This window comes from Streptomyces sp. NPDC048291 (assembly GCF_043201715.1).
Lineage (GTDB): Bacteria > Actinomycetota > Actinomycetes > Streptomycetales > Streptomycetaceae > Streptomyces.
On sequence record NZ_JBICZC010000003.1, the window covers coordinates 339,823 to 395,543 of the forward strand.

The window sequence follows — 55,721 nt, forward strand, 5'->3', positions numbered from 1 at the left end:
GGGCAGCGACGAGTACGACTGGGACATCGACCTCGGGGCGGTGTCCTCGATCTGGCGGGGCGGCTGCATCATCCGGGCGGCGTTCCTGGACCGGATCCGGGCGGCGTACGACGCGCGGGCGGATCTGCCGAGCCTGCTGTCGGACGAGACGTTCGCGCGGGAGATCGCGCAGGCGCAGGACGACTGGCGTGAGGTGATCATCGCCGCGACGCGGGAGGGGGTTGCCGTGCCCGGCTTCTCGGCGGCGCTGGCGTACTACGACGCGTTGCGGGCGGAGCGGTTGCCTGCGGCGCTTACGCAGGGGCAGCGGGACTTCTTCGGGGCGCACACGTACCGGAGGGTGGACCGGGAGGGGTCGTTCCACACGCTGTGGGGCGGGGACCGCTCGGAGGTCACGGCGTAGCGCGCCGGCCGTTTGCGGGGTGCGGGCGGGCTGCGGTTTCGCGCAGTTCCCCGCGCCCCTGAAGGGGTGGGGGGCGGTCCCGGTTGGCCGTCGGGTGCGGGCCGTCGTGGTTTTCGCGCAGTTCCCCGCGCCCCTGAAGGGGTGGGGGGCGGTCCCGGTTGGCCGTCGGGTGCGGGCCGTCGTGGTTTTCGCGCAGTTCCCCGCACCCCTGAGGGGGTAGGGGGCGGTCCCGGTTGAGCGTCGGGTGCGGGCCGTCGTGGGGATTTGCGCAGTTCCCCGCGCCCCTAGGGGGCGGTCCCGCTCGGTGGTTGGGTGCGGGGCGTCGTGGGTTTTCGCGCAGTTCCCCGCGCCCCTGAGGGGGTGTGGGTCAGGTCAGGGGTGGGCCCGGTTCTGGGGTGGGGTTCGGGTCTGGGGGGATCGGGGGTGGGGCGGGGGGTGTGGGGGGCTGCGGTAGCGGGGGTGGGGCGGGTGCTGGGGGTGGTTGGGGGGTGGGGACCGGGCTGGGGTAGGGGTCCGGAGGGTGGGGTGCTGGGGGTGGGTTCGTCATGGTGTCCTCCGGCCAGTGGCTCGATGTCACCTCTGGGGGTCTACTGCCCCACCTACCCGAGCGGCGCTCGCGCACTCCTCGCCGCCGCCGCGAGGCCCGGGCGCGGGCTGGACAGGACGGGGACCACCGTGGTCGTGAACGTCGCGGCCGAGGTCATGGAGGCCTGGGCCAGGACGATCACGTCGGCGTCGGTCACGGCGTCCGCGGCGGCCGCCACCAGGCGGGCGCAGCCCTCGATGTCGCCGGCCTCGAAGCGGTTCCAGGCGTCCGGTACGACCTGGGCCCGGGCGTGGACCGGGCGGTCCGCGCGGCGCGCCTCGTCGTCGAGCAGGGCCAGGGTGGGCGGCAGGGTGCTCTCGACCGTCGCCAGGACGGCGATCCGGGGGCCCGTCGCCACCGCCTCGGCCGCCATGGGACGGTCGCCGCGAATCACCGGTACGCCGAGTTCGGCGGCGGCCCGCTCCGCGACCTCGCCGATCGTCGAGCAGGTGCAGAGCACGGCCCGTACGTCGGCGTCCACCGCCCGGCGGAGGGCCGCGGTGACGTCCGCGGCGACCGCTTCGGGGCCCTCCCGGCGGGCCCGGGCCAGGAGGTCCGGGTCCACCCGGTGGCGTAGCTCCAGGCCCGGGTGGTGCTCGTCGCGCAGGGCGTCGAAGACGGGGACGTGGAGGGGTGAGGTGTGCAGGAGGGCGAGCACGTGCGGGCCCTCAGAAGCGGCCGGGGTGGGCGACCAGCCATTCCTTCGCGGCGCGCAGCAGCTCGGGGTCCGGCGTCGGCGCCACGTCGGGGTGGCGCTCGGCCCACCTGACGACGTAGGGGCAGAGCGGCGCCACCGGGGTCTCCTCGCGCTCGGAGATCGCGTACAGCTCGCGGGCGAGGGAGCCGGCGATGCCCTTCCCCTCGTGCTCCGGCTCCACGATGGTGTGGACGGGCACGAGGGCCCGGGAGGGCGACTCCAGGACGAAGTACTCGATGTGGCCGACGACTTCGTCGCCGGCGACCGCCTCGAGGCGGCCGGCCGCCCGGTCGTCGCGGATCTCGATGTCGCTCATGTCGCCCTCCTGGTCCTCCGGTCAGGCCGAGACGGCCTGCGGGCTGCGCTCCTGGTCCGAGCCCGGTACCGGCTCGGACGGGTCGGCGCCGAGGGCCACGACCCGGTTGTCGTGGTCGACGTGCACGACCCGCGGCCGAAGCGTACGCGCCTCGGCGTCGGTGACCTGAGCGTAGCTGATGATGATCACCAGGTCTCCGGGGTGCACGAGGTGGGCCGCCGCCCCGTTGATCCCGACGACCCCGGAGCCCCGCTCGCCCTCGATGACGTACGTCTCCAGCCGGGCGCCGTTGGTGATGTCGACGATGTGGACCAGCTCGCCGGGCAGCAGGTCGGCGGCGTCGAGGAGGTCGGCGTCGATCGTCACGGATCCCACGTAGTGCAGGTCGGCCTGGGTGACGGTGGCGCGATGGATCTTGGACTTGAACATGGTGCGCAGCATGTCGGACTCCTGGAAGACGGCTCCCTGCCCGCTTTTTGCAGGTCAAGGGCGTCCGTCACTCTACCCTCGCGGGCGCCGGACCCGAAGGGCGAATGACTGTCGGCGGCCACACCGGGTACCCGGACGGGGGAGGTGCCCGATGTTCGAAGCAACCGACATCCGCGAGTGGCGCGGGCATGACGTGGTCGACGCCGCCGGGCACAGGATCGGTGTGCTGGAGTCGGTCTACGTGGACACCACGACCGACAGGCCCCGCTTCGTCACCGTGACGGTCGGGCTGCCCACGCGCCGCCGCCTGGTGTTCGTCCCGCTGACCGAGGCGACCGTCGGTCCGGCCTACCTGAAGGTCGCGTACCCCAAGGACGTGGTCAAGAAGGCTCCGTCGATCGACACCGACGGGGAGCTGCCGGCCACCCGGGAGCCCGCGGTCTTCGCGCACTACGAACTCGACTACGTCCCGGGCGCGGGCGGTGAGCGCCGCCTGGCCCGCCGCTGACCCACCGACCGTCCGGGAGAACCGATGAGCCTGTTCCTGTTCCTGATCCTCGTGGCCCTCGTCCTCGGCCTCGTCGGATTCGCCGTCCACGGGCTGTTCTACCTGCTGGTCATCGGCGCCGTCGTGCTCCTCGCCGACCTCGTCTACGCCGCCGTCCGCCTGCGACGCGGCGCCCGGCGGCACCGCCTCGCCCGCTGACCGGCCCGCCGACCTTCATGTTTACTAATGAATGGTTGAGCAGTCCAGACTGATAAACCTAGTATTAGTACATGTGAAGGCAGACATGGCCGCCGGTGACGGCGGTACAGGCGAACTGAGCGACGCCACCCGGCTCGCGTCCGATCTCCGGCTCGCGGTGGGACGCGTGACGCGGCGGCTGCGGCAGGCGCACGCCGTGGGAGACGTGTCCCTGTCGGGGGTGTCCGTGCTCGCGCGGCTCGCGGCCCAGGGCCCGGACTCCCCCACCGCCCTCGCCGAGACGGAGCGGGTGCGGCCGCAGGCCATGGCGAGCACCCTCGCCCAGCTCGAACAGCGCGGTCTGGTCCGCCGCACCCCCGACGCCGCGGACGGGCGGCGGAGCATCGTGGCCGCCACCGAGGAGGGGCGGGCGGTGCTCGCCGAGCGGCGCTCCGAGTCGGTGCAGCGGCTCGCGGCCGTTCTCGACACGTTCTCCGAGCAGGAGCGCGCGACGCTCGGCGCGGCCCTGCCGCTCCTCGGCCGGCTGGCGGAGCGGCTGTGAGCGGGCAGCGGTGGTCCGCCGCCCTGCGCTCGGCCCGGCACAAGGACGCTCCGGCCGGGCCCGGCTACAAGTGGGTCGCGCTGTCGAACACCACGCTCGGCGTGCTGATCGCCACGATGGACGCGTCGATCGTGATCATCTCGCTGCCGGCGATCTTCCGCGGCATCGGGCTCGACCCGCTCGCGCCGGGCAACATCGGCTATCTGCTCTGGATGATCCTCGGCTACCTGCTGGTGTCCGCCGTGCTGGTGGTCGTGCTCGGGCGGCTAGGCGACATGTTCGGCCGGGTGAAGATCTACAACCTGGGCTTCCTCATCTTCGCGTGTGCCTCGGTGGCGCTGTCGCTCGATCCGTTCCGCGCGGGGGCGGGAGCGCTGTGGCTGATCCTGTGGCGGATCGTGCAGGCCTTCGGCGGGTCCATGCTCACCGCCAACTCGGCCGCCATCCTCACCGACGCCTTCCCGGCCCGGCAGCGCGGCATGGCCCTCGGCATCAACCAGATCACCGCGCTGGCGGGCCAGTTCCTCGGTCTGCTCGCGGGCGGGCTGCTCGCCGTCGTCGACTGGCGGGCCGTGTTCTGGGTGAGCGTCCCGGTCAGCATCACCGGCACCGTCTGGTCGTACCTGAGCCTGCGCGAGACCTCGGCCGGCCGGCCCGGCCGGATCGACTGGCTCGGCAACCTCACCTTCGCCTCCGGGGCCGGCATCCTGCTCGCCGGGATCACCTACGGGATCCAGCCCTACGGCGGCAGCGCCACCGGCTGGGGGAACCCGTGGGTGCTGACCGGCCTGATCGGTGGCGTCGCCCTGCTGCTGGCCTTCTGTGTCATCGAGACCCGGGTCGCCGAGCCCATGTTCAACCTGGCGCTCTTCCGGAACCGGGCGTTCGCGGCGGGCAACGTGGCCGCCCTGCTCACCTCGATCGCGCGCGGCGGCCTGCAGTTCATGCTCATCATCTGGCTCCAGGGCATCTGGCTGCCGCTGCACGGCTACGACTTCGAGGACACCCCGCTGTGGGCCGGCATCTTCATGCTCCCGCTGACGCTGGGCTTCCTGATCGCGGGGCCGGTGTCCGGATACCTGTCGGACCGGTTCGGGGCCCGGTTCTTCTCCACCGCGGGGCTGGTCGTCGTCACCGCGTCCTTCCTGGGGCTGCTCGCCCTGCCCGTCGACTTCGACTACGGGCTGTTCGCGGCGCTGCTGCTGCTCAACGGCCTCGGCCAGGGCATGTTCTCGGCGCCCAACACCTCCTCGATCATGGGCAGTGTGCCGGCCGAGTACCGGGGTGTCGCCTCGGGCATGCGGTCCACCTTCCAGAACTCCGGTACGGCGCTGTCCATCGGCGTCTTCTTCTCGCTGATGGTCTCGGGCCTGGCCACCTCGCTGCCGGACACGCTGAAGAGCGGGCTCATGGCACACGGCGTGCCGGCCGCGTCCGCCACGCACGCCGCGTCGCTGCCGCCGGTGAGCACGCTGTTCGCGACGTTCCTCGGCAACAACCCGATCCAGCACCTGCTCGCCTCGGAGGGCGTCCTGGACCATGTCACCGGCGCCCAGCGGGCCGTCCTGACCGGGCACACCTTCTTCCCGCGGCTGGTGTCCGGCCCCTTCCACCAGGGCCTCGGCATCGTCTTCGGGGTGGCCGCGGGGATGGCGCTGGTCTCCGCCGTGGCCTCGGCGCTGCGCGGCAGCCACCGCCCCGTCCAGGAGCGGCCGGAGTCCGAGGACCAGCCGGCGGCCCGGACGTCCTCCGCGAAGTCCTAGCAGGGGTCGCGGGAAACGCCCGTGGGCCGGTACGGCGGACGTCCGCCGTACCGGCCCACGGCGTTCAGATCACGGGTACGACTTCAGGTTCGCCACGTTGTTCGACGAGTTCGACGGTCCGCCCGTGTTGTTGACGACATGGCTGATGGTGCCGGTGCCGCCGAGGGAGACCGTCACCAGGCTGGTGAAGCGGACGCCCGCGTTGTTCGGCGCCTCGACAGCGTGCGCCGCGACCACGCCCGGGTTGACGTTGAAGTAGCAGTAGCTGCCCAGGCCGTACACCTGGTGGCTGGTGACCGAGTCGGCGACCTTGTAGGCCGCGTAGCCCTGTGTCGAGCCGTTCATCCAGGCCGCCTGGTTGGGCGGGTCGTAGGGCATCTCGTTCTGGTAGAAGTACGTCCGGCCGCCGTTGCCGTTCCAGAGGGTCTGGTACTTCTGGAAGTGCTCGACGAACAGGCCGTACATGGTGACGTCGTCGCCGTTGACGACCAGGCCGGTGTCCGCGGTGTTGCTGGTCCAGCCGACCCCGCTGCCGTGGTCGGCGCGCCAGATCCACATGTGGTCGCCGATGACGTTGTCGCTGTTGACGACGAGGCTGGTGGTGGCCTTGCCGACGCCCGCGCCGCCGACCCGGAAGTACACGTCGTGCAGGGAGGTCGGGTCGGCCGCGTGCGAGGCCGAGGAGCCGCTCGGACCGACCTCCACCAGGGTGGAGGAGTTGGTGGTGCCGGCGTCGAAGAGCAGGCCCGCGATCTGGACGCCGTCGACGTCGGCGACCTTCATCGCGGTGACGCCGTTGTCCGGGACGAAGGTGGCGAGGCCGAGGCCGAGGACGACGGTGTCGGCCCGGTTGACCTGGAGCGTCTGGTCGAGGTGGTAGACGCCCGGGGTGACCAGGAGGTTCTTGCCCGCCGCCAGGGCCGCGTTGATCTGGGACGCGGTGGCGCCCGGCTTCACGACGTAGAAGCTGTCCAGGGACAGCGACGAACCGGCGGCCGAGCCGGAACTCCAGCTGGTGCCGGAGGTGTTGGAGCGGGTGGACGGGACGAACACCTGGTAGTCGCCGGAGCCGTCGACGTACAGGAACGGCTTCTCGCGGGTGACCGGGCTCTGGGCGACCGTGGTGTCCGGCGGGCTCGGGAAGGTGGTGCCCGGCACTCCGGTGCTGCCGACGAAGACCATGTTCCAGTTGGAGCCGGTCCAGCTGCCGAGCTGCGAGTTGCGGGTCAGCCACTGCTGCTGGCTGCCGGAGTTGACCTGGCCGTCGATCTTGCTGTCGGCGATCAGGCCGCCGCTGGACCAGCCGCCGTCGTCCAGGGCGAGGTTGCCGCGCAGGTGCATCCGGCGGTAGGCGGCGGCCTGCGAGACCGCCCAGCGGTCGGAGCCGCCGGTCGGGGTGACGGACAGGTTCTCCGCGCCCCGCCAGAAGTTCTGGGTGGCGTTGCCCTGGAACCAGTCGGCCTCGGCGTGCACCGCGCCGTTGATGTTGACCGCGTCCGGGGTCAGGCCGAGGCCGAGGACCTGGGTGTAGAAGCCGACGTTGACGTCGGCGCTGTAGGTGCCCGGCTTGAACATCACGGCGTAGCGCTGGGAGCCGAACTGGTTCGTCTCCTGCTGCTGGAAGATCGAGTCGATGCGGCTCTGGATGGTGGACGCCGGCATCGACGGGTCGAAGACGACCACGTTCGGGCCGAGGTCGGGGTTGCCGGACGACGGCGGTGCCACGGCGGTCACCTGGAAGCGCTGGGCCGCGGTGCCGTTGCAGGTGTACTGGACCAGCTGCACGCTGTCCGCGGTCGAGGCGGCCGGGTCGTCGAGGCACTTGCCGCTGTTGCGGTTGACGAAGTGGTAGGCGCCGCCGCCCTCGTCGACCGGCAGCCACTGCTGGTTGGTCCCGCCGCCGTAGGCCCACAGCTGGGTCGGGGCGTTGTCCGCGGTGGAGACGTCGGTGACGTCCACCACCTGGCTGGTGTTGTTGCCGTTGTTGATCCGGAAGTAACCGTCGCTGGTGGCGGTGAGGCTCCACTGCTGGGCGGTGGTGCCGTTGCAGGTGTACTGCTGGACGGCGGTGCCGTTCGCGGTGGCGGCGGCCCTGGCGTCCAGGCACTTGCCGCTGGCGGCGTTGGTGAGGGTGGCGAAGCCGGTGGGCAGGGCGGTGGCCGCCGCGTGCGCGGACGGGGCGGCGGTCAGCAGCGAGGCCCCGAGAACGGCCAGCGCTGCGGCGGCCGTTGGTCTGCGGCGCCAGGAAAGGCGGGGCACTGGGTCTCCTAGTCCTTGGTGTGGGGGGTCAGCCGGTGTATCCGGCGAAGACGCGCGTGTAGTCCCAGTTGGACTGGCTCACGCCCGAGCAGCTGTCGGCGGAGCCGCCGGTGCAGGGCCGGTCGCGGTTGGCGGACCAGAAGGTGAGCCGGGCCAGGTGGTGCTGCTGGGCGTAGGCGAGGATGGTCCGGAAGTCGTTGACGGTCACCGTCTCGCTGTTGTCGGTGATGCCGTTCATGGACGAGATGCCCATGTCCCGGTAGGCGGTGTCGTCGCTGTAGCCGTACGCGGTCTTCAGCGCGTTCTTCAGCCCCTCGGCCGCCTGGGTGGTGAGGTTGCCCATGTTCTGGCCGGCCCCGCCGAAGTCGAACGGCATGATGGCCCAGGCGTCGACGGTCAGCCCGGAGTTCGCCGCCCGATTGATCAGGCTGGTGTCGGGCCCGCTCTGGCCGGTGCCGATGGTGATGTACACCTTCGTGCCCGGGTTGTTGGCCTTCACCGTCTTCAGCGCGTCCACGACCCGCTGCTGCACGGTCCCGTTGCTGTAGGCGTCTGCTTCGAGGTCGATGTCGATGGCCTTGAGCCCGCCGTAGGCGTTGATGACCTTCTGGTAGGCCGCCGCCAGCTCGCCCGCGCTGGAGCAGGAGCTCTCCAGCTTGTTGCCGCTGTAGCCGCCGAACGACGGGATGACGTCACCGCCGTTGGCGCGCACCGTGTTGACGGTGCTCTGGTCGACGCCGCCGGTCAGCGCCCGGCCGCCGTCCCACTGCGGGTTGCAGTAGCCGTTGCTGAGGACGAAGGCGAGCGTGTAGTACTTCACGCCGGTCGCGTTGGTGATGGTGGTCGGGCTCGGCGGGTCGCCCCAGCCGTTGTAGAGGTAGGGCGCCACGGCCATCGGCGAGGACGGGGTGGTGCCGCCGCCGGCCGCCGGGGCCGTCCACTTCTGGTTGGCGGTGCCCGCGCAGGTCCAGATCTGTATCCGGGTGCCGTTGGCGGAGGTGTTGCCGGTGACGTCCATGCACTTGTTCGCCTGCGGGTTGACGATGTCGTTCGCCGACGACACGGTCCACTGCTGGTTCGCGCCGCCGGAACACGTCCACAGCTGCAGCTTGGCGCCGTCGGCGGTCGAGTTGCCGGTCACGTCGAGACACTTGCCGAGCGCGCGGAGGGTGCCGTCGCTGCCGCGGGTCCACTGCTGGGCGGAGGTGCCGTTGCAGTCGTAGAGCTGAACGGCGGTGCCGTCGGCGGAGTTGGCGCCGGCGACGTCGAGACACTTGCCGGCGAGGCCGGTGACGGTGCCGGTGGCGGCGTGCGCGGGCGCGACGGTGAGCAGTCCTGCGGACAGGGTCAGAGCGGCTATGGAGACAGCCGTGGGGAGAGGTCTGGCCATTGCGGGGGGGGTGGCCTTTCACGCGGGGGGATGCAGCACGGTATGTACTCAACGCCCCTGTTGCTGCCGGGCGTTGAGCACATCCGTGAGGCTTTGTTTAAGGCGTGAAGCTAAAGGTCCGGACCACCGGCGTCAAGGGGGTGCGCCCCGAAGGGGCGCGGGGCCGGGTCAAATGTGCGGCTACCGCCGGGTGGGCGCGACCAGCCACATCAGACGTGCGCCCGGAAGCGGCCCGCAGTCCCACGGCGCGGTCCGCGCGGCTCAGACCGACGGCACCTCGGCGAACTGCGTCCGGTACAGCTCCGCATACCGCCCCTCGGCCGCCAGCAGCGAGTCGTGGGTGCCGCGCTCCACGATCTCACCCGACTCGACCACCAGGATCTGGTCGGCGGCCCTGATCGTCGACAGCCGGTGGGCGATGACCACGGCCGTCCGCCCCTCCAGCGCCTCGGCGAGGGCCTCCTGGACGGCCGCCTCCGAGGTGTTGTCGAGGTGGGCGGTGGCCTCGTCGAGGATGACCACGCGCTGGCGGGCCAGCAGCAGCCGGGCGATGGTCATCCGCTGCCGCTCGCCGCCGGAGAGCCGGTAGCCGCGCTCGCCGACCACCGTGTCCAGGCCGTCGGGCAGCGACCGGACGACCTCCCCGAGCCGGGCGCGGCCGAGGGCCTCCCACAACTCCTCGTCGATGGCCGAGGGCCGGGCCAGCAGCAGGTTGGCGCGGACGGTGTCGTGGAAGAGGTGGCCGTCCTGGGTGACCATGCCGAGGGTGGCGCGCAGCGAGCCGGCGGTCAGGTCGCGGACGTCGGTGCCGCCGATGCGGACGGTGCCCGCGTCGACGTCGTACAGGCGCGGCAGCAGCTGGGCGATGGTGGACTTGCCGGCGCCCGAGGTGCCGACGAGGGCGACGGTCCGGCCGGGTTCGGCGCGGAAGGAGACGCCGTGCAGGACCTCGCTGCCGCCGCGCGAGTCGAGCACGGCGACCTCTTCGAGGGAGGCGAGGGAGACCTGGTCGGCGGCCGGGTAGGCGAAGCGGACGTCCTCGAACTCGACGGCGACCGGGCCCTCGGGGACCTCGCGGGCGTCCGGTTTCTCCTCGATCAGGGGCTTCAGGTCGAGCACCTCGAAGACCCGCTCGAAGCTGACCAGCGCGCTCATCACCTCGACGCGGGCCCCGGCGAGGGAGGTCAGCGGGGCGTAGAGGCGGGTCAGCAGCAGGGCGAGGGCGACCACCGCGCCGGGCTCCAGGGTGCCGCGCAGCGCGAACCAGCCGCCGAGGCCGTAGACCAGGGCGAGGGCGAGGGAGGAGACCAGGGTCAGGGCGGTCATGAACACCGACTGGGCGGTGGCGGTGCGCACGCCGATGTCCCGGACCCGGGCGGCGCGCGCGGCGAACTCCGCCGACTCCTCCTCGGGGCGGCCGAAGAGCTTGATCAGGGTGGCGCCGGGCGCGGAGAACCGCTCGGTCATCCGGGTGCCCATCTCGGCGTTGAGGGCGGCGGCCTCGCGCTGCATGCGGGCCATCCGGCCGCCCATCCGCCGGGCGGGCACCACGAACAGCGGCAGCAGCACCAGCGCGAGCAGGGTGATCTGCCAGGACAGGGTGAGCATCACCGCGAGCGTGAGCAGCAGCGTGACCAGGTTGCTGACCACGCCGGAGAGGGTGTTGGCGAAGGCCCGCTGGGCGCCGATCACGTCGTTGTTGAGTCGGCTGACCAGCGCTCCCGTACGAGTACGTGTGAAGAACGCGACGGGCATCCGCTGCACATGATCGAACACAGCCGTGCGCAGGTCGAGGATGAGGCCCTCCCCGAGCGTCGCCGAGAGCCGCCGCCCGAGCACCCCGAGCGCCGCCTCCGCGACCGCGACCAGCGCGATCAGCAGCGACAGGCGCACGACCGTGCCGGTGTCGTGCCCCGACACGATCGCGTCGACGACATGGCCGGCCAGCACCGGGGTGGCGACGGCGAGCAGGGCGGTGACCACCCCGAGGAGGACGAAACGGACTATGCCGCTCCGGTGCGGGCGGGCGAAGGCGGCGATACGGCGCAGCGTGACCCGGTCGAACGGGCGCCGCTCCTGCTGGGCGGTCATCACGCTGTGCAGCTGCGTCCAGGCGGTGGTCTCCATACTCATGAGGGAGAACGTAGGACCTCAAGCCTCGTTGAGGTCAATGTCCGTGCGCCGTCCCCCCGTACGAAGGACCCGATGAGCCCTCCGCACGCCCCGTCCGGCTCCGCGAAGCCCCAGGTGGGCCTCCCGTCGGACCTTCCGGTGGACCTCCTCCCTCACCCGCTTCCCGGCCGTCATCCGACGTCTCCTCTTCCGCCACCCGCAGTTGGGGCGGCGCGGAAAACCTCTCCCGGTGTGACAGCGGTAAGAATCCCCGGCTTCCGTGAGAGCCGTCTCCCCCGGCTCGCCCGCCGTGTCCCCTGGCGGCACATCCTCACGCTCATTCCGCTCGTGCTGGTCGCGGTCATCGCGGTGCAGCACTGGCAGGTCCTCGTCGAGGGCTTCGCCCACCTGCGCGACGCCTCCTGGCCCTGGCTGCTCGCGGCCGGCGGTGCCACCTGCCTGACCTGGGTGGCCGCCGCCTTCACCCGGCAGGGCGCGGTCGTCCAGCCGCTGCCCCGCTGGCGGCTGCTGGCCACCCAGCTCGCGGCGGGCTCGGCCAACCACCTGCTGCCCACCGGACTCGGCTCGGGCGCGGTCAACCTGCGGTTCATGACCGTGTGCGGGGTGCCGCTCGCCACCTCGTCCGCCGCGCTGGCCCTCTACCTGCTCGCCGAGTCGATCGCCCGCGTGGGCCTGATGGCCGTGTTCTTCGTCGCCTTCCCGGACGCCCTGCGGCTCGACGGGCTGCTCCCCGACGGCGACGTCGGACCGGTCCTGGCCGTCGCCGGCGCCCTGGTGGCCGTGGCACTGGCCGCGCTCTTCCTCGTACGACGGGTGCGCGAGCCGGTGTTCCGCTTCGTGCGCAGCGCCCTGGGCGAGGCCCGCTCGGTGCACACGCGGCCGTCCCGGGCGCTGGCGCTGTGGGGCGGCTCGCTCGCCTTCCCCGCGCTCCAGGCCGGCGGTCTGGTGGCGGTGGGGCAGGCGCTCGGCCTCGACGTGCCGCCCGCGCACATGGCGCTGGCGTACCTGGCGGCCACCGTCGCCGTCGCCCTGATCCCCACGCCGGGCGGTCTGGGTTCGGTGGAGGCGGCGCTGATCGTGGCGCTGGTGGCGGCCGGCGGTCCGGTGGCGGTGGCCACGGCCGTCGTCCTCGCGTACCGGATCATCACCGTGTGGGTGCCGTTGCTGCCGGGAGCCCTGACACTGGGAGCGCTGGTGCGACTGAAGGTCATCTGAGAGCTCGCCGCGGAGGAAACACATGCCGGTCCGCCTGGAACGCCAGGGTCCTGTCACGACGGTCGTCCTGTCCCGGCCCGGGGTCCGCAACGCGGTCGACGGGCCGACGGCGGCCGAACTGGCCGCAGCCTTTCGCGAGTTCGAGGCGGACGACGAGGCCAGGGTGGCGGTGCTGTGGGGCGAGGGCGGCACGTTCTGCGCGGGCGCCGACCTCAAGGCGATGGGCGCCGGGCAGGGCAACCGGGTCGCCGAGGACGGTGACGGCCCGATGGGCCCGACCCGGCTGCGCCTGTCCAAGCCGGTGATCGCGGCGATCGCCGGGCACGCCGTGGCCGGAGGCCTGGAGCTGGCCCTGTGGTGCGATCTGCGGGTCGCCGAGGAGGACGCGGTGTTCGGCGTCTTCTGCCGCCGCTGGGGCGTGCCGCTGATCGACGGCGGCACGGTACGGCTGCCCCGGCTGATCGGCACCAGCCGTGCGATGGACCTCGTCCTCACCGGCCGCCCGGTCCCGGCCCCCGAGGCCTACGAGATGGGCCTGGCCAACCGGCTGGTACCGCCCGGCCGCTCCCGCGAGGCGGCCGAGGAACTGGCCGCGTCCCTCGCGGCCTTCCCGCAGGCCTGCCTGCGCAGCGACCGGGCGTCGGTGCTGGACCAGGAGGGGCTGGACGAGCCGGCGGCGCTGGGCGCCGAGATACGGCGCGGCATGGGCGTGCTGGCGGAGGGCCTGGAGGGCGCGGCGCGGTTCGCGGCGGGCGCGGGCCGGCACGGCTCCTTCACGGGCGGCTGACCAGCCACTCCAGCACCGCCCCGGCCGCCCCGGCGCCCTCCCGGGTGGCCGCCCGGACGTCCAGTCCCGGCCGCCGCAGACCGCCGACGGCGAAGACCCCCGGGCGGTCGGTGTACGGGCCGGGCCCGGCGGCCAGGGCGATCCGGCCCCGGCGGGCGAGTCCGTCCTCGGCGGCGAAGTCCCCGGTGAAGACGGCGGTGTCGCAGGCGAGGACACCACTGCGCCCGTCGCGGTGCCGGATCCGGACGCCGGACAGCCGTCCGTGCCCGAGGATCTCGGTGACCGCCGTGCCGGTGAGCAGCGGGACGCGGGCGCGGAGCCGGGCGTCCAGGGCGCGGACGGATCCGGCCGCGCGCGGCCGTTCGGTGACCATCGCGACGACCTCGGCGCCCGCCGCCCGCACCGTCCCGGCCGCCACGTACGACACGTCCTCGGCCCCGACGACCACCACCCGCTCGCCGATCGGCTGCCGGTAGCGGTGCACGGCCTGCAGGAGCTCTCCTCCGGTGTGGATCCCGGCGGGCCGGGTGCCCGGGACCAGGCGGGCCGCGCGCGGGCGTTCGTAGGCGCCGGTGGCGAGGACCACCGCCCGTGCGGTGACCGTCTCCGGGCCGCGCACGCCGATGGTGGTGAGGCCGAGGTGCTCCGCTGCAAGTGTGTCGGCTGCGGCGCCGTCGTGGCTGGTCGCGCAGTTCCCCGCGCCCCTTTGGGGCGCTGACACGGCCCAGTCCAGGACGGTGACCCCGGTGCGGACCACCGCTCCCGCCCGTGCCGCCGCCTCGACCAGCAGACCTGCGTACGCCGGTCCGGTCAACGGCCGGGTCCAGGTGCCGAATCCGCCGTGGGCGCAGTACCGGGGCACTCCCCCGGGCTCCTGTTCGCGCTCCAGTACCTCCACCCGGCCGACCCCGGCTAGGGCGAGCCGGGCGGCGGCCGCGAGACCGGCGGGACCGGCACCGACGACGAGGACGTCGACGTGGCGTTCCGCGGTCACGGCCTGCCCGCCCTCTCGAACAGGTCCCGGACCGTCGCCCCGCAGTGGAAGCCCTGGCAGCGGCCCGTCCCGGCCCGGGTGCGGCGGCGCAGGCCGGGAAGGCCGCGCGGCGGGATCGTGGTGGCGAGGGCGTCCCGGATCTCACCGAGGGTGACGTGCTCGCAGTGGCAGACGACGGCCTGCGGCCCCTGCTGGTACGGGCGGGGGAAGGCCGCCCCGAGGTTCGGCATCCGCACCGGCTCCAGGTCGACGGGGTTCCTCAGGTCGAGGCCCGAGTCCCGCAGCAGTGCGGTGACATGGGAGGCGATGGCGAGCGAGGCGGTGAGGCCGGTGGAGCGGATGCCGCCGACGGTGACGTACGTCTGGTCGGGGTGGGCGGAGATGCGGTAGTCGTCGTGCTCGGTGGCGGCGCGCAGGCCGGCGTAGACGGCGGTGACCTCCTCGTCGAGGAGCGCGGGCAGGATCCGGCGGCCCTTGTCGCGCAGGTCCGCGAGCCCCCGCGCGGTCGACTGGGTGGCGGTCCTGTCGTCCAGGTCCTCGGCGGTGGGGCCGAGCAGGACGTTGCCGTAGACCGTGGGGGCGACCAGGACGCCCTTGCCGAGGGCGGTGGGGACCGGCAGCAGGATGTGCCGGACGAGGTCGCGGGCGGGCTTGTCGTAGACGATGAGCTGGCCCCGGCGCGGGGTGACGGTGAAGGTGCGCCGGCCGAGGAGGCCGTCGAGGGTGTCGGCGTGCAGGCCGGCCGCGTTGACCAGGTGGCGGGTGCGCAGGGGGCCGCGCGAGGTGGTGAGGGTGTGCACGCCGTCGCGTCGGTCCGCTCCCGTCACGCGGGTGCCGAGGTGCAGGTCGACGCCGCCTCGGACCGCCTGGGTGGCGTAGGCGAGGGTGGTGCTGAACGGGCAGACGATGCTCTCGCCCGGCACGTGCAGGGCGCCGAGGGCACCGGGCCCGAGGTGGGGTTCGCGGGCGTACAGCTCGGCGGCGTCCAGCAGGGTGGTGTCGTGGCAGTCGTTGCGTACGGCCGTGCGTGCGAGATCCGGCAGGGCGGCCAGTTGCGCCCGGTCCCAGGCGACCAGCAGGGCGCCGACCGGCTCGACCGGGATGCCGGACCCGGCCGCGTACCCGGCGAGGAGGCGGGCGCCCTCGCGGACCAGGCGGGCCTCCAGGGTGCCGGGGTGGGCGTCGAAACCGGTGTGCAGGATGGCCGTGTTGGCCTTCGAGGTGCCCTGGCCGACGTCGTCCTGGGCCTCGACGAGAGCGACGTCGAGGTGCGGGTGGCGGGCGAGTTCGCGGGCGATCGCGCTGCCGACGACCCCGGCGCCGACGACCGTCACGTCGTACGGGACGGTCGGCAGCGGTCCCGCGGCGGTGACCGTCACCGGGTCGCTCCCGAGCCGGCTCCGGTCACCGGCCCGTCCACCGGCCCGTCCAGCAGGGCGGCGACGGCCGCGCGGAAGACGCCGAGGCGGTCGGCGGCCTCGGCGGCGGAGATGCGCGGCTCGTAGACGGCCGAGGGGCCGCCCTCGGGCAGGAAGTCGAGCGGGTCGCTGCCGAGGTGGGCCAGCGCGCCCACCCCGAGGGCGGTGGCGTCGGGCAGCGTGGACACCTCGACGGGGCGCTGCAGCAGGTCGGCCTGGGTCTGCATGAGCAGGGCCGAGCGGGTCAGGCCGCCGTCGACGCGCAGGGCGGTCAGCGGGGTGCCGAGGTCGGCCTCGGCGGCTTCGGCGAGCTCCGTCACCTGGGCGGCGAGGCCCTCGCACAGGGCCCGCACCAGCTGCCCGGGGCCGGTGTCGAGGCCGAGCCCGGTGAGGGAGCCGCGCACCTCGCCGCGCCACCAGGGGGCGGCGAGCCCGGCCAGCGCGGGGACGAAGGTGACCCCGCCGGCGTCGGGGACGGCGCCGCCCACCCGGTCCAGGTCGGCGGGGCCCGAGATCACGCCGAGGTCGGTGAGCCAGCGCACGGCGGATGCGGCGGTGTACACCTGGCCGTCCAGGCAGTAGCCGGGCTCTCCGGCGAGGCGCCAGGCGACGCAGCCGACCAGTCCCGAGCCGCTGTGCCGGGGCGTGTCCCCGGTGTGCGCGAGCAGGAACGCCCCGGTGCCGTAGGTGCACTTGGCGGCGCCGGGCCCGGTGATCCGCTGGGCGAGGAGGGCCGCCTGCTGGTCGACGGCGAGCCCGGTGAGCGGAATCTTGCCCCCGAACTCCTTCGTCGTGCCGACGAGCTGGGCGTTGTCGACGATCTCGGGGAGGCGTTCGGCGGACAGCCCGTAGAGGTCGAGGGCGCGGGCGGACCACTCCACCCGGTCCAGGTCGAGGAGGTGGGTGCGGCTCGCGGTGGCGGCGTCGGTGACGTAGGCGCCGGTGAGCCGGTGCACCAGCCAGGCGTCGGTGGTGGTGACGACCCCCTCGGTGGTGAGGTGCCGGCGGATCCAGGCCATCTTGGGCGCGGCGAAGTAGGGGTCGAGCGGGAGGCCGGTGAGGGCGCGTAACTCCTCGGCGTGGTCGGCGAGTCCGGCGCAGACCGGTTCGGCCCGGCGGTCCTGCCAGACGATGGCGTCGGTGAGCGGGCGTCCGGTGCCGGGGTCCCAGGCGAGGACGGTCTCGCCCTGGTTGGCCAGGCCGAGGGCGGTCACCGGTTCACCGGCCTCGGCGAGCGCCCGGCGGCCGGCCACGAGCACCGACTCGTACAGCTCCTCGGGGTCGGCCTCCACCAGGCCGCCGGGCAGGTGCCGGGGCCGTACGGCGACGAATCCGGTGCCGATGACGCCCCGTTCGGGGCAGATCACCAGGGCCTTGGTACCGGACGTGCCCTGGTCGACGGCGAGCACCGGACCTGTCATCGAGCCTCCCTGACGATCACTGCGCGACAGCCTGCCGCAGGGGCCCGGGGCAGCACAAGCGCACCCGGATGCGGCTGGCACGAACCTCCGTGCGGATACGGCAGGATGAGCGGTTGCACGATCGAATGGGAGGTAACCGGTGGACCGAGCGCTCACCGTAGATGACCTGGTCCTGGCCGGGATCGCCCTCGCGGCGGGCCTGTTGCTGGCCTTTCTGTCCCGCGGGATGCTGCGCTGGCTGGCCAAGCACGCCAAGCGGACCCGCTGGAGCGGTGACGACGTCATCGTGGACGCGCTGCGCACGGCGGTCCCGTGGGCGGCGATCACGGCCGGGGCCGCCGCCGCGGCGGCGGTGCTGCCGCTGACGAAGTCGGTCCAGCACCACACCAACCAGTGCCTTCAGGTGGTGCTGATCTTCGCGGTGACGGTGTCGGCGGCGCGGGTGATCGCCGGGCTGGTGCAGTCGGTCACCCAGTCCCGCTCCGGGGTCGCCGGCTCCGCCACGATCTTCGTGAACATCACCCGGGTGCTGGTCCTGGCGATCGGCTTCCTGGTGGTGCTCCAGACCCTGGGCATCTCCATAGCGCCGCTGCTCACCGCCCTGGGCGTGGGCGGTCTGGCGGTCGCGCTCGCCCTCCAGGACACCCTGGCGAACCTCTTCGCGGGCATCCACATCCTCGCCTCCAAGACCGTCCAGCCGGGCGACTACATCCAGCTGAGCAGCGGCGAGGAGGGCTACGTGGTGGACATCAACTGGCGCCAGACCACCGTCCGCCAGCTCTCCAACAACCTGGTGGTCATCCCCAACGGCCAGCTGGCGAAGACCAACATGACCAACTACACCCGGCCCGAGCAGCAGTTGACGATCCTGGTGCAGGTGGGTGTGGGCTACGACAGCGACCTGGACCACGTGGAGCGGGTCACGCACGAGGTGATCGCCGAGACCATGACCGAGATCACCGGCGCGCTCCCGGACCACGAACCCGCCATCCGTTTCCACACGTTCGGCGACTCGCGGATCGGTTTCACGGTGATCCTCGGTGTCGGCGAGTTCAGCGACCAGTTCCGGATCAAGCACGAGTTCATCAAGCGCCTGCACCGCCGCTACCGCGAGGAGTCCATCCGCATCCCGGCCCCGGCCCGCACGGTGGCGCTCCAGCAGGGGACCGTGGTGATCCCGCACCAGCGCACCGCCGAGGATGTGCCGGTCGCCGACTAGGGCCGGGTCTGCGCCCGGTGCGGCCAGATTGCGTGCATGGCGTCGCGAGGCAGACGGGAATTGCCGGACAGGCCCTGGCCCCCTGCCGGTCGCGGCTACAGCGTTGCCGAGTTGTCGTGGTGGTGGCCGCCCCGGAGGCTGTGCGGGGCGGTGGGGGCCGGGGTGACCGGGGTGACCGTCCAGTCGGGGTGGCCGGGCATGCGCGGGGTCGTCGTGCCGTAGAGCCAGTCGCGGAGGAAGCCGGACAGGTCCTGTCCGGTGACCTCGGAGGCCACCGCGATGTAGTCCGCCGTCGAGGCCGAGCGGCGCCGGAAGCGGTCAAGGAAGGTGCGCTCGACCGCGTGGAAGGCGGCCTCGCCGACCAGCTCGCGGAAGGCGTAGAGGACCAGGACGCCGCCGAGGTAGCGCTGGCTGTCGAAGAGGTCGGCCTCGTTCGGGGCGGCGACCGGGCCGGAGTCGTGGCGCCACTGGTCGCCGCGGGCGTAGGTGTCCTTCATCCGGGCGTCCATGGTGGTCATGCCCAGGGAGTCCGGCCAGCCGCGTTCGTAGCGGTAGAGCAGGCCGTAGAAGTCGGCGTGGCCCTCGTTGAGCCAGAGGTCGGCCCAGCCGGCGGGAGAGACCAGGTTGCCGAAGTAGGAGTGGACCAGCTCGTGCATCATGTGCGAGCCGATCTTCGCCTCCTCCTGGAGCAGGAAGGCCGGCTTGTAGAGGGTGAGGGTCTGGGTCTCCAGGCCCGTGAAGTCGAAGGCGTTCGGGTCGTCGGAGTTGCAGGGCAGCAGGCCGTACGTCTCCAACGGGAAGGCGGCGCCGAGCCGGTCCTCCAGCCAGCCGACCTGGCCCGGGGTGAGGGCGAGCGCCGGTTCCAGGGCGGCGGCGCGGGCCGTGGGGACGACGTCCCGCAGCGGCAGGCCGTGCGGGCCCGGCCGGTCCCTGACCAGGTAGTCGCCGACGGTGATCTGGACGAGTTCGGTCGCGATCGGCGACCGGGACCGGTACGAGTACGCCGTGCGGTCGCCCGGCAGGTTCTCGGTGCAGGTCAGCAGGCCGTTCGCGACGCCGCGCAGCCCGTTCGGGACGGTGACGCGGAAGGTGAAGTCCGCCTTGTCCGAGGGGTGGTCGTTGCACGGGAAGACGGTGTGCGCGGAGTTGGGCTGCGGGCAGATCGCGAAGCCGTCGGGGGTGGGCACCCAGGCGGTGTGCGGGAGGGTGCGGCGCGGGTCGGCCGCGTAGGTCACGCACACGGTGACGTCGGCCCGCTCGCGCAGCGGCCGGGCGGGCGTGATCCGCAGCTTCTCGCCGGCCTGCTCGAAGGCGGCGGCCCGGCCGTCGACCCGGACGGCCGCCATGTCGAGGCCGAGGGCGTCAAGGGAGAAGCGGGACAGGTCCTGGGTGGTGCGGATGCGCAGGGTCGCGGTGGCGTCGACCAGGCGGGTCGTGGCGTCGTAGGCGAGGTCGAGGTCGTAGGCGTGGACCCGGTAGCCGTCGTTGCCGAGGGCCGGGTAGACGAGGTCGCCGAGGGTCTCAGGGCCCGGGGCCGGCGTGTTGCCCCCGGTCCTCGCGGCGCCGCTTGTCTCCCCCGCGGAGAAGGGACGCGCGAGGGCCGGGGCCCCCGTGGCCAGGACGGTCGCCGTGCCGAGCAGGGCGGCCGCCGGGGCCGTGACTCTGGTGCGATATCTCATGGTCCGCTTTCGCTCGGGCGGCCGGTCGGTCGGTCCGGTCGCCGGTCGATGGTGGCTCGTTCGTCTTGACCACCCTTGTGACCGATCCGGTTGCCCGGCGTATGACAACCGGACAGGCGGATCTTCCGAGTCGCGGACCCCTGTCGAGCGAGGGCCGGTCACGAGATATCTTGATGTCGAGCAATGTTGCAGACGTGGAGCGGAGCACCCGGTGACTGACTCGACCATCATCTACACCTACACAGACGAGGCCCCGGCCCTCGCGACGCACTCGTTCCTGCCGGTGATCCAGGCGTACGCCTCGCAGGCCGGTGTCGCCGTGGACATCCGCGACATCTCCCTGGCCGGGCGCATCATCGCCCACTTCCCGGAGTACCTGAACGAGGACCAGCGCGTCCCGGACGCCCTGGCCGAGCTGGGCGACCTGGCCAAGACGCCCGAGGCCAACATCGTCAAGCTGCCGAACATCTCGGCGTCGATCCCGCAGCTCAGGGCCGCCGTCGCCGAGCTCCAGGGCAAGGGCTACGCGCTGCCGGACTACCCGGACGACCCGAAGACGGACGAGGAGCGCGACATACGCGCCCGCTACGACAAGGTCAAGGGTTCCGCGGTGAACCCGGTGCTGCGTGAGGGCAACTCGGACCGCCGCGCCCCCGCCTCGGTCAAGAACTACGCCAAGACCCACCCGCACCGCATGGGCGCCTGGTCCGGCGAGTCGAAGACCAACGTCACCACCATGGGCGAGAACGACTTCCGCTCCACCGAGAAGTCCGCGGTGATCTCCGAGGCCGGCAAGCTGAAGATCGAGCTGGTCGCCGAGGACGGCACCACCACGGTCCTGAAGGAGTCCGTACCCGTCCAGGCGGGCGAGGTCGTCGACGCCTCCGTGCTGCACGTCGCCCAGCTCAACGACTTCCTGGCCGCGCAGATCGCCCGCGCCAAGCAGGAGGACGTCCTGTTCTCCGTGCACCTGAAGGCCACGATGATGAAGGTCTCCGACCCGATCATCTTCGGTCACGTGGTGCGCGTCTTCTTCCCGAAGACGTTCGCGAAGTACGGCGAGACGCTCAAGGCGGCCGGCCTGTCCCCGAACGACGGTCTGGGCGGCATCCTCAAGGGCCTGGAGAACCTGCCCGAGGGCGCCGAGATCAAGGCCTCCTTCGACGCCGAGATCGCCGAGGGCCCGGCCCTCGCGATGGTCGACTCCGACAAGGGCATCACCAACCTGCACGTCCCCTCGGACGTCATCATCGACGCCTCGATGCCGGCCATGATCCGCACCTCCGGCCACATGTGGGGCCCGGACGGCCAGGAGGCCGACACCCTCGCGGTCATCCCGGACTCCTCCTACGCCGGTGTCTACCAGACCGTGATCGAGGACTGCCGGGCCAACGGCGCCTTCGACCCGTCCACCATGGGCTCGGTCCCGAACGTGGGCCTGATGGCGCAGAAGGCCGAGGAGTACGGCTCCCACGACAAGACCTTCGAGATCGCCACCGCCGGCACGGTCCGCCTGGTCGACGCGGCCGGCAACGTCGTGATCGAGCAGCCGGTCGCCGCCGGTGACATCTTCCGCGCCTGCCAGACCAAGGACGCGCCGATCAAGGACTGGGTGAAGCTGGCCGTCACCCGCGCCCGCGCCACCGGCGACCCGGCCGTCTTCTGGCTGGACGAGGGCCGCGCCCACGACGCGCAGCTGATCGCCAAGGTCGAGCAGTACCTGGCGGAGCACGACACCGAGGGCCTGGACATCCGGATCCTGTCCCCCGTCGAGGCCACCAAGCTGTCGGTCGAGCGCATCCGCCGCGGCGAGAACACCATCTCCGTCACCGGCAACGTGCTCCGCGACTACCTGACCGACCTCTTCCCCATCCTGGAGCTGGGCACCAGCGCCAAGATGCTGTCGGTCGTCCCGCTGATGGCGGGCGGCGGCCTCTTCGAGACCGGCGCCGGCGGCTCCGCGCCGAAGCACGTCCAGCAGCTGGTCAAGGAGAACTACCTGCGCTGGGACTCGCTCGGCGAGTTCTTCGCCCTGGTGCCGTCCTTCGAGCAGTACGCCGACTTCACCGGCAACGCCCGCGCCAAGGTGCTGGCCGACACCCTCGACCGCGCCACGGCGACCTTCCTCGACGAGGACAAGTCCCCGACCCGTCGCGTCGGCGGCATCGACAACCGCGGCAGCCACTTCTACCTGTCCCTGTACTGGGCGCAGGAGCTGGCCAAGCAGACCGACGACGCCGAGCTCGCGAAGGCGTTCGCGCCGTTCGCCGAGACGCTCACCGCCAACGAGCAGAAGATCGTCGACGAGCTGCTCGCCGTCCAGGGCTCCCCGGCCGACATCGGCGGCTACTACCAGCCCGAGAAGGCCAAGGCGGACGCGGTCATGCGCCCGTCGGCCACCTGGAACGCGGCGCTCGCGGCCCTCTGAGCCGAAGCCGCCTCCTGTAGATCCTGAAGTCTCCGCCCCGGCAGGCACCCCGCCCGCCGGGGCGGAGCCATGTCCGGCCCTCGTCGCGCCGCCGTCGCGGCCGGCGGTGTGCATCCCCTTCGTGAAGTCTGCATGTCGGGCGTGCCGGGTGTCTGGTCCGCCGGATCGCCCATGTCACCTACCGCGGCGAACCCGAGCCGGCGATCCGCCTTTACGTGGTGCTGTCGGAGGCGATGAACGCCCATGACGTGGGCCGCGCCCGCGGCGGGGTGCGCGCCGCCCTCGGCCGGGTCACGGCCCCCGCCCTGGTGGCGGGCGTGGACTCCGACCGCCTCTGTCCCCCGGCCCAGCAGACCGAGTTGGCGGCGCTGATCCCGTCCGCCGACCGGCTCCGGGTGATCGAGTCGCCGTACGGCCACGACGGCTTCCTGATCGAGGCGGAGCAGGTGGGCGCCCTGGTGCGGGAGTTGCTCGGCCACGGGCCCGGCACGCCGTCCGTGTGACACCGTGGTCCCGCACCCCGCCCCTGCCGATGCCCCCGGAGCCGCCCGTGTCCCAGCCGTCGTACGCACTGCTGCCCGGCGCCGCCGAGTCGCCGGTGATCCTGCACGTCCCGCACTCCGCGCGGGCGGTTCCGGCCGCCGTACGGGCGGACGTCGTGCTCGACGACGCCGCGCTGGAGCGGGAGCTGGACCACATCACGGACGCGCACACGGCCGAGCTCGCGGAGGCGGCGGCCGGGCTGGCCGGGGTGACCCCCTGGCGGTTCGTCAACCGGCTGTCGCGGCTCGTCGTCGACCCCGAGCGGTTTCCGGACGAGCGCGAGGAGATGCTGGCCGTCGGGATGGGGGCCGTGTACACGCGGACCACGCATCGGGGCGTGCTGCGGGACGCGTCGTACGACCCCGGGCCGCTGGTCGAGCGGTACTTCCGGCCGTACGCGCGGGCGATGACGGAGGCGGTGGCCGGGCGGCTGGCCGCGACCGGGCGGGCCGTGGTGATCGACGTGCACTCCTATCCGAGCCGGGCGCTGCCCTACGAGCTGCACGGGGCGGGACCCCGGCCGCCGGTGTGCCTGGGCACGGACGCCTTCCACACGCCGGCCGGACTGACGGAGGCGGCCCGCGAGGCCTTCGCGGGGTGCGGGGAGACGGGTCTTGACAGCCCGTTCGGCGGGACCTACGTGCCGCTGGAGTTCTACGGCACGGACCCGCGGGTCGCCGCGCTGATGGTGGAGATCCGCCGGGACCTCTACATGACCGAGCCCGGCGGTCCGGCGGGCCCCGGAGCGGACCGGCTCGCCGCCGCCCTCGCCGCGCTCGTGGACGCCGCCGGACGCTGACCCTCCGGCTGGAGCATTCCGGCAGGACACGGGGTGGGGGCCGTACGACCGTGGAGGCATGACCACGGAGACCAGCGCGCCCACCACGGCCACGGAGCCGGCCGCGCCCACGGTGACGGGGCCGCTCCCGCCCGTCCGCGAGGCCGCGCCGCCGGTGCGGGACTGGCCCGCGCTCGAACTGGCGGGGACGGACTTCGACCCGGTGCTGGCGTCCCTGATGAGGGAAGGGCCGGTGACCCGGATCCGGCTGCCGCACGGCGAGGGCTGGGCATGGCTCGCGACCCGCTACGAGGACGTCAGGACCGTCACCAACGACCCGAGGTTCAGCCGCGCCGAGGTCACCCGGCGCCGGGTGACCCGGCTGGCCCCGCACTTCAAGCCCCGTCCCGGCTCGCTGGCCTGGGCCGACCAGCCCGACCACAACCGGCTGCGCAAGCCGCTCGCCGGCGCCTTCACGGTCGGCGCGACGAAGCGGCTGCGGCCCCGGGCGCAGGAGATCCTCGACGGGCTGGTCGACGGAGTCGTACGGGACGGGCCGCCGGCCGATCTGGTCGAGCGGGTGCTGGAGCCGTTCCCGATCACCGTGGTCAGCGAGGTGATGGGGGTGCCGGAGGCGGACCGGGAGCGGGTGCGCTCCTGGACCCGGCAGATCATCTCCACCTCGGGCGGGGTCGAGGCCGCCGAGGCAGCCAAGCAGGGGTTGTACGGATGGATCACCGAGGCGGTACGCGCGCGGGCCGGCAGCGCGGGCGAGGACGTGTACTCGCTGCTCGGGGCCGCCGTGGCCCGGGGCGAGATCGGCGAGGAGGAGGCCGTCGGGCTGGCCGGTCCGCTGCAGATCGGCGGCGAGGCGGTCACCCACAACTGCGGGCAGATGCTGTTCCTGATGCTGACGCGGCCGGAGCTGACGGCGCGGATGCGGGAGCGGCCCGCGGAACGGGGCCCGGTCCTGGACGAACTGCTGCGCTGGGTCCCGCACCGCAGCACGGTCGGGCTGGCCCGGATCGCGCTGGAGGACGTCGAGCTGAGCGACGGCACCCGGATCGCGGCCGGCGACCCGGTGTACGTCTCCTACCTCGCCGCCAACCGCGACCCGGCCGTCTTCCCCGACCCGGACCGCATCGACCCGGACCGCGAACCCGGGGCGCACCTCGCCTTCGGCCACGGCACGCACTACTGCACGGGCGCGGTCCTGGCCCGGTTGCAGACCGAACTGCTGGTCGACACCCTCCTCGACCGGCTGCCGGGGCTGCGGCTCGCGGTGCCGGCCGAGGGTGTGGAGTGGCGGCGGAGGACGATGATCCGGGGGCCGCGGACGCTGCCGGTCACCTGGTGACGCCCTAGGCCCGCAGCCACTCCGTCACGATCACGTCCCCGCCCGTGCGCAGCCGGAGCGCGAACGGGCCGGAGGGCGGCGCGTCGGCGGCGAAGCGGCCCATGGCGTCGACCGTGAGCGGACGGGCCGCTCCCGGGCCGCCGAGCACCTCGATGCGCGCGGACTGCGGTGGCAGCAGCTGGCCGAGCAGTCCGTCGCCGGTGACCTCGACGTCCACGGTCAGCTCGCCCGCCTGGAAGGTCAGCATGCGGGGCGGATCCTCGACCCCCCTGACCGGGATGGCGTCGACCAGGGAGTCGAAGGTCAGCTCGGCGACCCGGGCGTCCAGGTCGTGCAGCAGGTAGGCGTCCATGGCCAGTTGCAGCAGCTCGGCCGGGAGCGGGTCGAGGACGGCGGCAGCGCCGCGCAGCTCCTCCTCCAGGAGGTCCGCGTCGAAGTCGGCGCCGTCCAAGGCATCATCCATGGCGTCGCCCAAGGCCTCGCCGGCCGGGAACTGGTCGTCGCTCACACCGCACCCCTCGCGTCGAGCCGGGCCCGCAGCCGGCGCAGACAGCGCTGGCGCAGCGGGCCGATGCTGCCCACGGCGATGCCCAGCGCGACGGACACCTCGACATAGCTGGGCGGCGGCGAGGCCATCAGGACGCGCAGCAACTGCCTGCACCGGTCGCCGAGTTCCTCGAACTCCTGCCACAGCAGGCGGATCCGCTCCGCCTCGTCCGCCTGGTCCTCCGCGTCGATCAGGGACTGTTCCGGCGTACGGTCCTCGCTGATCCGGTCCAGGACCTGGGGATCGTCGGTCGGCAGCAGCCGGGTCAGGCCCCGGATCACCTTCAGGCACTCGTTGCGTGCCGTGCTGGCCAGCCAGGAGCCCGCCTTGTCGGGCTCCCGGATGCGGCCCAGGTGCTGGGCGAACCGGAACCACACGGTCTGGTACACCTCGTGCCCGTCGGCATCGGAGAGCCGGTGCGCGCGCACCACGGACCACACCAGTGGGCTCAGCCCTTCCACGAGCGCCTTCCAGGCCGCCGCGTCGCCGTCGACGGCGGCCCGGACCAGCGCGCCGACCTCTGCTCGGTCCACGGTCCCACCCCTCGTGTACGGCAAGTCATGGTACGCCGTGGAGGGGAGTGTTCCGGAACTCAGGCCGTGGCAGCCGGCCACACCACCGGGACCGGCTGCCAGCCGGCCGGGCGGAGCACCGGCACATGGGCCCCGCGCACCTCGGCGTAGTCCGTGGTGCTCTGCAGGAGTTGGGCGCCCGCGGCGCGCGGGTCCCGCTCCGCGGCGGTGCTCATCCGGTCGGCGACGAGGCCGGCCACGATGGGGGTGGCGAACGATGTTCCGCTCCACTGTGCGAACCCTTCGAACATCACTTGGTCCGGTTTGCCGGGGCCGGTCGTCCCGGTTTCTGTCAACACGCCGGTGTGGCGCGGGTACTGGCAGGTGCAGGCGTAGCTGAAGCCGAACCGGCAGGCGTCGTAGGTGGTGTGCTGGTACACGTAGGGCACGGGTGCGTCGAAGCCGGCCATGGCGCCGATGAGTTGCTCACCGGGGGCGTAGACCTTGACCCAGCTGCCGTGGTTGGTGAAGCAGGCGCCGTACTCGCCGTCGCTGCGCAGCGCGCCGACCGAGAGGACCGTGTCGTCGTAGCCGGACAGGTCGGCGCAGGCGGCGGGCCAGAACTGGGTGGCGCTGCCGTTGTTGCCCGCGGCGGCGACGAGCAGGGTGGACTGGGCGCGCAGGGCGTCCATGAAGGCCTCGACGGCGAGCAGTCCGTCGGCACTGCCGTTCGAGGTGCCTGCGGAGAGGCTGATGACGTCCGGCCAGCCGTGCTGGTCGATCGCCTCGAAGAGCTTGGCGCCGAACTCGGACTCCAGGATGGCGCCCGCGTCGTTCAGGGTGTTGGTGACGGTGATGTCGGTGTTGGGGGCGACGGCGGCGATGAGGCCGGCGATGAACGTCCCGTGGCCGACGTACTGCTGGAGGACGCCGTCCGCGTCCGTCTCGGAGACCTGGAGGTCGCCCTGGACGCGGGCGAGGAGCGGGTAGGTGCGGTAGTCGTGCACCAGACCGGTGTCCATCACCAGGACGCTCACGGCGGTCTCCGGGTCGTGGCTCCCGTCCACCGGAACGGGGTTGGGGGTCTGGGTGAGCAGGGCGGGGAGCGGCTCGCAGGGGTTGCAGGAGTTGGCGTTCGGCGTGGTGGACACCACGTGGTTGCGGCTGACCAGGCGGCGGCCGGCGCGGCCCTCCGACTCCCGCAGGGCGCGCAGCGCGTGGCCGACGGCGGGGTCGGCGGTGCGGTCGCCGTGGTTCGGGTCACCGACCCGGATGCGGGTGACGCCGGTGCGGTTGGTCTCCGGTCCCGACCTGCCCACATGGTCGGCGACCAGGCCGGCGGTGGCGGTGAAGTGGGCGCGCACGGTGTCCTCGACGACCCGGGCCTCCTCGCCGTCGCGGGCGAGCACCACCCCCTTCTCGTACAGGAACTCGGCCGCGTCGTCCGGCCCCATCGCCAGTGGTACGTCCGGCATGGAGCGCTGGATCTGCTCGAACTGCTCATGGAATCGCTGAGGTGCCATGGCCTGTCTCCTCCCCCAGAAACGGCGTTCTTCAGTCAGACTCGCGAGGCCGCCGCTTGATACAGCGTCAAACCTGTGGGGCATGTATGCCCAGGCCACTACCATCCGAGGGGTGACTGCGCGAGGCGATTCGGTTACGGAACTCCTGCCGATGGTGTTCGCCGCCCCCGGCGAGGCCCTGGCGCGGGCGGAGCATGTCCTGCGGTCCGATCCGTCACCGCTGGACGCGTCCGTCGCGCACCAGGTCATCGGCATCTGGCAGCGGGACTTCGGGGACCTGGCGGTGGCCCTCGACCATCTGCGGCGCGCCCGGGAGTGGGCGGCGCGCGCGGACTCGGCGGAGCGGGAGGCGGACGTCCTCGGTACCCTCGGGGTCGCCCTGGTGCACGCGGGGCGCACCCGGCAGGGGCTGGACGTGCTGGACCGGGGGGTGGCCCGGGGCAACGGGCACACCAGGGCGCGGGTGCTGTACCGGCGGGCGTACGCCGGGTGGGTGCTGGGCCGGCACAAGGAGGCCCTGGAGGACCTGCGGCGGGCGATACCGGTGCTGCGGCAGGCCGACGACGTCATCTGGACCGCGCGGGCGCTGAGCGTGCGGGCCACCGTGCATCTGGCGATGGGCGCGGTGGAGCGGGCCGACGCGGACTTCACGGCGGCGGAGCTGCTGTGGGAGACGACGGGCCAGGAGCACGACAAGGCGGTCGCCGTGGAGAACCGGGGCCTGGCCGCGTACCGGTCCGGCGACATCCCGGCGGCGCTGCGGCTGCTGGCCGAGGCCAAGGAGCGGTACGACGAGCTGGGCACGCCCTCGTTCATGCTGTACATCGCGCGCTGCGACGTGCTGATGGCGGCCGGTCTCGCCCCGGAGGCGCTGGCCGAGGCGGACGCGGCGATCGCGGCCCTGGACCGGATCGGCGGGCAGTCCACCCGCAAGGCCGAACTGCTGCTGACCGCCGCCCGGGCCGCGCTGTCGACCGGGGACGCGCAGACCGCGATCGCCCGCGCCGCGGTCGCCGTGCGGCTGTTCTCGGGGCAGCGGCGGAGCTGGTGGGAGACGCATGCGCGGCTGGTGCTGATCGAGGCGCGGGTGGCCGGCGGGGCCGCGTCGGGGCGGCTGGTGCAGGACACGGCGGCGGTCGCCGAACGGCTGGCGTCCTTCGGGGCGCCGGCCGCGCCGGAGGCCTCGCTGCTCGCCGGGCGGGTCGCGCTGGCGCTGGGCTGGACGGCGGACGCGGAGCGGCATCTGGCGGTGGCCGCGCGCAGCCGGCACGTCGGCCCGCCGCTGGCCCGGATGACCGGCTGGGCCGCGCAGGCGCTCCGGGCCCGGGCGGCCGGCTCGGGCCGTGGCGTCCTGGAGGCGTGCCGGCGCGGCCTGGACGTCCTGGACGACCACCGGATGACCCTGGGCGCCTCGGAGCTGCGGGCCCGGGCCACCGCGCAGGGTGCCGAACTGGCCGCGCTGGCCCAGCAGGCGAGCCTCGCGCACGGCGGCCCGCGCCGGCTCCTGGAGTGGAGCGAGCGCTGGCGGGCCACGGTGCTGTCCACTCCCCCGACCCGGCCGCCCGCGGACCCCGCCCTGCTCGCCTCGCTGACCGCGTTCCGGGAGATCGCCTCCCGTGCGGAGGAGGCCCGCCGGGAGCGCCGTCCGGTGCCCGCCCTGGAGCGTGAACAGCGGCGCCTGGAGCGGGAGATCCGTGCCCGCACCCACCACACCCGCGGCGACGCCCCCGGCGGCGGGGACCGTTTCGACCCGGCCCGCCTGCTGGACCGGCTGGGCGATGCCCGGCTGGTCGAACTCGCCGTCCTGGACGGCCGGGTGCACATCCTGCTGTGCGGTCAGGGCCGGGTGCGGCGCTTCACGGGCGGCCTGCTGGCGGAGGCGGTCGCCGAGGCGGAGCACGTCCAGGCGGGGCTGCGACGGCTCGCGCACCCGGGGGCGGAAGCGCGGCTGCCGGTGGTCGAGGCGGCCGGGCGGCGGCTGGAGGAGCTGCTGCTGGGCGCGGCGGCGGGCCAGCTCGGCTCCGGCCCGGTGGTGATCGTCCCGCCGGGCGCGCTGCAGCGGGTGCCCTGGGCCCTGCTGCCCTCCCTGCGGGAGCGGGTGCTCAGCGTGTCGCCGTCGGCGTCGAGCTGGCTGCGGGCCCGGGAGACCGAGCCGCCGCCGGGGGGCCGCCATGTGCTCGTCCGCGGGCCGGGGCTGGCGACCGGCGGCGCCGAGGTGCCCGAGGTGGCCGGCCAGTACGCGGCGGCGCGGATCCTGGAGCACGACGACGCCCAGGTCCCCCGGGTCCTGGAGGAGTTGGACGGCGCCGCGCTGGCCCACATCGCCGCGCACGGCACGTTCCGTGCGGACAGCCCGCTCTTCTCGTCGCTGCGGATGGCGGACGGTCCGCTGATCGTGCACGACTTCGAGCGCCTTGCCCGCAGCCCCTACCGGATCATCCTCTCCAGCTGCGACACGGCCCGTCTGGCGTCGGTGGGCGCCGATGAACTCCTGGGTCTGGTCACGGCGTTGCTGCCGCTGGGGACGGCCGGGGTGGTGGCGAGCAGCGCTCCCGTCAACGACGCGGCCGTGGTCCCGCTGATGCTGGCCCTGCACAAGGGCCTGGGCGCCGGGCTGTCGCTGGCGGAGGCGCTGCGCGATGCCCGGGCCGCCCTGCCGGGCGACGCCCTCCACCAGGCGACGGGGTGGGCGTTCGCCGCGTTCGGGGCGGCCTGAGGGAGCGGCGCAGCGCTCAGGCCGACTTCCGGTCCGGCTGTGCCACCAGCCACGGCAGTGCCGCGCGGTCGCCCGCGCCGAGACGGGTGTAGGCGCTGTAGAGGTGGTTGCCCACCGTCCGTACGGACAGGGTCAGTTGCTCGGCGATCTGGCGGTTGCTGAGGCCCGCGGCGGCGAGGGTGACGATCTGCCGCTGGCGGGCGGTGAGTTCGCCGAGCACCAGTCCGGACAGGGCCGGGGTGCGCGCGCCCTGGCAGCGGCGGGCGAGGGCGACCGCGCGGGTACGGGACATCCGGGCGGCCCGCGGGTCCCGGTGGGCGCGGACCGCCTGGGCGTGGGCCTCGGCCGCGAACAGCAGCAGGCCGCGCCCCGCCAGCGCCTCGGCCGCCCGGTCCAGGGCGGGTCCGGCACTGCGGGCGAGCGCCTCGGCGTGCTGTGCGAGCACGCCGTCCAGCCGCTCCACGGCCCGCGCGGCTCCCTCGGGGTCCCCGAGCCGTACGGCGCCGTAGTGCGCGAGACCCCCGTCCCCGCGCACTACGGCCCCGTCCCCCCACTCGGCGGCGGCACGGGCGAGTTCGGTACCGCAGGAGGCGTCGCCCGGCGCCGCCCGCAGTCCCTCCCTCGCCCACGCCGCCGCCTCTCGCAGCTCCCCCCGAAGCCACGAGTACCGGGCACGCACGGCCGCGTACCCGGCCGGTACGGGCAGGTCTCCCGCCGCCAGCCACTCCCCCACCGGGGCCGGCACCTCCCGTACGTCCAACTGCTCTGTCCGCTCGACCAGTTGTTCCTGTTCGTCCTTCAGGGCGGGCTCGCACTGCTCGGGGGTGCTGGCCAGCCGCCGGGCCCGCAGCCGGCCCGCCGAGGCGCGCAGCGCCGGGCCGTGCAGGGGGTGGGCGAGGCGGACGGCGCCCCGGTCGTCGGCGTGGATGAGGCCGTCGGTCTCCAGCCGTTCGAGGACGGCCAGGTCGAGGGCGTCGTCGAGGTCGGGGTGGAGCGGCAGCGGTTCGGCGAGGGCGAGGCGTTCGAGGGTGTCGCGCTCCCCGGGCCCCCGGCCGTCGAGCAGGGCGGCGATCCGGTCCCGTACGGTCGCGGTAAGGGGCAGCGGACCCCGCCAGGCCCACTCGCCGGTGTCCGGGACCCGGGTCAGCGGGCCGGACTCGCGCAGCGCGCCGAGCAGGTCGCGCAGCAGCCGCAGGTCGCCCCGGCACACCCGGTGCAGCCGGCGCACGGTGAGCGGTTCCAGGCCGGCGCCGGCGAGCAGCGCGGCCGTCTCGTCGTACGGGAGGGGTTCCAGGGCGAGGTGGGTGAGGAGTTCCCCGGTCCACAGCCGGGAGACCGCGCCGGGGACGGGTGCCGTGCCGGTGGCGGCGGCCACCACGAGCCGGGTGCGGCCGTGCACGGCGAGCTGGTGGACGAGGGCTGCCGAGGCCTCGTCGAGGAGGTGGGCGTCGTCGACGACCAGGAGCCGGACCCCGGACAGGTGCCGGACCGCGCCGGGCAGCGACACCCGGTCGGAGAGCAGGTGCGCGAACGCGGCGAACGGGAGGGCGCTGGTCTCGGGGGTGCCGGTCACCCGGACGCAGTCGGTGCCCCGGACGGCCTCGGTGATCAGCCGGGTCTTGCCGATACCGGCCGGGCCGGTCACCACGATTCCCTGCCGGCCGGTCACCGACGACCGCCTGACCAGCTCCAGTTCGTCCTCCCGGCCGGTGAACGGCCAGGGCAGTTCGAGGGTTCGCGCATCCCGTTCGTAAGTCGTCACGTGAGTATGAGTCGCGTTACTCAGCTCTGATACAGGGGGACTTGAGTAGCCTCCGACTCAGGCGTGGGACGGGGTCGAACGGCAGTCTGGGCGCATGACCCGACGCTACTGCTCGCTTCCGCAGCAGCCGGCTCCGGCGTTCGCGCCGGGACTGGCCGCCGAGCGGCTCGGCGCGCTCGTCGGCGGGCGGTGGATGTGGGTCAACGGGACTGCTCTGCACTACTACTTCTTCGACGCGGACACGGACGCCTCGGTGATCCCGGTACCGGGGACCGGGGAGACCCGCCGGGTGCCGTGGGCGGGCGCGAAGGAGCAGCGGGACGTGGTGCGCGAGTGCTTCCGGGAGTGGCGGGACCTGGGCATCGGGGTGACGTTCGCCGAGGTCTTCGACCGGTGCGAGGCGGAGCTGCGGATCGGCTTCCAGCTGGGGGACGGGTCCTGGTCGGCGGTGGGCCGGGACGCGCTCTCGGTGGGCGCGGGCGAGCGCACCATGAACCTGGGCTGGGACCTGACCGAGCCCGGCGGGCGCTGGACGGCGCTGCACGAGATCGGGCACGCGCTCGGGATGCAGCACGAGCACCAGAGCCCGTTCGCGGGGGTCCACTGGGACGACGAGGCGGTCTACGCCGACCTCGCCGGACCGCCGAACCACTGGAGCCGGGACCGGACCCACTTCAACATCCTGCGGACGCTGGATCCGTCGGAGGCGAACGGTTCGGTGTGGGATCCGCAGTCCGTGATGCAGTTCCCCGTCGGTCCGGGGCTGGTCCTGGAGCCGGAGCACTACCACAACGGCCTGTACCCGCCGGGGTCGCTGTCCCCGGCGGACAAGGAGTTCGTGCTCCGCTGGTACCCGCCCGCCGAACCGCCGGCCGTGCTGGTGCCGTTCCGCTCGGCACCGCTCAGCCTGGGTACGGGCGGGCAGGCCGACTTCGCCGTGGAGCCGCCGGAGACCCGTGTCTACAGCGTGGGCACCTTCGGGGAGAGCGACTCCGTCGTCGTGGTCTTCGAGGAGCGCGACGGGGAACCGCGCTACCTCGCCGGCCACGACGACGGGGGCACTCGGCACAACACGAGGATCAGGGTCAGGCTCGTCAAGGGCCGCCGCTATGCCGTCCGCGTCCGTCTCCATTCCACGTGGGGGTCGGGGGAGACAGCGGTCATGTGCTGGTGAGAGCACAGCCGCGACGCGGAGGTCGGACCACTGTCCGGCGCCGGGGGAAGCGGTCGCGGCACGTAACCTTCGGGGGAGGGATACGTGCCGCGGCCACGCCGTTTTCCCCGGCCGGTTCTCAGCGCCGACGCCATTCCGCCGCGAGGAGTTCGTACGAGCGGACGCGGTCGGCCTGGTGGTGGGTGATCGTGGTGATGAGCAGTTCGTCGGCGCCGGTGGCCTCCTGGAGCTGTTCCAGGCGGTCGGCGACGTGCTGCGGGCTGCCCACGAACCGGGTGTCGAGGCGGTCCTGGACCAGTTCCCGGTCCTCGTCGGTCCAGACGTGGGCGCGGGCCTCCTCGGGGGTGGGGAAGGGGATCGCTCCCTCGCCGGTACGGATGCTGCGGACCCAGGGGCCGTAGCCGGTGGCGAGTTCGCGGGCGGTGGCGTCGTCCTCGGCGACCACGACGTCGGCGGAGACGGCGACGTACGGCTTGTCGAGCCCGTCCGAGGGCTGGAAGTACGCCCGGTAGCCGTCCACCGCCTCCAGGACCGTGGCCGGGCTGACGTGGTAGTTGGCGGCGAAGCGCAGGCCCCGCTCGCCCGCGGTCCTGGCGCTCTCGCCGCCGCTGCTGCCCAGGATCCACACCTCGACGTCCGCGCCCTCGCCGGGGACGACGTGGGCCTCGACGCCGTCTTCGGTGCGGTAGGTCCCCGCGATCAGCGCGAGGATGTCGTCGATCTGTTCGGCGTATGCCTGGGACTCGGCGTTCGGGAGCAGGAGCAGCTTGTGGTGGAGTGCGAACCGCGGGGAGCGGAGGAGGCGGGCGAGGGAGAAGCGGGGCGGGACGACCAGGCCGTTGGGGGCCCGGCCGTCGACCACCGGGGTCGGCGTCGGCGCGGTCGCCCGCTCCCCCGGCGGACCGCCGCCGGAGCGGCCCAGGCCCAGGTCGAGGCGGCCCGGGTACAGGGCGTCGAGGAGGCCGAACTCCTCGACCGTGGACAGCGCGGTGCGGTGTCCGAGCTGTACGGCGCCGGAGCCGAGCCGGATCGTGGAGGTCGCGGCGGCGGTCAGCGCCAGGACCACCGCGGGCGAGGTGCCGGCCACCCCCGGGTTCAGGTGGTGCTCGGCGAACCAGTGGCGGGCGTAGCCGAACTCCTCGGCGCGCCGGGCGAGTTCCACGGAGTTGCGCAACGCGTCGGCAGCGGTGGCGCCGCTCGGGACCGGCACCAGGTCGAGGACGCCGAGCGGGGTGTCAGACATGGGCGGGCCCCTCGGCGGGCACGGCGTCGTCGAGCACCTCGCGGAACGGGAACCTCACGACGCCACCCGCTCACCCCGCGGCTCGTCGGGGTGGGCGAGGCCCAGGTGGTCGCGCAGGGTGGTGCCCTCGTACTCGGTGCGGAAGACGCCCTGCTCCTGGAGGAGCGGTACGACCGTGTCGGCGAAGGTGTCGAGGCCGCCCGGGGTGATGTGCGGGACCAGGATGAAGCCGTCGGAGACGTCGGCCTGCACGAAGTCGTTGATGGTGCGGGCGACGGTGGCCGGGGAGCCGACGAAGGTCTGCCGGTTGCCGGTGTTGATGACGAGGTCGCGGATGGACCACTTGTTGGCCTCGGCGAGCTCGCGCCACTCGCGGGCGATGGCGACCGGGTCGCGGTACATCCGGACCTGGGCGCGGCCCCGGGAGATGTGCTCCTCGCCGACGAGCGGGTCGACGTCGGGCAGCGGTCCCTCCGGGTCGTACGACGACAGGTCCCGGTTCCAGACGAACTCCAGGTGCTTGAGGGCCGTCGCGCCGCTGACCTGCTGGCGGCGGACCTGGTGGGCGATCTCCTCGGCCTCCGCGTCGGTGTCGCCGAGGACGAAGCTGGCGGCGGGCAGGATCAGCAGGTCCTCGGGGCGGCGGCCGTACTTGGCGAGGCGGGACTTCACGTCGGTGTAGAAGGCCTGGCCGGCGTCGAGTGTGGCGTACCGGCTGAAGATCGCGTCGGCACCGGAGGCGGCGAACTCGCGGCCCTCGTCGGACTCGCCGGCCTGGAAGATCACCGGGCGGCCCTGCGGGGAGCGGGGCACGTTGAACTGGCCGTGGATGTCGAACTGGGCGCCCTTGTGCACGAAGGAGCCGGCCCTGGCGTCGCTGAGGAAGGTGCCGGTGGCCTGGTCGGCGAGGATCTCGTCGCCGTGCCAGGAGTCGAACAGCTCGCCCGCGGTGGCGAGGAACTCCTTGGCGCGGGAGTAGCGCTCGTCCTGGGGCAGGAAGCCGCCACGCCGGAAGTTCTCGCCGGTGAAGGCGTCCCAGGAGGTGACCACGTTCCAGGCGGCCCGGCCGCCGGAGAGGTGGTCGAGGCTGGCGAACTGGCGGGCCACCTCGTAGGGCTCGTTGAAGGTCGAGTTGATGGTGCCGGTGAGGCCGAGGTGGTCGGTGACGGCGGCCAGGGCGGCGAGGACGGTGAAGGTGTCGGGGCGGCCGACGACGTCCAGGTCGTATATCTTCCCGCCCTGTTCGCGGAGCCTGAGGCCCTCGGCGAGGAACAGGAAGTCGAACCTGGCGCGTTCGGCGGTCCTCGCGAAGTGCGTGAAGGAGCTGAACTCGATGTGGCTGCCCGCGGCCGGGTCGCTCCACACGGTGGTGTTGTTGACGCCGGGGAAGTGCGCGGCCAGGTGGATCTGCTTCAGGGGCTTGCTCATGACGGGGTGCGGTCCTTCCGGCTCAGGCGGTGGCGGCGGCGTAGCGGTTGGCGGGGCGGGCGAGCCCGAGCAGGCCGCGCAGGGTGTCCGCCTCGTAGGCGGTGCGGAAGCGGCCACGGCGCTGGAGTTCGGGGACCAGGTCCGCGGTGACCCGGGGCAGGTCGTGGCCGAGGACGGCGGGCCGCAGCCGGAAGCCGGTGAGCCCCGCGGCGGCGAACTCCTCAAGCAGGTCGGCGAGTTCGGCGGCCGTACCGGTGAAGATCCGGGCGTCGCTGGTGAGTTCGCCGCCGTCGAGGGCGTCGAGGCGGTCCTTGCGGGCGGCGGCCGTGGCCCGGTCGTCGTCGAGGAAGACCACGAGGTCGCCGAAGACGTGCACGGTGTCGCCGGTCCGTCCGGCGGCCTCCTGCTCGGCGCGGATCTCGGCGACGATCGCGCGGGCGTCGGCGGCGTCCTGCGGGGTGACGTAGCCGACGTCGGCCTGGCGGGCGATCAGCCGGTAGGGCACGGTCTGGTGGCCGAGGGCGGTGACGAGCGGCTGGCCCTGCGGCGGGCGCGGGGTGATGGAGGGGCCCTTGACGCTGAAGTGCCGGCCCTCGAAGTCGATGTAGTGCAGCTTGTCGCGGTCGATGAAGCGGCCGGTGGCGGCGTCCCGGATCTCGGCGTCGTCCTCCCAGCTGTCCCAGAGCCTGCGCACGGCCTCGACATGGTCGGCGGCCTCGTCGAAGTGCTCCGTGAGCCGCTGCTGCCCGGCCGGGGAGCGGAGTTGCGCGAGGTCGATCGGCGGGAGGACACGGCGGCCGAAGTGGTCCGCCTCGTGCGGGCGGGCGGAGATCTGCGCCCGCAGTCCGGCGCGGCCGGTGCTGACGTAGTCAAGGGTGGCGATGGCCTTGGAGATGTGGAACGGCTCGGTGTGGGTGACGGTCACCGTCGGGACCAGGCCGATGTGGCTGGACAGCGGCGCGATCCGGGACGCGATCAGGACGGCGTCCAGACGGCCGCGTACCTGGTCGGTGCGGCCGTCGAGCTCGCTGTAGTGCGAGGACTGCAGGCCGAGGCCGTCCTCGATGGTGACGAAGTCGAGGAGGCCGCGCTCGGCCTCGGCGGTCAGGTCGGCCCAGTAGCCGGCGGTGAACAGCTCGCGGGGGCGGGCGGCCGGCTCGCGCCAGGACGCCGGGTGCCAGCCGGTGCCGTCCAGGGCGACGGCGAGGTGCAGGTGGGAAGCGGGAGTTGAGGACACAGTGGTGCCTTCCTGAGGGTCCGTACGAGGGCGCGCCGGAGACGGGGGCGCTGCGGGGACGACTGGTCAGGAACAACAGAGCGCGCCGGCCACGCGCTGGAGGTCGATGTGCGGCCTGGAGTGCAGGACGGTACGGCGGCTGGGGCTGAGGACACGTGTCACGTCCCGCTCCTCCCCGCTCTCCCGGGCTGCTCCGCGTGGATCTCGGCGGATCTCGTCGGGAGTCACAACAGACCGGGTTCGGTGGTTGTTCCCGGGCTGCGCAGCAGCAGGGTGCGGCCGCGCAGCCGCTCGGTGAAGCCGATCGACTCGTAGAGCCGGATCGCGTTCGCGTTGCCGGGGGCCGCGTGCAGGAACGGGGTGTCGCCGCGCTCCCGGATGCCGGCGGCGACCGCGCGGATCAGGCGGGTGGCCAGGCCCCGGCCCCGGTGCTCCGGGTCGGTGCACACGGCGCTGATCTCCGTCCAGCCGGGCAGCCGCAAACGCTCGCCCGCCATGGCGGTCAGCCTGCCCCGGTGTCGGATGCCGAGATAGGTGCCCATCTCGACGGTCCGGGTGCGGAACGGGCCGGGTTCGGTGCGGGCGACCAGGTCCAGCATCTCGGGCACGTCGTCCGGCCCGAGCCGTACCGCCTCGGGGGCGGGTTCGGCCCGCAGTGCGGTGCCGACGAACTGGACGCCGGTCCCGCCGCCGACCACCTCCCAGCCGGGCGGTGCCGCGCGGACCGGCTTGATCTTCACGGTCGCTCCCGGGCCGACGAGCGTGCGCAGGTCGGCCCAGGCGGCCGGGTCGGCGGGATCGGCCAGGGCGGCGTACGCGTAGACGTCGTCGGGATACCGGGCCGCCCGCCCGACCCGCTCCGCGAGATGAGCGTGCGGGCCGCTGAGGGCCGACCAGACGGCGTTGTCGAGCGGGGACGTGCCGGGTGCGACGGGGGCCCCGCCTCCGTGGAGGTCGGTCTGGAGGGTCACGGAGGCGCGGTCCTTTCTCGCCTTGCGGTGTTCCTTCTTGACGGGTAATCAGAAATTGACGAGTGGTCAGGAGTTGTCGAGCGGCAGTCCGGGCGGGTTGACCTCCGACTTGGCGACGGCCTCGTTGGAGAGGTTGTAGGCCTTCAGCCACTCGGCGTACTGGCCGTTCGCGATCAGGTAGTTGATGGCGTCCGCAAGGGGCTTGGCGAGGCCGCTGTCCTTCTTGGCGCTGGCCGCGATCAGGCCCTGGAGACTGCCGCCCGCGCCGGAGTAGGTGCCCGCGGTGCGGGTGGCGTTCGGCGTGTTCGCGGTCTGCTTGTTGTGGTACGCGATGCCGGGGTTGGGGCCGAGGTAGGCGTCGATCTTGCCGCTGGACAGGGCCAGGTAGACGCTGTTGCTGTCCTGGAAGTACTTGACGGTGAGCTTCTTGCCCTCGCTCTCCAGCTTCTTCTTCCACTCCAGGAGGATCTTCTCCTGGTTGGTGCCGGCGCTCACCGAGACGGTCTTGCCGGCGAGGTTCTCGTAGTCGCCGTCGAAGTTCCAGGTGCTCTTCTTCGGCACGGTGAAGGCGAGGTTGTCCTGCCGGTAGGAGGCGAACTCGTACTTCTTCTTGCGCTCCTCGGTGTCGGTGACGTTGGAGAAGGCCACGTCGACCTTGCCGCTGTCGATGCCGACGAACATGTTCTCCCAGGTGGCGTTCCGGATCTCGGGCTTGAGGCCGAAGACCGCGGCGACCAGGCGGCCGAGGTCGGGCTCGGAGCCGGTGAGGGTCTTCTGGTCGCTGCCCACGAACGCCAGCGGCGGGAACCCGGCGGGCAGGGCGCCCTCGCCGATGACCAGCTTGCCGCTCTTCCTGACGGAGGCGGGCAGTTCGGCGCTGATGGACTTGACCTCGGAGACCTTGATCGTGGTCTGGGTGGCGGCGCCGTTGGAGACCTGTCCCACGACGACCTCGCCGGTCTTCGCGGCGGAGGTGGTGGTGGCCGCGTCGCTGTCGCCCCCGCAGGCGGCGAGCCCGGTGGCGAGGGAGGCGACGGCGGTCGCCGCGGTGATGCCTCTGAGCAGGCTGCGTCGGGTGAGGAGCGTGGGCATGGCTGTCCTTCGTGTTGCGGTGAAAGGTGTGGTGAAGGCGGTGGTGAAGGGAGTGGTGAAAGGTGTGGTGAAAGGGGGTCAGAGGACCTTGCTGAGGAAGTCCCTGGTCCGCTCGTGCTGCGGGTTGTCGAGGACCTCGGAGGGCGGGCCCTGCTCGACGATCCGGCCGCCGTCGATGAAGACGACCCGGTCGGCGATCTCCCGGGCGAAGCCGATCTCGTGGGTGACGATGACGAGGGTGGTGCCGCTGGTCGCCAGGTCCTTGATGACGGCGAGGACCTCACCGACGAGTTCGGGGTCCAGGGCGGAGGTGGGCTCGTCGAAGAGGATGACGCCGGGGCGCAGGGCGAGCGCGCGGGCGATGGCGACGCGCTGCTGCTGGCCGCCGGAGAGCTGCCGGGGGTAGGCGCCGATCCGCTCGCCGAGGCCGACCCGTTCCAGGAGTTCCTTGGCGAGGGCCTGGGCAGCGGGCCTGCTGAGCCTCCCGGTGGCGGCCGGGGCGGCGGCCACGTTGTCCAGCACGGTCAGGTGCGGGAAGAGGTTGAAGTTCTGGAAGACGAAGCCGATCCGGCCGCGCTGGGCCAGGATGGCGCGCTCGCTCAGCTCCTTGAACCGGTCGCCGTGGCGCTTCACGCCGATCGGCTCGCCGTTGACGCTGACGTGGCCGCGCTCGGGCTTCTCCAGGTGGTTGATGACCCTGAGAAGCGTGGACTTGCCGGAGCCGGACGGGCCGAGGACGACGGTGACCTCGCCCGGGCGGACGGTCAGGTCGATGCCGTCGAGGACGCGGTGGGCGCCGTACCACTTGTGGACGCCGTGGATCTCCAGGGCGGCGGGGGCCGTCTCCAGGGTGTCGGTGGTGGTCATACCGCGGCCTCCCGGCGGATGCGGGCGCGCAGGTCGGTGAGGCCGGCGCGGAGTTTCTGCAGGGGGGTCGGCGGCAGCGCGCGGGTGGCGCCGCGGGCGTAGTACCGCTCCACGTAGAACTGGATCACGGAGACGACGCTGGTCAGGATCAGGTACCAGACGGTCACCACCAGGAGCAGCGGCACGATGTCACCGGGGTAGGTGGAGCCCATGCTCTGCGCGGAGCCGAAGAGGTCGAGCAGCGAGACGTAGAAGACCAGCGAGGTGCTCTTGATCAGGCCGATCAGCTGGTTGACGTAGTTCGGGGTGATCGACCTGAGCGCCTGCGGGAACACGATCTTCCGGAACTGGTAGCCCTTGGGCAGGCCGAGCGCGGCGGCCGCCTCGTGCTGGCCCTGATCCACGGAGAGGATGCCGCCGCGCACCACCTCGGCCGCGTAGGCGGCCTCGTTGAGGCTGAGGCCGATGACGGCGACGACCATGTCGGTGGCGAGCCTCGACTCGTCGAAGGAGAAGAAGGCCGGCCCGAAGGGGACACCGATGCTCAACGTCTTGTACAGGGCGCTGAAGTTGTAGAGGAAGAGCAGGACCACGATGAGCGGTATGGAGCGCAGCGCCCACACGTAGGTCCAGCTGACCGCGCGCAGCACGGGGCTCCTGGAGAGCCGGGCCAGGGCGAGCAGGATGCCACCGAGCAGGCCCAGCACCGCGCTGTAGGCGGCGACTTCGAGGGTGATGGCCAGTCCGTCGAGGATGGTCGGGCGCAGGAACCAGTAGCCGAAGCGGTCCCACTGGTAGAAGGGGTTGGTGACCAGTCCGTGGGCGAACTGGGCGACGAGGACCAGGGCGACCGCGGTGGCGATCCACCGTCCCGGCCTGCGCAGCGGCAGAACGCGCTGTGCGGCGAGGGGTTCTGACGGTTCGTCGGCGGCGGGGGGCGCCTCGGGGGCGGCGATCGTGGCGCCTGGGGGTTCACTCATGGCGGGCTCCGGCGGAGTCGGACACCCACGTGTCCCACGGCGGAGGCCGCGCACCGGGCCGTGTTCGGGCACGGAACGGTGCGCGGGGGCGCGCGGGGCACGGGGCTGGGCGGACGGCGGCACACCGGGCGGCCGGTGTTTCGACGGGGACGCTGGGGTGCGGAACTGCGGGAAACCGGCGGGAAGGCCTGGTCAGACCCGACAGCGGGCACAGCCCGGTGCGGTACACGCGCTACACAGGGCGCTGTTGACACGGAGCAGGTCGACGGCGCGGTCGGCGACGAGCGGGCTCCGGTACGGGCGTACGCAGCCCTCGGCGCGGCGCTGGGCCGTCCTGGAAGCTGCGTACATGTCCGTCACCTGTCACTGTCGTGCCGGCCCCGGAGGGGCCTCGCGCTTACCGAATCGTCGCTTGCCGAAACGTCGTCGGTCCGGTCGTCACCTGGGGCACCCCACCGCGGTGCGAGGGTTGCCGGTCAGCAAGCCAGGGCTTGACGCTGACGCTCTTGACCGTTCTGAGCCGTAAGTAAGTCAGTTGCCCGAACGAATGTCAACGCCTGTCCGATGGGCGAAACGGTCCGGACCGCTCTCACCTGCGCGGACCGCGGGGAGCGTCCGCCGCGTGGCCTGCCCAGTCCAGGATCTGGACAGCCGCGCCGGCGGCCTCCAGGCCCCGGCAACGGCCGTGGTGGCGGCGGGCGATGCCGTCGAGGTCGAGGTGGACACCGAAGGCCGGATGGGCGGCCAGCCGCCGGGCGTAGGCCCACAGCACCGGGTGCCCGGCGACGGCGTGCACGGCGGCGGCGTCCAGGTGGTTGCGGTGCACGGTGTCGAGTTGCACCAGGGCCACCCACAACTCGATGTCCGCCGCGGTGAGTTGCCCGCCGACCAGGAACTCCACCCCGGTCAGCCGGCGCTCCAGCCCGTCCAGGGCGGCGAGCAGCACCTCCAGCGCCTCCGGGTCGCCGCCCGCGCTCCCGGCCTGCTGAGCGGCCTGCTCGATGTCCTCGGCGCAGAGCCGCTCGACGGCCTCGATCTCGGCCTCGGCGCCGCACGGGTAGAGCCGGGTGACACCGTCACCGAAGTGCTGGTCCAGGTCGCGCAGGATGTCCCGGCTGTGGGTGCTGACGATCCTGCCGGACCAGCCGTCGCTGAACACCGGAGCGAGGGCCGGTCCCGAGTAGCGGTGCGCGCTGGCCTCGTACAGCGGGCGCAGCGCCGTGTGGCCGCCGTCGGGACGGTCCGGGACGGCGGGCAGGAAGGTGACCGGACAACAGTCGTCCAGGGCCAGCAGGCTGTGGCCGACGGCGATGCGGAGGCCGTCGGGACAGGCCGTGGAGAGGTGCAGCCGGTAGCGGCGCGGCACGGCGTAGTGGCCGCTGCGCGCGTCGCGGCCGATGCGGCCCCGGAAGGCGGGGGCGGTGCGGACGGACGGCAGGGCGGCGAGTGGAGTGATGGACATGCGTCTCCCCGGGGGCGGGCGGGCGCGCGGACGTACGCGCGGCGGAAGCGTTCGTCGGTGGGTTCTCGGTGAGCCGTGGACCGGTGGGCCGCGGCTCGGCGAGGGGGGGCTCGGCCAGAGGGACTCACCGAGAGGCATCTCGGTGAGCCGTGGCTCGACGGGCCGTGGTGTCTCCCGGCGGGTGGGGACCCGCCCGTACGGCCGGGGCCGGCCGCTCAGTCTCTGCGGCCGGTCGCGCCACACATCCGCAACAGGTCGATGTGGCGGCGGGAGGTGAGCAGGGGGGCCGTCCAGGGTGCGGGGCTCTCTCGGCGCTGTCGGCCGGTGAGCGTGCGCAGGCGACCCATCGTTCCCTACCTTTTCACTAGGATTCCCACCTGGAGTGTCGATCGGCCCTCGCCCGGCGTCAAGGGGGCGTCCACGCCTGGGACACCGGGCCCCGACTTGCCGCCGGCCGGCCGGGGCGGTGCGCTGGTGGCGGGGGCCGAGTGACAGGAGCCGGAGCCGATGACCGAGCCCCCGGGTCCCGGGCCGGTGCCGGGTGCCGTACCCGAGACCTTCGCGTTCCGCTGCGGGCGGTGCGGCCACGGCTGGGAGGCCACCTTCCAGGCGGTGTTCTTCACCGACCCGGTCGCCGACCCGGAGCTGCAGTCCACCCTGGAGTACGTCGACGAGGCCGGCCGGGCCGTGCCGTCGCCGCTCTCGGACGCGGTGTGCCCGCGCTGCGGCAGCCGGCGGGTGCGGATCACGGCGGCCGGGTCATGACGCTCACCCGAATGGCACGTGCGGGTGGTCGGCGCTCGTGGCCGGTGGTGGCGTGGAGGGACGTACCGGCGCCGTCCGCCCGGTGACGTACCGCGTTCCCGAGGAGGCAGTCGCGATGACCCGTCGTCCGTCCCGACCCGCGCGTGTGCTCGCCACGGCCCTGGCGACGGGGACCCTGCTCGCCACGGCGGTGGCCTGTTCGGACGGCAGCGGCTCCCCCGAGGCCGCGGCCGTCTCCCCCGCCGCCGAGCGCTCCCCGGCCCCGTCGCGCACCCCCGCCCTCACCGGCCCGGGGGCGCAGGCCGCGCTGATCACGCCGGCCGACATCGAGGACGACTGGCAGTTGGCCAACGACGCGGCCACCTGGCGCAACCAGATGCTGGTCGGGAAGGTCGACGTCGCCGAGTTCCTCAACGCCAAGTCCGACGCGGCCGACTGCCAGCGGCTGCTGGACAGCCTCTACTCCGACACCCTGCTGGGCCGGGCCACCGGCGCCTCCGGGCTGCGCGGCTTCACCTCGCAGGACTCCCGGCTGCTCTACCAGGTGGGCGACTACGGCCAGGCCGGCATGGACGCCACCATCAAGTGGCTGAAGAACCTGCCCACGGAGTGCAACCAGTTCTCGGCCACCGGCTCGGACGGCAGCAAGCGGACCGTGCAGGTCGTCGAGTACAAGGACCCGCCCAAGGCGGGCGACGCGCTGGCGGCGCTCACGGTCACCGTGCAGGGCACCTCGAACGGGCAGCCGGCCACGACCACCCTGGACGTCGTGGCGTTCCGCGTCGGCGCCTCCGGGGCCGCGGTCACCAACGGCGGCCTCTCGGGCGTCGACCACGACAGCACCGCCCTGGCCGTGCAGAACGGCGCCAAGCGCCTCAAGGACGTGCTCTCCGGCAAGACCCCGGCACCGCTGCCGAGCCAGTTCGACTAGGTCAGTGGGGTTCCGGCTCCTCGGAGTTGCGCTGGGTGCTGCCCGGTTCCCCGTTGTCGCGGTGCCAGGCGACGACGAGTTCGTCACGGGTGCCGAAGCGGACCAGGTGCCGGCCGACGACACCCTCCAGGACATCGAGGTTGTCGGGGTCCGTCTCCACGGTGAGCAGCAGGGCGCCCTCGGTCGCGGTGAGGGTGCCGGTGCCGTTCTGGAAGACGATGCCGCCGGTACCGCTCTCCTCGTCCCAGCTGGTCTGCGAGCGGCGGCCCAGGTGTGAGGCGAGCTGTTTGGCGTAGCGGGCGGGGCGGTCGGTGGGGACGCGGGCTTCGGAGCGGGCCATCTGGGACTCCCGGTGGTGCGGGGCGGGCGTACGGCGACGGGCTCACGCTACGTCGGGGCAGGGGGTCCGGCGCCGTACCCGGGTCCGCAAGCTTTGCATACCGGTCGCGTCACCTGCTCCGCGGAGTTCGCGCCTGCGATTTCCCCGCGCTGCCACCGTGCGGGCGGCCGCAGGCCCCGCGGGCGGGCGCCTGCGGGGCCTGGACGGCGTCGTCGGTCGGGGTGTCAGCCGTTCACCGGCCCCCGCGCCGTCCGTGCCGCCTTCGCCAGGTCGAGGTCCGTGGTCTCCGGGGCGAGGAACTGGGAGACCAGGCCGCCGAGCGCGAGCACGCCGGCGCCGACGAGGAGGACGAACTCCACGCCGAACCGGTCGAGGCCCATCGGCAGCAGGAAGGTGCCGACGGCCGCGCCGACCCTGCTCATCGCGGTGGCGAAGCCGACGCCCGTGGCGCGCAGCGAGGTGGGGAACACCTCCAGCGGGTAGACCGCGGTGAGCGCGCTGGAGGCCGCGTTGAGGAAGATGAAGAAGAGGAAGCCGCCCACGATGACGGGTGTGGAGTGCGGCCACACCGCGACCAGCGCGAGACAGACCGCGGTGATCCAGAACGGCGGGATCAGCAGCCTGCGGCGGCCGATGCGGTCCACGACCAGGCAGCCCGCCGTGACCCCGGCGACCGCGGTGAACGAGTAGACGAGCAACGCCGCGACCGCGTTGTCCCCCATGTTCAGGGCGTCGAAGACCTGCGTCCAGAACGTGCCGATGGCGAAGTACGGCAGCACCAGGGCCGCCCAGAAGACGCTCGCGAAGACCGTGCTGCGCAGGTGGTCCTTGCTGAACAGCGCCCAGAACCCGGCCTGTCCGGTCGCGGTCCGCTCGTCGAGTTCCGCGTCGACGTCGATCTCGATGCCGTACCGCTCGATCAGCGCCTCGGCCTCTTCCCGGCGCCCCCTGCTCAGCAGCCAGCGCGCCGACTCGGGGATGCCGCCCCGCAGGGACACGCACACCACCGCGATGACCGCGCTGCTGGCCAGCGACCAGCGCCAGCCGCCGTCGACGTCCGCGAACAGGGCGCCGACGACCGTGGCCAGCGCGTAGCCGACGTACCAGCTGATCTCCAGGCTGGCCAGCAGCCGGCCCCGGCCCTGCCTCGGCGCGTACTCGGACAGGAGCGGGGCGCCGATGGCGTACTCGCCGCCGATCGCGACCCCCATCAGCAGCCGGATCAGGAAGAGCTGGAGCCCGTCGGTGACGAAGAACTGGAGGACCGAGCCGACCAGGAAGATCAGCATGTCGGCGAGGAACACCGGGCGGCGGCCGTAACGGTCGGCGAGGCGGCCGAAGAGCGGGCCGCCGACGAAGATGCCGATCAGCGGGGAGGCGCCGACCAGGCCCTCCATGAAGGTGGAGAGGTGCAGGTCGGCGGTGAGTGCGGTCATCGCCATGCCGATGCCGCCGATGATGTAGCCGTCGATGCCCTCGCCGATCTGGGTGGCGAGTTTCAGCTTCGTCTGCAGGCGGCGGCGTTCGCGGGCGCGGTCGGCGGGCACTTCCGGGGTGCCGGGCGGTTGCTGGGTCGCAGGCGTCATTGCCATGAGCGGTCCTCGGGGTGAGCGGGTGAGCGGGCGGGGACGGGCAGGGGTGCGAAGGAGCCGGTCAGCGGGGCCAGTCGAGGGCGATGTACTGCGTCTCCAGGAAGGCCTCGATGCCCTCGCGGCCGCCTTCGCGGCCGAGGCCGGACTGCTTGACGCCGCCGAAGGGCGCGGCCGGGTCGGAGAGCAGGCCGCGGTTGACGCCGACCATGCCGGCCTCCAGGCGTTCGGCGAGGCGCAGGGCCCGGCCGACGTCACGGGAGTACACGTACGAGGCGAGGCCGTGGACGGTGGCGTTGGCGCGGGCGAGCATCTCGTCCTCGTCGGTGAAGGTGGTGAGCGGGGCGACGGGGCCGAAGACCTCCTCGTGCAGGATGCGGGCGTCGTCGGGGACGTCGACGAGCACGGTCGCGGGGTGGAAGTGGCCGGGTCCGTCAGGGACTTCGCCCTGCGCGGTGATCCGGGCGCCGCGCGCCACCGCGTCGTCGACCAGGGAGCGGATCCTGTCCACGGCCGCCCGGTTGATCATCGGGCCGAGGGCGACGCCCTCCGCCGTCCCCGGCCCGGTGCGTACGGCGGCCATGGCGGCACCGAACTTCTCGGTGAACTCCGCTGCCACGGACGTGTGGACGTAGAACCGGTTGGCGGCGATGCAGACCTCGCCGCCGCCGCGCATCTTGGCGTCCATCGCGCCGCGCACGGCGGCGTCGATGTCGGCGTCCGCGCAGACCACGAAGGGGGCGTTGCCGCCCAGTTCCATGGTCACGTTGACGACGTTCGCCGCGGCCTGTGCCAGGAGGAGTCTGCCGGTGGCGGTGGAGCCGGTGAAGGAGAACTTGCGGACCCGTTCGTCGCCGAGCCAGGCGGCGGCGACCTCGGGGGCGCGGTCGGTCGGCAGGACGTTCACCAGGCCTGCGGGCAGACCGGCTTCGGTGAGCAGCGCGGCGACCGCGAGTGCGGTGAGCGGGGTCTCCGGGGCGGGCTTGAGCAGCACCGGGCAGCCGGCCGCGAGCGCGGGGGCGATCTTGCGGGTGGCCATGGCGGCCGGGAAGTTCCAGGGGGTGACGAACGCCGAGACACCGACGGGGTGTCTGCGGACGACGTGCCGGTAGCCGCCGGCCGGGGCGTCCCCGAAGGCGGAGCCGATCCGGACCGCCTCCTCGGCGAACCAGCGGAAGAACTCGGCCGCGTAGCCCACCTCGGCCGCCGCGTCCCGGTAGGCCTTGCCGTTCTCCAGCACGATGAGCCGGGCGAGGGTGTCGGTGTGCTCGCGCATCAGCTCGAAGGTGTCGTGCAGGATCTCCGAGCGGCGCCGGGGCGGTGTCGCCCGCCAGCCGGCCGCGGCCTGCTCCGCCGCCCCGACCGCCGCGCGGGCGTCCTCCGCTCCGGCCGCGGAGACCTCCCGGACCAGGTCGCCGGTGGCCGGGTCGGACACGGGGTAGGTGCGTCCGTCGGCGGCCGGGAGCCAGCGGCCACCGAGGAACACATCGCCTTCCGCGAGCGGCGCCTTGGCCAGGAGGTCGATGCCGGCGAGGTTCATGAGCTGCTCTTTCTCTCCGTTCCGGACGGGGCTCGTCCGATGCGCGGTGAATTTACGAGCGCGTCATGGGGCCGACAAGGCAAGCCCGGCGGATCGCAACGGGGGTTGCTGTGAGGGCAACTCGCCGATCATGCGCGGGGCCCTGCCGGGGTACGGCCGTCAGGTGAGCCGGGCCCGTGGCTGCGGGGCACGCCGGGGCTCCCAGCCCAGCAGCGACGACACCCGCGCCGCCGCCCGCGCCGTCGTACGCCCCGCCTCGTCGAGCCGGTCGCCGAGCCGGGCCTTGGGGGCGGAGATGTTGATGGCGGCGACGACCCGGCCGCGGAAGTCCCGGATCGGCGCCGACACCCCGACCAGGTCCTCCTCGAACTCCTCGCTGACCCGGGCGTAGCCCTGCCGACGGGCGTCCTGGATGAGCGCCCACAGGTCCTGCACCGGCATCTCGCCGGTGGTCCCGAAGCGGACGTACAGCTCGTCCGGGGTCGCGTCGGCGAGCAGCACGCGCCCCGCCGACAGCCGCCAGGCGGGCACCCCGCGCCCCTCCCAGCCGTGCACGCGGAAGGAGTGCCCGGAGACGGAGAGCAGGGTGAGGACGTCACGGTCGCTGAGCACGCACAGGTGGCTGGTCTCCTCCAGGTCGGCGGAGAGGGCGTGCATGACCGGCTCGGCCACCCGCACCAGCCGGCTCTCGGAGGTGCGGGCGACCAGGGAGAAGAGCCGCCAGCCGAGGCGGTACTCCAGGGTGTCGGGGTCGCGCTCGACGATGCCCTCGGCGGCCAGCGCCTTCAGCGCCCGGGAGATCTGGGTCTTCTCTCGGCCCACCAGCTGGGCGAGGCGTACGACGCCGAGGCCGCCGGCGTCCTGGGCCTCGTCGGAGGCGAGGGCTTCCAGGAGGTCGATGTCGCGGCGCAGGCCGTGGCCGCGGGAGGCCGCGGAGGAGTCGGTCACGGGGTCATCGTATGCACGTGTACCGGCCGAGGATCCCCTGGTCAGCGGGGAAGTTGTCAGCAGAGCAACCGGCGTTTCGATTCCCGCCGGTGCCTTGCGAGGGGGTGGTGGCCGACCTAGATTCGCCGCATCGGGCCGGAGGAACCGCACCGAATGCGAGGTACGTCCCTGCGGCGGGTTCCGCCGACGAGCCGCACGAGGTTCGTCCTTCCGCGCCCGGTGCGTCACGCTTCCCAGGCTCAGGAGATCCGATGCCCACGCCGGTTTCCCCCACCCGTCCGCCCGGCCTCGCGGCGACCGCGCTGATCGGCGAGTCGTTCGTCGGCGACGGCGCCAACGCCGCCCACACGAACATCGTGCTCGGGCGCAGGGGCGGCCCCGTCGAGACCGCCTGGGCGACGGCGCTGGCCACGCCGAGCGCCGGGCACGTGCCGTTCGTGACGGTCCTGCGGCCGTCGGTGCCGGTGAAGCCGCTGACCCTGTTCGTGACCAAGGCCGCCGCCGCGGGCGAGCTGCACGAGCGGGCGACCTGGGGCTCCGCCCAGGCCGGTCTCGCGCAGGGGGTCGCGGACGCGGTCGGGGAGGGGCTGATCCCGGCCGCGGACGCCGACGACCTGCTGATCATCGCCGCGGTCTGGGTCAACCCGGCGGTGGACGACCTGGACGCCTCCTTCCGGAACCAGCGCGCCGCCGCGTACGGCGCGGTCCGGGCCGCCGTGACCGGCACGCCGACCGTCGCCGACGTGCTGACGGCCGCCGAGGAGGGCGCCACGAACCCGTTCTACACGCCGACCGCCGAGGTGCTCGCCCGATGAAGATCACCGACATCGTCCTGGACCGGCTGCGGCTGGAGCTGGACCCGCCGTTCCGTGCCGCCTGGGACCCGGAGCCGCGCCGCGTCTTCGACGCGACGATCGTGCGCGTCCACACCGACGAGGGCATCACCGGCATCGGCTCCGGCGACCTGATGGACGGCTTCGAGACGTACAAGCACCTGTTCGTCGGCGAGGACCCGCTCGACATCACCCGGCATGTGCGGGCGATCGAGACCGCCAACTTCCACGGCGCCCACTACTGGCCGCTGGAGGCCGCGCTCTGGGACGTCATCGGCAAGGTGCACGGCCGCCCGGTGTCGGAGCTCTTCGGCAACGCGGCGAAGAAGCTGCCCGCCTACGCCTCCTCCGGCGAACTGAAGTCCCCCGAGGAGCGGGTCGAGACCGCGCTGAAGGTGCGCGAGGCCGGTTTCCGCGCCCTGAAGATCCGGATCGACCGCAACCGCGTCGACGAGGGCATCGCGGCGGTCCGGGCGGTGCGCGAGGAACTCGGGCCCGGCTTCGAGATCATGGTCGACCTCAACCAGTCCTGGCGGATGGCGGGTGACACGGCGAACGCCTCCGACCTCGCCAGGACCCGCAAGACCGTCGCCCGTCTCGCCGAACTCGACGTGTTCTGGGTGGAGGAGCCGCTGCCGTACGCCGACCTGAACGGCTTCCGGCAGCTGCGCGCGGAGAACCCGGGGGTGCGGATCGCCGCCGGCGAGATGCACCACTCCCCCACCGAGCTGCTGCGCTACCTGGAGGAGGACGCCCTCGACATCTACCAGATGGACGTGGTGCTGGCGATCGGCATGCACCGCGCCCGCACCCTGGCCGAGCTGGCCCAGCTGAAGCACCGTCAGTTCACCCCGCACAGCTGGACCAACGGCATCGGGGTGCTCGCCAACCTCCATGTGGCCGCGGGTGTCGGCGGCGGCCCGTTCTTCGAGTTCCCCTACGACCCGCCCGGCTGGACCCCCGAGCGCCGCGACTTCATGCTCGCCGAACCGGTGCGGGTGAACGCCGACGGCGATCTGGAGGTCCCGGACCTGCCCGGTCTCGGTGTCGAGCTCGACGAGGACGCGATCGACCGCTGGAGGATCAAGTGACGTACACCATCGATGAGTTGCTGGCCCGCTCGTACGACGACTGGCTGGCCGCGGCGGACAAACTCGCCTTCGAGACGCGCCCGTTCATCGACGGCTCCTTCACCGACGCCACCTCCGGCGACTCCTTCCCGAGCACCTCGCCCCGCGACGGCGCGGTGCTGGCCCGGGTGCAGGCCGCGGGGGCCGAGGACGTGGACCGTGCGGTGCGGTCCGCGCGGGCCGCCTTCGAGGACGGCCGCTGGCGGGAGCTCGCGCCGAAGGAACGCAAGCGGATCCTGCTGCGCTGGGCCGGGCTGATCCTCGCGAACGCCGAGGAACTGGCCCTCCTTGACACCCTGGAGATGGGCAAGCCCGTCACCGAGTCGGTGCGGATCGACGTGGCCAAGACGGCGGAGACCATCGCCTGGTACGCCGAGACGATCGACAAGACGTACGACGAGGTGGCCCCGACCCCCGGTGACGCGCTGGCGCTGATCACCCGCGAGCCGCTGGGCGTGATCGGCGCGGTCGTGCCCTGGAACTACGCGCTGCTGATCGCGGGCTGGAAACTGGGCCCGGCGCTCGCCACCGGCAACAGCGTCGTCCTCAAGCCCGCCGAGCAGACCTCGCTCGCCGCGCTCCGGCTGGCGGCGCTGGCCACCGAGGCGGGGCTGCCCGACGGTGTGCTCAACGTGGTCCCGGGGCGCGGGGAGGTGGCCGGCCAGGCCCTCGGCCGCCACCCGGACGTCGACAAGATCGCGTTCACCGGGTCGGCGGAGGTCGCCCGCCTCTTCCAGGTGTACGCGGGCGAGTCCAACGGCAAGCAGGTCGCCGTGGAGGCGGGCGGCAAGTCGCCCCAACTGGTCCTGGCCGACGCCGACATCGAGGCCGCCGCGTCCGCCGTGGCGTGGGGGATCTTCTACAACGCCGGGCAGACCTGCAACGCGGGCTCCCGGGTCGTCGTGCACGCCTCGGTCAAGGACCAACTACTGGACGCGGTGGGGCGGATCACCGCCGAGACCTTCCGCGTCGGCGACCCGCTCGACCCGGCCACCGTCATGGGACCCGTCGTGGACGAGACCCAACTCGCCAGGATCCTCGGTTACATCGAGCGCGGGAAGGCGGACGGGGCCCGGGTGCTGCTGGGCGGCGGGCGCACGCTGACCGGCACCGGCGGCAGCTTCGTCGAGCCGACCGTGCTCGACGGCGTGGCGAACACGTCCGTCGTCGGCCAGGAGGAGATCTTCGGCCCGGTGCTCGCCGTCGTGTCGTACGACGGCGACGTCGACGAGGGCGTACGGCTCGCGAACGAGAGCGACTTCGGGCTGGTCGCGTCCGTCTGGACCCGGGACGTGACGGTCGCCCACCGCACCGCGAAGCGGCTGCGGGCCGGCACGGTCTGGATCAACACCTTCGACGCCAGTGACGTGATCACCCCGTTCGGCGGCTTCAAGGCCACCGGCGCGGGACGCGACAGGTCGCTGCACGCGCTGGACGCGTACACGGCGCTGAAGACCACCTGGATCAACCTGGCCTGAGCGGCCCCCCTTCCCCTCCCTCCCCCACTTCACCTGCACACAGCGAGGACAGCGATGAGGATCGGTTTCATCGGCCTGGGCAACATGGGACGCCACATGGCCCGCCACCTGATCCGGGCGGGACACCGGGTCACCGTGCACGACACCCGGCCCGAGGCCGCCGCCGACCATCTGGCGCTCGGCGCGAGCTGGGCCGACACCCCTGCCGCATGCGCGGCCGGCGCCGAACTGCTGGTCACGATGTTGCCCAACCCGCGGATCGTCGAGGAGGTGCTGCTGCGCGGCGGGGCCGCCGAGGCGCTGCCCGAGGGCGCCCTGTGGATCGACATGTCGACCTCCACCCCGGCCGTCGCGGACCGGATCGCCGCCGACGTCCTGGACCGGCGCGGGGTGCGCCGCCTGGACGCCCCCGTCAGCGGCATGGCGCGCGGAGCCGAGGCCGGGCGGCTGCAGATCTTCGTGGGCGGCGCGGCGGACGACTTCCGGTCCTGCCTGCCGGTCTTCGAGGCCATGGGCGACCCCGACAAGGTGCTGCACGTGGGTCCGCCGGGAGCCGGCTACACGGTCAAGCTGATGATCAACCTGCTCTGGTTCACCCATCTCGTCGCCACCTCCGAGGTGCTGGCCATGGGTACGAAGGCGGGCGTCGACCTGGGCGTGCTGCGCAGCTCGCTGCTCGCCAGCCCGGCCGCCTCGCACCTCCTGGAGCGGGACCTGCTGTCCGTGCTGGTCGACGGCGACTACGACGACTCGTTCGCCATGGTCCTCGCCTGCAAGGACCTGGGCCTCGCCGTGGACCTGGGCCGCGACCTGGGCGTCGCCACCGAGCTGTCCGCGCTCGTGGAGCAGATCTACCGCCGCTCCAAGGCCGAACACGGCGACCTGGCCGGGGAGATGAGCCCGGTCCGGCTCTACGAGGCCCTCGCCGGACGGGAGTTCCGGCTGCCGCGCCCGGAGGAGGCCCTGCCGAGCCCCGTCTGAGCCGATCCGCGTCCCCCCTTCCCCTCGCGTCCCCAGGAGCCGTACGCCATGGGCGAGTCCCTCACCAGCCAGCTGACCGTCGACCCCACCTGCCGGATCGAGTTCGGCCCCGGCCGCCTCTCGCACCTCCCCGACCTGGTCGCCTCCCTCGGCATGAGCCGCGCGTTCGTGGTCACCGACCGCGGGCTGCGGGCCGCCGGGATCGTCGGCCAGGTGCTCAAGGTGCTGGACGCGGCGGGCGTCGAGCACGGGGTGTACGACGGGGTCGGCGCCAACCCCTCCACCGGCAACGTCGACGAAGGCGCCGCCCGGGCGCGGGAGTTCGGCCCGGCCGTGGTGGTCGCCCTCGGCGGCGGCTCGGTCCTCGACGCGGCCAAGGGCATCGCGCTCCTGGTCGGCAACCCGGACGCGGCGGCGGCCGACGCCGACACGCTGTGGGAGGCGCTCGACGGGCTGCCGCTGATCGCCGTTCCGACCACCTCGGGCACGGGCGCGGAGACCAACGGCTTCGGCGTCATCGAGGACACCGGGGCCCGTCGCAAGGTCTACCTCGGCCATGCTTCGGTGAAGCCGCGGATCGCGCTGCTCGACCCGGAGCTGACGCTCGGCCTGCCCGCCCGGATCACGGCGGCCACCGGCATCGACGCCCTCGTGCACGGCATCGAGTCGCTGGCCTCGCGGGGCGCGAACCCGGTCTCGGTCGCGTACGCGACGCAGGCGGTGGCGATGGTCGGCCGCTGGCTGCCCGTCGCCCACGCCGACGGCTCGGACCTGGAGGCACGGGCGGGGCTGATGCTCGGCGCCCACCTGGCGGGACAGGCCCTGACCGTCTCCGGGCTCGGCCTGGTCCACGGCATCGGGCACGCCCTGACCGCCCATACCGGCACCCCGCACGGCGTCGCGCTCGCCGCCGTTCTGGAGGAGGTGCTGGAGTTCAGCGCTCCGGCCGCGCAGGAGGCGTACGAGCAGACCGCCCGCGCCCTGCGGCTCGCCCCGCCCGCCGACGGCGACTGGGCCCGTGCCGCGATCGGCGCCGTCCGCGAGATCTCCGGCACCCTGGGCATCAAGCGGCCCCTGCGCGAACTGGGCGCCCGCCCGGACCTGCTGCGCCCCGTCGCCGCGGGCGCCCTCGCGGACGCGGTCACCCGCAACGCGCCCCGGCAGCCGACCGAGGAGCAGATCCTGGGGATCCTCGAAGCGGTGTACTAGCTCCGAAGCACTCCCCGGACAGCCGAAGGCCGTCTCCTGACCACCGAGGGGGCGGCCTTCCCACGCCCTCTACCGGCTCGCCGAGACGCTGCGCGGGACGGGGCGGTACGAGGAGACGGTGCAGCAGGCCACCGAGGCCGCGGCCCGGTGCGAGGAGGTCGGCGCCGTACGGGACCAGGCGTACGCCCGGATGGTGCCCGGCGAGGCCCAGGCGGATCTCGGCCCGACCGACACGGCGGACGTGACCGTCTCCTTCCCGCACCACTACGTCCAGACGGCGCGTTCATCGAGCGCATCGAGGGCCCGGACACAGGCCGGCATCACGGCCTACGGCCAGGAACCCGACGAGCACTGCGAACACCCTGCTCCCACCGGACTCGTCGCCCTCACCTGCAACGAGACAAGAAGATCTGCACCTGCGGGTGGAGTAGGCCCCCTCAGACCGCCATCAGTGCCGCCAGGGCGCGGTCCATCGCGGCGTTGAACTCTTCCGGCGTCAGCGGCAGCCGGGACTTGACGTCCCGACTCCACTGGTCGGCGAGGACCTCGGCGGAGCCCGCCTCGACACCGTCGAGCGCCGCGTCGGCCAGATCCGACGGCGCGATCTTGTCCACGGGCCAGCCCGCGGCCATGTCGGTGTCGGCCAGGCCGAGGTGCACCGCTGTCACGAGCGTGCCCTGCTCGGCGAGTTCCAGGCGGACGCCGTTGGTCATGGCCCAGGCGGCGGCCTTGGTCAGGTGGTAGGCATTGGCGCCCTTGCCCCCGAACCACGACATGGCGGAGAGGACGTTGACGATCGCACCCCCGCCGTTCCCGGCGAGCACCGGCGCGAACTCACGGATCATTTCCAGGTGGCCGAACACGTTGGTCTCCAGCTCGTGCCGTACCGAGTCCGGCGAACCGGTCACCAGGTCGGTCCCCGTCTGGATCCCCGCGTTGTTGACGAGCAGTGAGACGTCCGGGGCGGCCTCGGCGGCGGCCTTCACGGATGCGGGATCGGTGATGTCGAGGGGCAGCACCTCGACCCCGGGCAGGTCCACGGTCTCCGGCCGGCGGGCCGTCGCGTAGACCTTGCGGGCGCCCCGTTCGAGCAGGCGCTGGGCGAAGGCGCGGCCCAGGCCGCGGTTGGCTCCGGTGACAAGGGCAACCGAGTTGTTGATGTCCATGCCCGGTACGCTAGAACCTGACGCTGACGTCAGAGGCAAGTGCCGGTCGTCAGGCCCTGGGGAAGGAATCACCATGACCGTCGCGCAGGCCGCGGGCGAGCGGCTGATCCGCATCGGCGAGGTGGCGCGGGGTGCCGGCGTCTCGGTACGCGCCGTGCGCTACTACGAGCAGCAGGGGCTGCTCATCGCGGAGCGCAGCCCATCGGGCCAGCGCCTCTACCGGCAGGACGCCATC

50 protein-coding genes, 1 pseudogene and 1 riboswitch (2 of these 52 only partly in view) are annotated in these 55,721 nt (G+C 73.1%); of the genes and pseudogenes, 22 read left to right on the forward strand and 29 right to left on the reverse strand.

The features are described 5' to 3' along the window. A protein-coding gene (gene gndA, locus ACGF5O_RS09125; protein ID WP_393809261.1) for an NADP-dependent phosphogluconate dehydrogenase crosses the window boundary here: on the forward strand, nt 1–403 show its 3' portion. 1,037 nt of this gene lie to the left of the window's left edge; 403 of the gene's 1,440 nt are visible here — the last part of the coding sequence; its start codon lies off the left edge, out of view; it ends in the stop codon at nt 401–403. A 599-nt stretch (nt 404–1,002) separates the two neighbouring features. On the opposite strand, the gene ACGF5O_RS09130 is transcribed toward gndA, so the two are convergent. The 3 genes from ACGF5O_RS09130 to panD are packed head-to-tail and all read right to left on the reverse strand — an operon-like array spanning nt 1,003 to nt 2,443. After that, complete coding sequence (locus tag ACGF5O_RS09130; protein ID WP_393809262.1) at nt 1,003–1,647, reverse strand: aspartate/glutamate racemase family protein; 645 nt, start codon at nt 1,645–1,647, stop codon at nt 1,003–1,005. 10 nt (nt 1,648–1,657) lie between these two features. Then, nucleotides 1,658–2,002: an N-acetyltransferase gene (locus tag ACGF5O_RS09135; protein WP_391378574.1), complete on the reverse strand. Its 345-nt coding sequence runs from the start codon at nt 2,000–2,002 to the stop codon at nt 1,658–1,660. A 21-nt stretch (nt 2,003–2,023) separates the two neighbouring features. Beyond that, nucleotides 2,024–2,443: an aspartate 1-decarboxylase gene (gene panD / locus ACGF5O_RS09140; RefSeq protein WP_362602480.1), complete on the reverse strand. Its 420-nt coding sequence runs from the start codon at nt 2,441–2,443 to the stop codon at nt 2,024–2,026. Between the two features lie 139 nt (nt 2,444–2,582). On the opposite strand from panD, the gene ACGF5O_RS09145 reads away from it, so the two are divergent. From ACGF5O_RS09145 to ACGF5O_RS09160, 4 genes are all read left to right on the forward strand, one after another. Then, the gene (locus tag ACGF5O_RS09145) at nt 2,583–2,939 is read left to right on the forward strand and encodes a PRC-barrel domain-containing protein (RefSeq protein ID WP_362603265.1); all 357 of its coding nucleotides are present in this window, start codon (nt 2,583–2,585) and stop codon (nt 2,937–2,939) included. A 24-nt stretch (nt 2,940–2,963) separates the two neighbouring features. Then, complete coding sequence (locus tag ACGF5O_RS09150) at nt 2,964–3,137, forward strand: hypothetical protein (RefSeq protein WP_393809263.1); 174 nt, start codon at nt 2,964–2,966, stop codon at nt 3,135–3,137. 73 nt (nt 3,138–3,210) lie between these two features. Next, nucleotides 3,211–3,678, forward strand: coding sequence for a MarR family winged helix-turn-helix transcriptional regulator (locus ACGF5O_RS09155; protein WP_393809264.1), 468 nt, complete (start codon nt 3,211–3,213; stop codon nt 3,676–3,678). Nucleotides 3,679–3,794: 116 nt separating this feature from the next. After that, nucleotides 3,795–5,441 carry an MFS transporter gene (locus ACGF5O_RS09160; protein ID WP_393809567.1) on the forward strand — a complete coding sequence of 549 codons (1,647 nt, stop codon included), beginning with the start codon at nt 3,795–3,797 and terminating at the stop codon, nt 5,439–5,441. Between the two features lie 69 nt (nt 5,442–5,510). On the opposite strand, the gene ACGF5O_RS09165 is transcribed toward ACGF5O_RS09160, so the two are convergent. The 3 genes from ACGF5O_RS09165 to ACGF5O_RS09175 all read right to left on the reverse strand — a co-directional run bounded on the left by ACGF5O_RS09165 (nt 5,511) and on the right by ACGF5O_RS09175 (nt 11,217). After that, the gene (locus tag ACGF5O_RS09165) at nt 5,511–7,700 is read right to left on the reverse strand and encodes an RICIN domain-containing protein (protein WP_393809265.1); all 2,190 of its coding nucleotides are present in this window, start codon (nt 7,698–7,700) and stop codon (nt 5,511–5,513) included. A 28-nt stretch (nt 7,701–7,728) separates the two neighbouring features. After that, nucleotides 7,729–9,090: a ricin-type beta-trefoil lectin domain protein gene (locus ACGF5O_RS09170; protein ID WP_393809266.1), complete on the reverse strand. Its 1,362-nt coding sequence runs from the start codon at nt 9,088–9,090 to the stop codon at nt 7,729–7,731. 261 nt (nt 9,091–9,351) lie between these two features. After that, on the reverse strand, nt 9,352–11,217 hold the full coding sequence (locus ACGF5O_RS09175) for an ABC transporter ATP-binding protein (protein WP_393809568.1): 1,866 nt from the start codon (nt 11,215–11,217) through the stop codon (nt 9,352–9,354). A gap of 237 nt (nt 11,218–11,454) precedes the next feature. On the opposite strand from ACGF5O_RS09175, the gene ACGF5O_RS09180 reads away from it, so the two are divergent. Together ACGF5O_RS09180 and ACGF5O_RS09185 are read left to right on the forward strand one after the other, a co-directional pair. Beyond that, nucleotides 11,455–12,438 carry a YbhN family protein gene (locus ACGF5O_RS09180; protein WP_393809267.1) on the forward strand — a complete coding sequence of 328 codons (984 nt, stop codon included), beginning with the start codon at nt 11,455–11,457 and terminating at the stop codon, nt 12,436–12,438. A gap of 22 nt (nt 12,439–12,460) precedes the next feature. Further along, nucleotides 12,461–13,225 carry a crotonase/enoyl-CoA hydratase family protein gene (locus ACGF5O_RS09185; RefSeq protein WP_393809268.1) on the forward strand — a complete coding sequence of 255 codons (765 nt, stop codon included), beginning with the start codon at nt 12,461–12,463 and terminating at the stop codon, nt 13,223–13,225. Here ACGF5O_RS09185 and ACGF5O_RS09190 read toward each other — a convergent pair. The 3 genes from ACGF5O_RS09190 to ACGF5O_RS09200 are packed head-to-tail and all read right to left on the reverse strand — an operon-like array spanning nt 13,212 to nt 17,058. Then, the gene (locus tag ACGF5O_RS09190; protein ID WP_393809269.1) at nt 13,212–14,219 is read right to left on the reverse strand and encodes an FAD-dependent oxidoreductase; all 1,008 of its coding nucleotides are present in this window, start codon (nt 14,217–14,219) and stop codon (nt 13,212–13,214) included. The two genes, ACGF5O_RS09185 and ACGF5O_RS09190, sit on opposite strands and share 14 nt — an antisense overlap. Beyond that, nucleotides 14,216–15,598 (reverse strand): FAD-dependent oxidoreductase, encoded by a 1,383-nt coding sequence (locus tag ACGF5O_RS09195; RefSeq protein WP_393809270.1) that lies wholly within the window; start codon nt 15,596–15,598, stop codon nt 14,216–14,218. The genes ACGF5O_RS09190 and ACGF5O_RS09195 overlap by 4 nt, the downstream gene beginning before the upstream one ends. Then, entirely contained in the window at nt 15,595–17,058 is a 1,464-nt protein-coding gene (locus ACGF5O_RS09200) for an FGGY family carbohydrate kinase (protein WP_393809271.1), read from the reverse strand. Before ACGF5O_RS09200 ends, ACGF5O_RS09195 begins: the two co-directional genes overlap by 4 nt. A gap of 139 nt (nt 17,059–17,197) precedes the next feature. On the opposite strand from ACGF5O_RS09200, the gene ACGF5O_RS09205 reads away from it, so the two are divergent. Further along, on the forward strand, nt 17,198–18,277 hold the full coding sequence (locus tag ACGF5O_RS09205; protein ID WP_393809272.1) for a mechanosensitive ion channel family protein: 1,080 nt from the start codon (nt 17,198–17,200) through the stop codon (nt 18,275–18,277). Between the two features lie 95 nt (nt 18,278–18,372). Here ACGF5O_RS09205 and ACGF5O_RS09210 read toward each other — a convergent pair whose 3' ends face one another. After that, nucleotides 18,373–19,956: a M1 family metallopeptidase gene (locus tag ACGF5O_RS09210; RefSeq protein WP_393809273.1), complete on the reverse strand. Its 1,584-nt coding sequence runs from the start codon at nt 19,954–19,956 to the stop codon at nt 18,373–18,375. A 211-nt stretch (nt 19,957–20,167) separates the two neighbouring features. On the opposite strand from ACGF5O_RS09210, the gene ACGF5O_RS09215 reads away from it, so the two are divergent. From ACGF5O_RS09215 to ACGF5O_RS09230, 4 genes and pseudogenes are all read left to right on the forward strand, one after another. Continuing rightward, the gene (locus ACGF5O_RS09215) at nt 20,168–22,384 is read left to right on the forward strand and encodes an NADP-dependent isocitrate dehydrogenase (protein ID WP_393809274.1); all 2,217 of its coding nucleotides are present in this window, start codon (nt 20,168–20,170) and stop codon (nt 22,382–22,384) included. Nucleotides 22,385–22,536: 152 nt separating this feature from the next. After that, nucleotides 22,537–22,887 (forward strand): annotated as a pseudogene (locus ACGF5O_RS09220) (homoserine O-acetyltransferase); the annotation flags it as partial. Nucleotides 22,888–22,916: 29 nt separating this feature from the next. Continuing rightward, a complete protein-coding gene (locus ACGF5O_RS09225; protein ID WP_393809569.1) occupies nt 22,917–23,726 on the forward strand; it encodes an N-formylglutamate amidohydrolase in 810 nt (269 codons plus the stop codon). Between the two features lie 58 nt (nt 23,727–23,784). After that, nucleotides 23,785–25,062 carry a cytochrome P450 gene (locus tag ACGF5O_RS09230; RefSeq protein WP_393809275.1) on the forward strand — a complete coding sequence of 426 codons (1,278 nt, stop codon included), beginning with the start codon at nt 23,785–23,787 and terminating at the stop codon, nt 25,060–25,062. A 4-nt stretch (nt 25,063–25,066) separates the two neighbouring features. Here ACGF5O_RS09230 and ACGF5O_RS09235 read toward each other — a convergent pair whose 3' ends face one another. Genes ACGF5O_RS09235 through ACGF5O_RS09245 form a run of 3 tightly spaced genes read right to left on the reverse strand, consistent with a single transcriptional unit; the run spans nt 25,067 to nt 27,644 of the window. Next, nucleotides 25,067–25,525: a hypothetical protein gene (locus tag ACGF5O_RS09235; RefSeq protein WP_393809570.1), complete on the reverse strand. Its 459-nt coding sequence runs from the start codon at nt 25,523–25,525 to the stop codon at nt 25,067–25,069. A gap of 41 nt (nt 25,526–25,566) precedes the next feature. Continuing rightward, nucleotides 25,567–26,166, reverse strand: coding sequence for an RNA polymerase sigma factor (locus ACGF5O_RS09240; protein WP_388918796.1), 600 nt, complete (start codon nt 26,164–26,166; stop codon nt 25,567–25,569). 35 nt (nt 26,167–26,201) lie between these two features. Beyond that, on the reverse strand, nt 26,202–27,644 hold the full coding sequence (locus ACGF5O_RS09245; RefSeq protein WP_393809276.1) for a S8/S53 family peptidase: 1,443 nt from the start codon (nt 27,642–27,644) through the stop codon (nt 26,202–26,204). Between the two features lie 151 nt (nt 27,645–27,795). On the opposite strand from ACGF5O_RS09245, the gene ACGF5O_RS09250 reads away from it, so the two are divergent. Then, complete coding sequence (locus tag ACGF5O_RS09250; protein WP_393809571.1) at nt 27,796–30,360, forward strand: CHAT domain-containing protein; 2,565 nt, start codon at nt 27,796–27,798, stop codon at nt 30,358–30,360. 16 nt (nt 30,361–30,376) lie between these two features. On the opposite strand, the gene ACGF5O_RS09255 is transcribed toward ACGF5O_RS09250, so the two are convergent. Continuing rightward, nucleotides 30,377–32,122 (reverse strand): LuxR C-terminal-related transcriptional regulator, encoded by a 1,746-nt coding sequence (locus tag ACGF5O_RS09255; RefSeq protein WP_393809277.1) that lies wholly within the window; start codon nt 32,120–32,122, stop codon nt 30,377–30,379. A 94-nt stretch (nt 32,123–32,216) separates the two neighbouring features. Between ACGF5O_RS09255 and ACGF5O_RS09260 the strand changes: the two genes are divergently transcribed. Beyond that, nucleotides 32,217–33,296, forward strand: coding sequence for a M12 family metallopeptidase (locus tag ACGF5O_RS09260; RefSeq protein WP_393809278.1), 1,080 nt, complete (start codon nt 32,217–32,219; stop codon nt 33,294–33,296). A gap of 118 nt (nt 33,297–33,414) precedes the next feature. Here the strand turns inward: ACGF5O_RS09260 and ACGF5O_RS09265 are convergent, their stop codons facing one another. The 9 genes from ACGF5O_RS09265 to ACGF5O_RS09305 all read right to left on the reverse strand — a co-directional run bounded on the left by ACGF5O_RS09265 (nt 33,415) and on the right by ACGF5O_RS09305 (nt 42,576). Then, nucleotides 33,415–34,539 carry an LLM class flavin-dependent oxidoreductase gene (locus ACGF5O_RS09265; RefSeq protein WP_393809279.1) on the reverse strand — a complete coding sequence of 375 codons (1,125 nt, stop codon included), beginning with the start codon at nt 34,537–34,539 and terminating at the stop codon, nt 33,415–33,417. A gap of 54 nt (nt 34,540–34,593) precedes the next feature. Further along, nucleotides 34,594–35,967 carry an NtaA/DmoA family FMN-dependent monooxygenase gene (locus ACGF5O_RS09270; protein ID WP_393809280.1) on the reverse strand — a complete coding sequence of 458 codons (1,374 nt, stop codon included), beginning with the start codon at nt 35,965–35,967 and terminating at the stop codon, nt 34,594–34,596. 22 nt (nt 35,968–35,989) lie between these two features. Next, a complete protein-coding gene (locus ACGF5O_RS09275; RefSeq protein WP_393809281.1) occupies nt 35,990–37,204 on the reverse strand; it encodes an LLM class flavin-dependent oxidoreductase in 1,215 nt (404 codons plus the stop codon). Nucleotides 37,205–37,270: 66 nt separating this feature from the next. Beyond that, nucleotides 37,271–37,366 (reverse strand): putative leader peptide, encoded by a 96-nt coding sequence (locus tag ACGF5O_RS09280; RefSeq protein WP_350785419.1) that lies wholly within the window; start codon nt 37,364–37,366, stop codon nt 37,271–37,273. Between the two features lie 62 nt (nt 37,367–37,428). Then, nucleotides 37,429–38,175: a GNAT family N-acetyltransferase gene (locus tag ACGF5O_RS09285; protein ID WP_393809282.1), complete on the reverse strand. Its 747-nt coding sequence runs from the start codon at nt 38,173–38,175 to the stop codon at nt 37,429–37,431. 66 nt (nt 38,176–38,241) lie between these two features. Beyond that, nucleotides 38,242–39,267, reverse strand: coding sequence for an ABC transporter substrate-binding protein (locus ACGF5O_RS09290; RefSeq protein ID WP_393809283.1), 1,026 nt, complete (start codon nt 39,265–39,267; stop codon nt 38,242–38,244). 78 nt (nt 39,268–39,345) lie between these two features. Continuing rightward, nucleotides 39,346–40,134 carry an amino acid ABC transporter ATP-binding protein gene (locus ACGF5O_RS09295; RefSeq protein WP_393809284.1) on the reverse strand — a complete coding sequence of 263 codons (789 nt, stop codon included), beginning with the start codon at nt 40,132–40,134 and terminating at the stop codon, nt 39,346–39,348. Further along, entirely contained in the window at nt 40,131–41,114 is a 984-nt protein-coding gene (locus ACGF5O_RS09300) for an amino acid ABC transporter permease (RefSeq protein WP_393809285.1), read from the reverse strand. The genes ACGF5O_RS09295 and ACGF5O_RS09300 overlap by 4 nt, the downstream gene beginning before the upstream one ends. A gap of 388 nt (nt 41,115–41,502) precedes the next feature. Further along, a riboswitch (SAM riboswitch) is annotated at nt 41,503–41,626 on the reverse strand. A 77-nt stretch (nt 41,627–41,703) separates the two neighbouring features. Beyond that, nucleotides 41,704–42,576, reverse strand: coding sequence for a glutathione S-transferase C-terminal domain-containing protein (locus tag ACGF5O_RS09305; protein ID WP_393809286.1), 873 nt, complete (start codon nt 42,574–42,576; stop codon nt 41,704–41,706). 507 nt (nt 42,577–43,083) lie between these two features. Here ACGF5O_RS09305 and ACGF5O_RS09310 point away from each other — a divergent pair. Both ACGF5O_RS09310 and ACGF5O_RS09315 read left to right on the forward strand, forming a co-directional pair. Continuing rightward, nucleotides 43,084–43,341: a hypothetical protein gene (locus tag ACGF5O_RS09310; protein WP_393809287.1), complete on the forward strand. Its 258-nt coding sequence runs from the start codon at nt 43,084–43,086 to the stop codon at nt 43,339–43,341. A gap of 115 nt (nt 43,342–43,456) precedes the next feature. Next, nucleotides 43,457–44,272, forward strand: coding sequence for a hypothetical protein (locus tag ACGF5O_RS09315; protein WP_393809288.1), 816 nt, complete (start codon nt 43,457–43,459; stop codon nt 44,270–44,272). A gap of 1 nt (nt 44,273) precedes the next feature. Here ACGF5O_RS09315 and ACGF5O_RS09320 read toward each other — a convergent pair whose 3' ends face one another. From ACGF5O_RS09320 to ACGF5O_RS09335, 4 genes are all read right to left on the reverse strand, one after another. Beyond that, complete coding sequence (locus ACGF5O_RS09320; RefSeq protein WP_393809289.1) at nt 44,274–44,612, reverse strand: DUF2218 domain-containing protein; 339 nt, start codon at nt 44,610–44,612, stop codon at nt 44,274–44,276. Between the two features lie 224 nt (nt 44,613–44,836). Further along, nucleotides 44,837–46,204 (reverse strand): MFS transporter, encoded by a 1,368-nt coding sequence (locus tag ACGF5O_RS09325; RefSeq protein ID WP_393809290.1) that lies wholly within the window; start codon nt 46,202–46,204, stop codon nt 44,837–44,839. Between the two features lie 61 nt (nt 46,205–46,265). Beyond that, nucleotides 46,266–47,741, reverse strand: a complete 1,476-nt coding sequence (locus ACGF5O_RS09330; RefSeq protein ID WP_393809291.1) for an NAD-dependent succinate-semialdehyde dehydrogenase — start codon at nt 47,739–47,741, stop codon at nt 46,266–46,268. Between the two features lie 159 nt (nt 47,742–47,900). Further along, entirely contained in the window at nt 47,901–48,689 is a 789-nt protein-coding gene (locus ACGF5O_RS09335) for an IclR family transcriptional regulator (RefSeq protein WP_393809292.1), read from the reverse strand. A gap of 251 nt (nt 48,690–48,940) precedes the next feature. Between ACGF5O_RS09335 and fae the strand changes: the two genes are divergently transcribed. The 5 genes from fae to ACGF5O_RS09360 are packed head-to-tail and all read left to right on the forward strand — an operon-like array spanning nt 48,941 to nt 54,320. Next, nucleotides 48,941–49,504: a formaldehyde-activating enzyme gene (fae, locus tag ACGF5O_RS09340; protein WP_393809293.1), complete on the forward strand. Its 564-nt coding sequence runs from the start codon at nt 48,941–48,943 to the stop codon at nt 49,502–49,504. Then, on the forward strand, nt 49,501–50,613 hold the full coding sequence (locus ACGF5O_RS09345; protein WP_393809294.1) for a mandelate racemase/muconate lactonizing enzyme family protein: 1,113 nt from the start codon (nt 49,501–49,503) through the stop codon (nt 50,611–50,613). Before fae ends, ACGF5O_RS09345 begins: the two co-directional genes overlap by 4 nt. Beyond that, a complete protein-coding gene (locus ACGF5O_RS09350; protein ID WP_393809295.1) occupies nt 50,610–52,130 on the forward strand; it encodes an aldehyde dehydrogenase in 1,521 nt (506 codons plus the stop codon). The genes ACGF5O_RS09345 and ACGF5O_RS09350 overlap by 4 nt, the downstream gene beginning before the upstream one ends. A 54-nt stretch (nt 52,131–52,184) precedes the next feature. Further along, nucleotides 52,185–53,111: an NAD(P)-dependent oxidoreductase gene (locus ACGF5O_RS09355; RefSeq protein WP_393809296.1), complete on the forward strand. Its 927-nt coding sequence runs from the start codon at nt 52,185–52,187 to the stop codon at nt 53,109–53,111. A 48-nt stretch (nt 53,112–53,159) separates the two neighbouring features. Then, on the forward strand, nt 53,160–54,320 hold the full coding sequence (locus tag ACGF5O_RS09360; RefSeq protein ID WP_393809297.1) for an iron-containing alcohol dehydrogenase family protein: 1,161 nt from the start codon (nt 53,160–53,162) through the stop codon (nt 54,318–54,320). A gap of 69 nt (nt 54,321–54,389) precedes the next feature. Here the strand turns inward: ACGF5O_RS09360 and ACGF5O_RS09365 are convergent, their stop codons facing one another. After that, nucleotides 54,390–54,554: a hypothetical protein gene (locus tag ACGF5O_RS09365; protein ID WP_393809298.1), complete on the reverse strand. Its 165-nt coding sequence runs from the start codon at nt 54,552–54,554 to the stop codon at nt 54,390–54,392. A 203-nt stretch (nt 54,555–54,757) separates the two neighbouring features. Next, the gene (locus ACGF5O_RS09370) at nt 54,758–55,486 is read right to left on the reverse strand and encodes an SDR family oxidoreductase (RefSeq protein ID WP_393809299.1); all 729 of its coding nucleotides are present in this window, start codon (nt 55,484–55,486) and stop codon (nt 54,758–54,760) included. Between the two features lie 73 nt (nt 55,487–55,559). On the opposite strand from ACGF5O_RS09370, the gene ACGF5O_RS09375 reads away from it, so the two are divergent. Next, on the forward strand, nt 55,560–55,721 hold the beginning of the coding sequence (locus ACGF5O_RS09375; RefSeq protein ID WP_393809300.1) for a MerR family transcriptional regulator. 216 nt of this gene lie beyond the right edge of the window; only the first 162 of its 378 coding nucleotides appear in the window; it begins with the start codon at nt 55,560–55,562; the stop codon falls past the right edge of the window.

Excerpts from the sequence above, each read along its gene's own strand:
- ACGF5O_RS09170 (WP_393809266.1), bottom strand. The coding sequence starts at position 9,090 with ATGGCCAGACCTCTCCCCACGGCTGTCTCCATAGCCGCTCTGACCCTG.
- ACGF5O_RS09325 (WP_393809290.1), bottom strand. The coding sequence starts at position 46,204 with ATGGCAATGACGCCTGCGACCCAGCAACCGCCCGGCACCCCGGAAGTG.
- ACGF5O_RS09175 (WP_393809568.1), bottom strand. The coding sequence starts at position 11,217 with ATGGAGACCACCGCCTGGACGCAGCTGCACAGCGTGATGACCGCCCAG.
- ACGF5O_RS09330 (WP_393809291.1), bottom strand. The coding sequence starts at position 47,741 with ATGAACCTCGCCGGCATCGACCTCCTGGCCAAGGCGCCGCTCGCGGAA.
- ACGF5O_RS09160 (WP_393809567.1), top strand. The coding sequence starts at position 3,795 with ATGGACGCGTCGATCGTGATCATCTCGCTGCCGGCGATCTTCCGCGGC.
- ACGF5O_RS09360 (WP_393809297.1), top strand. The coding sequence starts at position 53,160 with ATGGGCGAGTCCCTCACCAGCCAGCTGACCGTCGACCCCACCTGCCGG.
- ACGF5O_RS09250 (WP_393809571.1), top strand. The coding sequence starts at position 27,796 with ATGGTGTTCGCCGCCCCCGGCGAGGCCCTGGCGCGGGCGGAGCATGTC.
- ACGF5O_RS09305 (WP_393809286.1), bottom strand. The coding sequence starts at position 42,576 with ATGTCCATCACTCCACTCGCCGCCCTGCCGTCCGTCCGCACCGCCCCC.
- ACGF5O_RS09235 (WP_393809570.1), bottom strand. The coding sequence starts at position 25,525 with ATGGATGATGCCTTGGACGGCGCCGACTTCGACGCGGACCTCCTGGAG.
- fae (WP_393809293.1), top strand. The coding sequence starts at position 48,941 with ATGCCCACGCCGGTTTCCCCCACCCGTCCGCCCGGCCTCGCGGCGACC.
- ACGF5O_RS09315 (WP_393809288.1), top strand. The coding sequence starts at position 43,457 with ATGACCCGTCGTCCGTCCCGACCCGCGCGTGTGCTCGCCACGGCCCTG.
- panD (WP_362602480.1), bottom strand. The coding sequence starts at position 2,443 with ATGCTGCGCACCATGTTCAAGTCCAAGATCCATCGCGCCACCGTCACC.
- ACGF5O_RS09150 (WP_393809263.1), top strand. The coding sequence starts at position 2,964 with ATGAGCCTGTTCCTGTTCCTGATCCTCGTGGCCCTCGTCCTCGGCCTC.
- ACGF5O_RS09185 (WP_393809268.1), top strand. The coding sequence starts at position 12,461 with ATGCCGGTCCGCCTGGAACGCCAGGGTCCTGTCACGACGGTCGTCCTG.
- ACGF5O_RS09370 (WP_393809299.1), bottom strand. The coding sequence starts at position 55,486 with ATGGACATCAACAACTCGGTTGCCCTTGTCACCGGAGCCAACCGCGGC.
- ACGF5O_RS09145 (WP_362603265.1), top strand. The coding sequence starts at position 2,583 with ATGTTCGAAGCAACCGACATCCGCGAGTGGCGCGGGCATGACGTGGTC.
- ACGF5O_RS09320 (WP_393809289.1), bottom strand. The coding sequence starts at position 44,612 with ATGGCCCGCTCCGAAGCCCGCGTCCCCACCGACCGCCCCGCCCGCTAC.
- ACGF5O_RS09260 (WP_393809278.1), top strand. The coding sequence starts at position 32,217 with ATGACCCGACGCTACTGCTCGCTTCCGCAGCAGCCGGCTCCGGCGTTC.
- ACGF5O_RS09200 (WP_393809271.1), bottom strand. The coding sequence starts at position 17,058 with ATGACAGGTCCGGTGCTCGCCGTCGACCAGGGCACGTCCGGTACCAAG.
- ACGF5O_RS09210 (WP_393809273.1), bottom strand. The coding sequence starts at position 19,956 with ATGAGATATCGCACCAGAGTCACGGCCCCGGCGGCCGCCCTGCTCGGC.
- ACGF5O_RS09265 (WP_393809279.1), bottom strand. The coding sequence starts at position 34,539 with ATGTCTGACACCCCGCTCGGCGTCCTCGACCTGGTGCCGGTCCCGAGC.
- ACGF5O_RS09135 (WP_391378574.1), bottom strand. The coding sequence starts at position 2,002 with ATGAGCGACATCGAGATCCGCGACGACCGGGCGGCCGGCCGCCTCGAG.
- ACGF5O_RS09245 (WP_393809276.1), bottom strand. The coding sequence starts at position 27,644 with ATGGCACCTCAGCGATTCCATGAGCAGTTCGAGCAGATCCAGCGCTCC.
- ACGF5O_RS09310 (WP_393809287.1), top strand. The coding sequence starts at position 43,084 with ATGACCGAGCCCCCGGGTCCCGGGCCGGTGCCGGGTGCCGTACCCGAG.
- ACGF5O_RS09225 (WP_393809569.1), top strand. The coding sequence starts at position 22,917 with ATGCCCCCGGAGCCGCCCGTGTCCCAGCCGTCGTACGCACTGCTGCCC.
- ACGF5O_RS09230 (WP_393809275.1), top strand. The coding sequence starts at position 23,785 with ATGACCACGGAGACCAGCGCGCCCACCACGGCCACGGAGCCGGCCGCG.
- ACGF5O_RS09345 (WP_393809294.1), top strand. The coding sequence starts at position 49,501 with ATGAAGATCACCGACATCGTCCTGGACCGGCTGCGGCTGGAGCTGGAC.
- ACGF5O_RS09355 (WP_393809296.1), top strand. The coding sequence starts at position 52,185 with ATGAGGATCGGTTTCATCGGCCTGGGCAACATGGGACGCCACATGGCC.
- ACGF5O_RS09300 (WP_393809285.1), bottom strand. The coding sequence starts at position 41,114 with ATGAGTGAACCCCCAGGCGCCACGATCGCCGCCCCCGAGGCGCCCCCC.
- ACGF5O_RS09270 (WP_393809280.1), bottom strand. The coding sequence starts at position 35,967 with ATGAGCAAGCCCCTGAAGCAGATCCACCTGGCCGCGCACTTCCCCGGC.
- ACGF5O_RS09295 (WP_393809284.1), bottom strand. The coding sequence starts at position 40,134 with ATGACCACCACCGACACCCTGGAGACGGCCCCCGCCGCCCTGGAGATC.
- ACGF5O_RS09290 (WP_393809283.1), bottom strand. The coding sequence starts at position 39,267 with ATGCCCACGCTCCTCACCCGACGCAGCCTGCTCAGAGGCATCACCGCG.